Origin of the sequence: Pseudomonas sp. 39004, from assembly GCF_028682155.1 — a bacterium.
Taxonomy (GTDB): domain Bacteria; phylum Pseudomonadota; class Gammaproteobacteria; order Pseudomonadales; family Pseudomonadaceae; genus Aquipseudomonas; species Aquipseudomonas capeferrum.
Genome location: NZ_JANIAG010000017.1, coordinates 1 through 52,471, shown reverse-complemented (window position 1 = coordinate 52,471; position 52,471 = coordinate 1). Strand labels below are relative to the sequence as shown.

Annotated in this window: 40 protein-coding genes and 1 pseudogene; 15 read left to right on the top strand and 26 right to left on the bottom strand. The window is 61.3% G+C overall.

Features of this window, described 5'->3' with window-relative positions; all coding sequences use genetic code 11:
• Positions 1-436 precede the first annotated feature (436 nt).
• Positions 437-1,645 (top strand): FAD-dependent oxidoreductase, encoded by a 1,209-nt coding sequence (locus NP534_RS05185; RefSeq protein ID WP_033697683.1) that lies wholly within the window; start codon positions 437-439, stop codon positions 1,643-1,645.
• Between the two features lie 296 nt (positions 1,646-1,941).
• Here the strand turns inward: NP534_RS05185 and ptrR are convergent, their stop codons facing one another.
• A complete protein-coding gene (gene ptrR, locus NP534_RS05180) occupies positions 1,942-2,808 on the bottom strand; it encodes a putrescine utilization regulator PtrR (protein ID WP_033700022.1) in 867 nt (288 codons plus the stop codon).
• Positions 2,809-2,914: 106 nt separating this feature from the next.
• Between ptrR and NP534_RS05175 the strand changes: the two genes are divergently transcribed.
• Complete coding sequence (locus tag NP534_RS05175) at positions 2,915-4,300, top strand: aldehyde dehydrogenase family protein (protein WP_156310293.1); 1,386 nt, start codon at positions 2,915-2,917, stop codon at positions 4,298-4,300.
• 36 nt (positions 4,301-4,336) lie between these two features.
• Here NP534_RS05175 and NP534_RS05170 read toward each other — a convergent pair whose 3' ends face one another.
• Positions 4,337-6,250 carry a hypothetical protein gene (locus NP534_RS05170; RefSeq protein WP_274098010.1) on the bottom strand — a complete coding sequence of 638 codons (1,914 nt, stop codon included), beginning with the start codon at positions 6,248-6,250 and terminating at the stop codon, positions 4,337-4,339.
• A gap of 71 nt (positions 6,251-6,321) precedes the next feature.
• The gene (locus NP534_RS05165; protein ID WP_274098009.1) at positions 6,322-7,221 is read right to left on the bottom strand and encodes a helix-turn-helix domain-containing protein; all 900 of its coding nucleotides are present in this window, start codon (positions 7,219-7,221) and stop codon (positions 6,322-6,324) included.
• Positions 7,222-7,371: 150 nt separating this feature from the next.
• Here NP534_RS05165 and NP534_RS05160 point away from each other — a divergent pair, with 150 nt between their 5' ends.
• The 4 genes from NP534_RS05160 (at position 7,372) to NP534_RS05145 (ending at position 12,311) form a co-directional block, all read left to right on the top strand.
• Positions 7,372-8,730, top strand: a complete 1,359-nt coding sequence (locus NP534_RS05160; RefSeq protein ID WP_274098008.1) for a glutamine synthetase family protein — start codon at positions 7,372-7,374, stop codon at positions 8,728-8,730.
• A 65-nt stretch (positions 8,731-8,795) separates the two neighbouring features.
• Positions 8,796-9,884 (top strand): polyamine ABC transporter substrate-binding protein, encoded by a 1,089-nt coding sequence (locus NP534_RS05155; RefSeq protein WP_274098007.1) that lies wholly within the window; start codon positions 8,796-8,798, stop codon positions 9,882-9,884.
• A gap of 13 nt (positions 9,885-9,897) precedes the next feature.
• Positions 9,898-11,193 carry an NAD(P)/FAD-dependent oxidoreductase gene (locus NP534_RS05150; RefSeq protein ID WP_274098006.1) on the top strand — a complete coding sequence of 432 codons (1,296 nt, stop codon included), beginning with the start codon at positions 9,898-9,900 and terminating at the stop codon, positions 11,191-11,193.
• 440 nt (positions 11,194-11,633) lie between these two features.
• Entirely contained in the window at positions 11,634-12,311 is a 678-nt protein-coding gene (locus NP534_RS05145; RefSeq protein WP_274098005.1) for a DUF3313 domain-containing protein, read from the top strand.
• A gap of 39 nt (positions 12,312-12,350) precedes the next feature.
• Here NP534_RS05145 and NP534_RS05140 read toward each other — a convergent pair whose 3' ends face one another.
• Complete coding sequence (locus tag NP534_RS05140; RefSeq protein WP_274098004.1) at positions 12,351-13,727, bottom strand: L-serine ammonia-lyase; 1,377 nt, start codon at positions 13,725-13,727, stop codon at positions 12,351-12,353.
• Between the two features lie 146 nt (positions 13,728-13,873).
• Here NP534_RS05140 and NP534_RS05135 point away from each other — a divergent pair, with 146 nt between their 5' ends.
• Positions 13,874-14,809 carry a LysR substrate-binding domain-containing protein gene (locus NP534_RS05135; protein ID WP_274098003.1) on the top strand — a complete coding sequence of 312 codons (936 nt, stop codon included), beginning with the start codon at positions 13,874-13,876 and terminating at the stop codon, positions 14,807-14,809.
• An 18-nt stretch (positions 14,810-14,827) separates the two neighbouring features.
• On the opposite strand, the gene NP534_RS05130 is transcribed toward NP534_RS05135, so the two are convergent.
• From NP534_RS05130 to NP534_RS05080, 11 genes are all read right to left on the bottom strand, one after another.
• Complete coding sequence (locus tag NP534_RS05130) at positions 14,828-16,243, bottom strand: undecaprenyl-phosphate glucose phosphotransferase (RefSeq protein WP_033697665.1); 1,416 nt, start codon at positions 16,241-16,243, stop codon at positions 14,828-14,830.
• Positions 16,244-16,457: 214 nt separating this feature from the next.
• Positions 16,458-17,222 (bottom strand): WecB/TagA/CpsF family glycosyltransferase, encoded by a 765-nt coding sequence (locus NP534_RS05125; protein WP_274098002.1) that lies wholly within the window; start codon positions 17,220-17,222, stop codon positions 16,458-16,460.
• Positions 17,222-18,409: a glycosyltransferase family 2 protein gene (locus NP534_RS05120; protein ID WP_274098001.1), complete on the bottom strand. Its 1,188-nt coding sequence runs from the start codon at positions 18,407-18,409 to the stop codon at positions 17,222-17,224. The genes NP534_RS05125 and NP534_RS05120 overlap by 1 nt, the downstream gene beginning before the upstream one ends.
• Entirely contained in the window at positions 18,406-19,608 is a 1,203-nt protein-coding gene (locus tag NP534_RS05115) for a glycosyltransferase family 4 protein (RefSeq protein WP_274098000.1), read from the bottom strand. Before NP534_RS05115 ends, NP534_RS05120 begins: the two co-directional genes overlap by 4 nt.
• A gap of 49 nt (positions 19,609-19,657) precedes the next feature.
• Complete coding sequence (locus NP534_RS05110; RefSeq protein ID WP_274097999.1) at positions 19,658-20,659, bottom strand: VirK/YbjX family protein; 1,002 nt, start codon at positions 20,657-20,659, stop codon at positions 19,658-19,660.
• A 7-nt stretch (positions 20,660-20,666) separates the two neighbouring features.
• Complete coding sequence (locus NP534_RS05105) at positions 20,667-21,644, bottom strand: glycosyltransferase family 2 protein (protein ID WP_274097998.1); 978 nt, start codon at positions 21,642-21,644, stop codon at positions 20,667-20,669.
• A gap of 5 nt (positions 21,645-21,649) precedes the next feature.
• Entirely contained in the window at positions 21,650-22,180 is a 531-nt protein-coding gene (locus NP534_RS05100) for a serine O-acetyltransferase (protein WP_274097997.1), read from the bottom strand.
• Between the two features lie 8 nt (positions 22,181-22,188).
• The gene (locus tag NP534_RS05095; RefSeq protein WP_274097996.1) at positions 22,189-23,145 is read right to left on the bottom strand and encodes a glycosyltransferase family 2 protein; all 957 of its coding nucleotides are present in this window, start codon (positions 23,143-23,145) and stop codon (positions 22,189-22,191) included.
• Positions 23,138-23,755, bottom strand: coding sequence for an acyltransferase (locus tag NP534_RS05090; protein ID WP_033697657.1), 618 nt, complete (start codon positions 23,753-23,755; stop codon positions 23,138-23,140). Before NP534_RS05090 ends, NP534_RS05095 begins: the two co-directional genes overlap by 8 nt.
• Before the next feature lie 106 nt (positions 23,756-23,861).
• Positions 23,862-25,328: an FAD-dependent oxidoreductase gene (locus NP534_RS05085; protein WP_274097995.1), complete on the bottom strand. Its 1,467-nt coding sequence runs from the start codon at positions 25,326-25,328 to the stop codon at positions 23,862-23,864.
• Positions 25,329-25,602: 274 nt separating this feature from the next.
• The gene (locus NP534_RS05080) at positions 25,603-26,979 is read right to left on the bottom strand and encodes an oligosaccharide flippase family protein (protein ID WP_274097994.1); all 1,377 of its coding nucleotides are present in this window, start codon (positions 26,977-26,979) and stop codon (positions 25,603-25,605) included.
• Between the two features lie 94 nt (positions 26,980-27,073).
• Between NP534_RS05080 and NP534_RS05075 the strand changes: the two genes are divergently transcribed.
• From NP534_RS05075 to galE, 3 genes are all read left to right on the top strand, one after another.
• Positions 27,074-28,600 carry an O-antigen ligase family protein gene (locus NP534_RS05075; protein ID WP_274097993.1) on the top strand — a complete coding sequence of 509 codons (1,527 nt, stop codon included), beginning with the start codon at positions 27,074-27,076 and terminating at the stop codon, positions 28,598-28,600.
• Between the two features lie 5 nt (positions 28,601-28,605).
• Positions 28,606-31,206 (top strand): cellulase family glycosylhydrolase, encoded by a 2,601-nt coding sequence (locus tag NP534_RS05070; protein ID WP_274097992.1) that lies wholly within the window; start codon positions 28,606-28,608, stop codon positions 31,204-31,206.
• Between the two features lie 108 nt (positions 31,207-31,314).
• Positions 31,315-32,277 (top strand): UDP-glucose 4-epimerase GalE, encoded by a 963-nt coding sequence (gene galE / locus NP534_RS05065; protein WP_274097991.1) that lies wholly within the window; start codon positions 31,315-31,317, stop codon positions 32,275-32,277.
• 77 nt (positions 32,278-32,354) lie between these two features.
• Here galE and NP534_RS05060 read toward each other — a convergent pair whose 3' ends face one another.
• From NP534_RS05060 to NP534_RS05030, 7 genes are all read right to left on the bottom strand, one after another.
• Positions 32,355-33,161 (bottom strand): CpsD/CapB family tyrosine-protein kinase, encoded by an 807-nt coding sequence (locus tag NP534_RS05060; RefSeq protein WP_274097990.1) that lies wholly within the window; start codon positions 33,159-33,161, stop codon positions 32,355-32,357.
• Between the two features lie 11 nt (positions 33,162-33,172).
• Positions 33,173-34,738 carry a GumC family protein gene (locus NP534_RS05055; protein WP_274097989.1) on the bottom strand — a complete coding sequence of 522 codons (1,566 nt, stop codon included), beginning with the start codon at positions 34,736-34,738 and terminating at the stop codon, positions 33,173-33,175.
• Positions 34,739-34,758: 20 nt separating this feature from the next.
• The gene (locus NP534_RS05050; RefSeq protein WP_274097988.1) at positions 34,759-35,874 is read right to left on the bottom strand and encodes a hypothetical protein; all 1,116 of its coding nucleotides are present in this window, start codon (positions 35,872-35,874) and stop codon (positions 34,759-34,761) included.
• A 23-nt stretch (positions 35,875-35,897) separates the two neighbouring features.
• Positions 35,898-36,455, bottom strand: a complete 558-nt coding sequence (locus NP534_RS05045; RefSeq protein WP_033697637.1) for a polysaccharide biosynthesis/export family protein — start codon at positions 36,453-36,455, stop codon at positions 35,898-35,900.
• 347 nt (positions 36,456-36,802) lie between these two features.
• Positions 36,803-36,979, bottom strand: coding sequence for an EPS-associated small membrane protein EppA (gene eppA / locus NP534_RS05040; protein WP_077068395.1), 177 nt, complete (start codon positions 36,977-36,979; stop codon positions 36,803-36,805).
• Between the two features lie 399 nt (positions 36,980-37,378).
• On the bottom strand, positions 37,379-38,497 hold the full coding sequence (locus NP534_RS05035) for a glycosyltransferase 61 family protein (protein WP_274097987.1): 1,119 nt from the start codon (positions 38,495-38,497) through the stop codon (positions 37,379-37,381).
• Between the two features lie 41 nt (positions 38,498-38,538).
• A complete protein-coding gene (locus NP534_RS05030) occupies positions 38,539-39,693 on the bottom strand; it encodes a hypothetical protein (RefSeq protein ID WP_274097986.1) in 1,155 nt (384 codons plus the stop codon).
• 332 nt (positions 39,694-40,025) lie between these two features.
• Between NP534_RS05030 and NP534_RS05025 the strand changes: the two genes are divergently transcribed.
• The 4 genes from NP534_RS05025 (at position 40,026) to NP534_RS05010 (ending at position 47,561) form a co-directional block, all read left to right on the top strand.
• Complete coding sequence (locus NP534_RS05025) at positions 40,026-43,865, top strand: leucine-rich repeat domain-containing protein (RefSeq protein WP_274097985.1); 3,840 nt, start codon at positions 40,026-40,028, stop codon at positions 43,863-43,865.
• A gap of 216 nt (positions 43,866-44,081) precedes the next feature.
• Positions 44,082-45,701, top strand: coding sequence for an NADP-dependent glyceraldehyde-3-phosphate dehydrogenase (locus NP534_RS05020; protein ID WP_274097984.1), 1,620 nt, complete (start codon positions 44,082-44,084; stop codon positions 45,699-45,701).
• Between the two features lie 130 nt (positions 45,702-45,831).
• On the top strand, positions 45,832-46,299 hold the full coding sequence (locus NP534_RS05015; RefSeq protein WP_274097983.1) for a VOC family protein: 468 nt from the start codon (positions 45,832-45,834) through the stop codon (positions 46,297-46,299).
• Positions 46,300-46,379: 80 nt separating this feature from the next.
• Positions 46,380-47,561, top strand: coding sequence for a hypothetical protein (locus NP534_RS05010; protein ID WP_274097982.1), 1,182 nt, complete (start codon positions 46,380-46,382; stop codon positions 47,559-47,561).
• Positions 47,562-47,609: 48 nt separating this feature from the next.
• On the opposite strand, the gene ilvA is transcribed toward NP534_RS05010, so the two are convergent.
• Positions 47,610-49,172 carry a threonine ammonia-lyase, biosynthetic gene (gene ilvA, locus NP534_RS05005; protein ID WP_274097981.1) on the bottom strand — a complete coding sequence of 521 codons (1,563 nt, stop codon included), beginning with the start codon at positions 49,170-49,172 and terminating at the stop codon, positions 47,610-47,612.
• A 181-nt stretch (positions 49,173-49,353) separates the two neighbouring features.
• Complete coding sequence (locus NP534_RS05000) at positions 49,354-49,785, bottom strand: PACE efflux transporter (RefSeq protein WP_274097980.1); 432 nt, start codon at positions 49,783-49,785, stop codon at positions 49,354-49,356.
• 268 nt (positions 49,786-50,053) lie between these two features.
• On the opposite strand from NP534_RS05000, the pseudogene NP534_RS04995 reads away from it, so the two are divergent.
• Positions 50,054-50,449 (top strand): annotated as a pseudogene (locus NP534_RS04995) (GGDEF domain-containing protein); the annotation flags it as partial.
• On the opposite strand, the gene NP534_RS04990 reads toward NP534_RS04995, so the two are convergent.
• Together NP534_RS04990 and NP534_RS04985 are read right to left on the bottom strand one after the other, a co-directional pair.
• Positions 50,421-51,722 (bottom strand): ATP-binding protein, encoded by a 1,302-nt coding sequence (locus NP534_RS04990; RefSeq protein WP_274097979.1) that lies wholly within the window; start codon positions 51,720-51,722, stop codon positions 50,421-50,423. The pseudogene NP534_RS04995 and the gene NP534_RS04990 overlap by 29 nt on opposite strands.
• Positions 51,723-51,728: 6 nt before the next feature.
• Positions 51,729-52,430: a response regulator transcription factor gene (locus tag NP534_RS04985; protein WP_033697621.1), complete on the bottom strand. Its 702-nt coding sequence runs from the start codon at positions 52,428-52,430 to the stop codon at positions 51,729-51,731.
• Between the last annotated feature and the right edge of the window lie 41 nt (positions 52,431-52,471).

Genomic DNA, 52,471 nt, shown 5'->3' with positions numbered 1-52,471 from the left:
CGACATGACACCAACTATCGGTACATGGTTATTTACCCTGCTTGCACAAACCAATATACGTTCAGTTTACAGCTGAGTGAGACAGTAGGGAATTTCCTACAAACATCTGGCTCAGCATCGCACCACCCAGAGAAACTACTTAGCACGTTGACCTCTATAAACAATGAACGCACGAACGCCACGGTAGGCATTTGATTAATTTTTGGAGCGCGCAGCACGCAATGGACAGGCCCGATGAAGACATACGTCGAAAACAAGCCGATATCGCGCTAAGCAGCGCACACCCGTACGCCTACTTCCAGCTACTGGGACTGATGCACCCGTTGTACGAGGATGTCTCGAACAGCGCCCCCCTGTCCCCAGAGGCCCGGCGCCGATTAAGCAGGCGAGTAGTAGCAGTTAGAAGTTATTCAACACATTATGAAAGAGTTCCTTTATGAAACGACGTCAATTTTTTATGGGTAGCGCGCTTGCATTGGCTTCAACAGCATCTCCTCTGTTCTTAAGAAAACTGGCAGATGCCTCACCACAGCAGAAGGCAGCGAGGCTACCAATAATGCCCACTTGCCCAACGGACGGCGAAGCGATCAAGCTGATCAATGCACAGATGAGTCGTATCGCCGGTGTCCATGCGTGTACCCGTCCATTCCGCCACGCGGGGCCGCGCATAGAAGCAGAGCTGCTGGGAAGCAAGCTTGTGGTACACAATTATGGGCATGGTGGTTCTGGTTGGTCACTCTCCTGGGGTTCAAGTATGCAAGCATTACGCATGGCACAGGCAGCGACGCCTGGGCTGCGTACCCTTGGTGTTATCGGGTGCGGCCCGCTTGGCCTTACTTCTGCGTTATTGGCACAACACGCGGGTCTGTCTGTACGTATATACGCAAAGGCCCTACCACCGAACGTGTCATCCATGGGAGCCACCGGATTATGGTCCCCGGATTCGCGCTTCTGCGACCTGCAACATGAGGCTGACTGGGCGGCACGCTGGAATGAGATGGCTAGAACTTCATTCGATAAGTATCAGCAAACGGCGGGTTTGCCAGGCAGACTAGTCGAATGGTTCAATGGTTATAAACTCTCCGATACACCATTCCCGGTTAAAGACCTCTACGGCTCGCCTCCACAAACAAAAGATGAAGACGAGCCTGAGTATGCTAGGTTTGCAAACGACTTCCTGCCGCCGCAGATAGATCTGCTTCCTGGCGGTCACCCGTTCCCAACCCGATACGCGCGGTGCTGGACCAGCTTGATGTTCAACATCACGCCCTATGCGAGTAAGCTGGTGGCTGATTTCTTGGCCGCTGGTGGAAAGGTTGATATCAGGGCATTCAACCATCCAAACGAGCTGCTGACATTGCCAGAATGCACCTTTATCAACGCTACCGGTTACGGTGCCAAGGCGTTGTTCAATGACGAGACCGTTATTCCTGTGCGCGGGCAAACAGTGCGTTTGATGCCGCAGCCGGAGGTCATCCACGGATTAAGAGCTGAACAGTTTCTCGTCATGCCGCGTCGTGACGGATTGATCGTGCAGAATATGGACGAAACAGGGAACTTCAACAATAGCAACGATGCGCCAGACCTTGTTGAGGCCAAGGCCATTCTTGAGCAAGCTGCAACGTTTATCGCACGCATTGGATAGTTGCATCGCATTGGGTACTGGTCAACTTGCCGCACGCTGCGTCACGTTGAACCGTGGAAGCCGAACCCGCTCGCGTTCTGCATCCCCTGAGCCAGGAGATCTATCAACGTCATGGTGATCCAGCCTGATCGCCAGCGCTTCCCCGGCAGCGTCCATCGTTGAGTCGATCAAACCCAAGGAGAGCGCCTTCGGGTCGTGACAGGCTTCGTATTTCTCGAAGCCCCACCCCCGAGGCCTCCCAAGCTTCCTGAACCCGGCGTGTGCTATACCCCCCCTTCGTTATGGCACCCGAAACATCAACTCAGGCGCCGCTCTTCAAGCAACTTCACAAACATGCTCAAACTCCGCGAAACCGCGCCCCGCCGCCACACCAGCCACGTCTTCAAATATCGAAAATCTTCCGACATCGGCCAGGCGCTCACCGTGCTGCAGCCCGGCATGTTGTCGAGCATGCTGCGCGGCATCATGGCCAGCCCCGCCCCGGCGCTCACGCAGGCCAGCATCCCGTGATAAGACTCCATCTCATGGATCTTGCCCGGCACGGCCTGGTCCTGCACAAACCAGTTCTCGAAATGATGGCGGTACGAGCAGTTGGCGCGAAACGCGTAGATGCTCTCGCCGTTGACGTCCTGGGCACGGGTTACCGGTGCATGGTTGAGGGGCGCGATGACCATCATCTCTTCCTCGAACACCGGCATGCCCTCCAGGGTTGGATGCAGCAGCGGCCCGTCGACGAACGCCGCGACCAGGCGCCCGGACAACACCCCTTCGAGCATGGTGCCGGAAGGCCCGGTCGAGAGGTCGAGGTCGACCTTGGGGTAGCGCTGGTTGTACGCCGCCAGCAACGCAGGAATACGCACTGCCGCGGTGCTTTCCAGCGAGCCCAGGGCAAAGGTGCCCTGCGGGTCCTCGCCCGCCACGGTCAACCGCGCCTCGTGCACCAGGTCGAGAATGCGCCGGGTGTACTCGAGAAAGTTCCAACCCGCCGGCGACAGGCGCAGGCGGCTCTTCTCGCGGATGAACAGCTCTACGCCCAGGTCTTCTTCCAACTGCTTGATGCGCGTGGTCAGGTTCGAGGGCACCCGATGGATATGCTGCGCGGCAGCGCTGATGCTGCCCTGCTCGGCCACTGCCTTGAAGATTTCCAGTTGCACCAGGTCCACAGTCATTCTCCAAACGTGAATGTTTCGCTCATTATTATTCAGTTTTCATTAAAACCCTACACCACTAGTCTGGCGTCACTGATTAACAACAACGAGAGTGTCCGCCATGAGCGCGATCAGCAGCCTGACCCATGCCATCTCCCTCGACCCGCACAGCGGCGAGCAGATTGGCGCCTACCCCTTCGATACCGACGCCGCACTGGAAGCGGCGCTGCAACGTGCCAAGGTGGGCTATGGGCAATGGCGGCTGGTGTCGCTGGGTCAGCGCAGCGAGTACCTGCTTGCCCTGGCCAGCACCCTCGAAGCCAAGGCCGAAGCCTTTGCGCAGATGATCAGCCGTGAAATCGGCAAGCCGATCACGCAGGCCCGTGGCGAAGTGAGCAAGTGCGTGGGGCTGTGCCGCTGGTATGCCGAGCACGGCCCGGCCATGCTGGCAGCAGAGCCGACGCAGATCGAGAAAGCCCGCATCGAGTACCGCCCGCTGGGGCCGATCCTGGCCGTGATGCCGTGGAATTTCCCGGTCTGGCAGGTGCTGCGCGGCGCTGTGCCGGCGATCCTCGCCGGTAACACCTACGTGCTCAAGCATGCCCCGAACGTCATGGGCAGCGCTTACCTGTTGGGTGAACTGTTCAAGGATGCCGGCCTGCCGGAGGGCGTCTTCGAAGTGCTGAACGTGACGCCGGACGGTGTCACCCGCGCCATCAACGACCCACGCATTGCCGCCGTGACCCTGACCGGCAGTGTGCGCGCTGGCATGGCGATTGGTGCACAAGCCGGGGCCGCGCTGAAGAAGTGCGTGCTGGAGCTGGGCGGGTCCGACCCGTTCATCGTGCTGGCCGACGCCGACCTGGATGCCGCAGTCAAGGCGGCTGTCATCGGTCGCTACCAGAACACCGGCCAGGTCTGCGCCGCGGCCAAGCGCCTTATTGTCGAAGAGAGCATCGTTGAAGCCTTCACCCGCAAGTTCGTTGAAGCGACGCGCGCGCTGAAAGTCGGCAACCCGCTGGAAGACGACACTTACATCGGCCCGATGGCCCGCTATGACCTGCGCGACGAACTCGATGGCCAGGTCCAGGCGACCCTTGCCGAAGGCGCTACCCTGCTGCTGGGTGGCAACAAGGTCGAAGGCGTGGGCAACTTCTACGCACCGACCGTGTTTGCCAACGTCACCCCTGAGATGACCGCGTTCAAGCAGGAGCTGTTCGGGCCCGTGGCCGCGATCATCACGGCGCAGGATGCCGACCATGCGGTGGCATTGGCCAACGACAGCGAGTTCGGCCTGGCCGCGACTATCTACACGGCTGACTATGCTCTGGCTGAACGCATGACCGCGGCACTGGATACCGGTGGCGTGTTCATCAACGGCTACTGCGCATCCGACCCGCGCGTCGCCTTTGGTGGCGTGAAGAAGAGTGGTTTTGGCCGTGAGCTGTCGCACTTTGGTGTACGCGAGTTCACCAACGCACAGACGGTGTGGCTGGACCGTAACTGACCGGTGCATTGGGGCCGCCTTGCGGCCCCAATCACTTCAATCCCTGACCTGGTCTTTCACCCAGTCCAGCATCCCACCTGGCACGATCAGCTCATGCCGTGCCCGCGAACAGGCGGTATACAGGCCCGCCAGCATCCGTGCACGTTCGTTGCGATTGCCCGCCACCACCGGCGTGACCATCAGCTCCGGTGACACCATCACCCGGGCGAACTCCATGTTCTTCACGTCGCTCACCCGCCCCAGGAACAGCTTGGGCGCCTTGTCCCAGCGATAACGGCTCTTGGCCTTGGCAAAATGCTCTGGCGTATAGCCCTTGCGCAGCATGTTGGCCACCGCCACGAAGGCCTTGTCATCGCCCTTGTCCTGCTCCAGCGCCTGCCAGCTGGCGTAGCGGAACAACATGGGGTGGCGCGGCCGGGTGCCAAACCGGTACAGCTCGATGCAGTCCTCGACGAACAGCTCGAAATCCTTGCGTGCGCTCTTCAGCAGCACGAAGGGCACGCCTTGGTGAGTGAGGCGCTGGAACCAGCCAAACAGCCCCCATTCATCATCGACGATCAACGCCGTGGGCTGTTCCGGCACCGTGACGGTGTCGAAGAAGCTGACCCGGGTGTAGTGTTCGGCACTGCCACTGAACGCGGCCTGTATCTTGGCCGGGTGCGCCTGGATCAACGGGTTGAGCACGTTGTCCATCGCCGGCCCGGCGCGCAGCGAATGGTCGATGTAGCGCTGACGGATAAAGCCGCCATGGTGCGGGCTCAGGCCGTTGAGGTTCTGCAGCTCGTCGCCCAGGGTGATGACCGATTGCGGGCTGCGGTCCAGCACGGCGAGCATCGGCGCCGAAAGCTCGTGGGCCTCGTCGACGATGATGTGGGTGTAACGGCTGTCGATCACGTCCTGCGTCAACGACAGCAGTTTGACCCGGTGGTAATCACGCACTGGCAGCTGGATTTCCCGCGTTGATGGGCGGATCAGCTCCTGCCAGTACAAGCGCGCCTTCTCCAGCAGCACTTCCTGGTCCAGCGGCGAGGTGCCGGGCCCAGCCCAGGGCAAATGGTGCAACTGCAACTGGGCATCGCCGGTTCGGCAAAAACTGCGCACGGCCTTGATACACAAGGCCACGACATCGCGAGCGTCAAGCGGGCCGATATCGGGGATATTCAACCACTTCACCACCTGCGCTTCCTGCGGGCGCCAGGACAGCTTGGTGCGATACGGGTCGCGCAGGCGCCAACCATTACTGGTGAGGTCACGGTTGAGTAGTTCGTCTGCCAACTGCCCGAAGGTCAGCGCGGTGTAGGCCTGGGCATCCTTGACGCGTGCCTGCAATGCGCGCAGTTGGCCCTCGGTCAAGGCCAGCAGCAGCGTGCGCGGGGGGTCGAGCAAGCGGGCGAACTGATGGATCAGGAAGGTCTTGCCGGTGCCGGCGAAACCTTGCACCGCAACAGACTCGTCGACGCCGGAGAGAAACTCTCGCAGCAGGCGGTTTTGTTGATCACTCAACAAAAGGTCACTGGCCAATGAGGGCAGGTAGACCGGGTGCAGCGGCGTGACCTGCTGCCGGTAGCTGTCGGCAAAGCGGAAATTCCACTGGCCTTCGGCATCGAGCAACGTGTCGCTGTCGTACTCGACCTCGGTGGCCAGCAGGCCGATGCCATTCTCTCCCAGCATGCCCAACCCCATGGCGAACGCCTCGCGGTCGAAGTGCTGCGCCACCTGGCCCTGAAAGCGGCCCGGTGCGGCGGTTTCGACTTCGCTGGCGATGCGCACGATTTCGGCAAAGCGCCGTTCCTGTGCGTCTGCCGTCCCAATGGCCGGCTGGCGCGGCAGGTTCTGCACAAACAGCACTGCAGCCGCCTGCACAACACTGGCAGTTGAGAAAAAGTCGCTGGCAGCAGGCTCGCTGGCGAGACGGTCGGCTAGGTCACTGGGCAAAGGCAGGTAGAACATCGGGACCTCGGGTGGGAACAGCCCGGCACGATAACAACTTTCCGAGGGGTGTGCTGGGTTCAGTGTTGCCCTCAGCCCCTGCCCCGCTTCAGCGTTTCACTCGGCAACTCGCGGAACAACTGCCGGTAGCTTTCGGAAAACCGCCCCAGGTGCCAGAACGACCAGCGCATCGCCACCTCGGCCACCGTGACATCGGCCTGGCGCAGCAGGTCTCGGCGCGCGCCGTTGAGGCGGCGCAAGCGCAGCCAGTGCGCCGGCGGCATACCGGTGAACGCCTTGAACGCCTGTTGCAACTGGCGCAGGGAAACACCGGCCACGTCGGCCAGCGCAATCAAATTGAGCGTCTCTTCGGGGCAGTCCGCCGCCCACTCACTGACCCGGCGCATGATCTCGCGCGCTTCACTTCGCCTGCCCAGCGCACCACCGTCCAGGCGCTGGCAGGCACTGTCGAGAATGAACAGGCAGTCTTCCAGCAGTTGCTCGGCCAGCGCCTGCCCCTGCAACGGGCAATCGGCATGGCCCAGGCGGGTCAGGGTGGCGCTCAGCCAACTGCCGAACAACGCGTTCTGGCCACTGCCCAACGGCACCATGAACAGCCCGTCCAGGCGCTGGGTATCGAGACCATGACGGGCCAGGAACGCCTGGTCGAACACCACCGCCACCTCTTCGTAGTTTTCCGGGGTGATCCAGATATTACGGCTCTGCTCGTTGAGCAGGTAAAGGCTGTTCTCCGTGCGGTCGAAGCAGAACGCCAGCGAACCGCTCGGGGGGCGGAAGAATTGCTCGACACGGGTGTTGAGACGCTCTTCATACACCTCCACGCCGTCCAGCCCCAGGCAGCGCAGTTCGCCACTGAAGTGCCCCGGCGACATTTGCCGGTACTGCTGTTGCCAGCCTGGGGTGGCACGCACCTGCTCGGTGACATCGGTGGTGTGGAAAGCCTGGACCTGCAAGGCATTGGGCGTTGTCACGCATCGTCCTGTTGCACTCTTTTGGTGCATTGATTGCCGGAGAAAGTGGATAGATTGCCCTGGGGGCTGCGACCAAGATAGTCCCCAGCGCGTCACCTGGGAAGCCACCGGCTCCCGCCGCGCACACAAAAACCCAACCAAGAGGTCTGTATGAACGCCCCCTTCGATCAGCTGTCCACCTGGCTGAAAGAACACCGGATCACCGAAGTCGAATGCGTGATCAGCGACCTGACCGGCATCGCCCGCGGCAAGATCGCGCCCACCGCCAAGTTTCTGCATGAGCGCGGCATGCGCCTGCCCGAAAGCGTGCTGCTGCAGACGGTCACTGGCGACTACGTTGACGACGACATCTACTACAGCCTGCTCGATGCCGCCGACATCGACATGATCTGCCGCCCTGACCCGGCTGCGGTGTACCAGATCCCCTGGGCGATCGAGCCGACCGCGATCGTCATTCACGACACCTTCGACAAGCAAGGCAACCCCATCGAGCTGTCACCGCGCAACGTGTTGAAGAAGGTGCTCAAGCTTTACGCCGACCAAGGCTGGCAGCCGATCGTCGCGCCGGAGATGGAGTTCTACCTGACCAAGCGCTGCGAAGACCCGGACCTGCCACTGCAGGTACCGTTGGGCCGCTCCGGGCGCGCTGAAAGCGGTCGCCAGTCATTCTCGATCGACGCCGCCAACGAATTCGACCCGCTGTTCGAAGACGTCTACGACTGGTGCGAACTGCAGGGCCTGGACCTGGACACGCTGATCCACGAAGACGGCCCGGCGCAGATGGAGATCAACTTCCGCCACGGCGATGCCCTGGACCTGGCCGACCAGATCACCGTGTTCAAGCGCACCATGCGCGAGGCGGCGCTCAAGCACAACGTTGCGGCTACCTTCATGGCCAAGCCGATTACCGATGAACCTGGCAGCGCCATGCACCTGCACCAGAGCGTGGTGGACATCGCCACCGGCAAGCCGGTGTTCGCCAATCAAGACGGCAGCATGAGCGAGCTGTTCCTGCACCATATCGGCGGTTTGCAGAAGTACATCCCCAAGCTGCTGCCGATGTTCGCGCCGAACGTCAACTCGTTCCGCCGCTTCCTGCCGGACACCTCGGCACCGGTCAACGTCGAGTGGGGCGAAGAGAACCGCACCGCCGGGCTGCGCGTGCCAACCTCAAGCCCCGAGGCGATGCGCGTCGAGAACCGCCTGCCGGGCGCCGATGCCAACCCGTACCTGGCCATCGCCGCGAGCCTGCTGTGCGGCTACCTGGGCATGATCGAGAAGATCAACCCGAGCGCGCCGGTGCAGGGCCGGGCTTATGAGCGACGCAACCTGCGCCTGCCAATCACCATCGAAGATGCCCTGCAGCACATGGAAGACTGCGAGACCGTGCAGCAGTACCTGGGCAAGCAATTCGTCCAGGGCTATGTCGCGGTCAAGCGTGCCGAGCACGAGAACTACAAACGGGTGATCAGCTCCTGGGAGCGTGAATTCCTGATGCTCAGCGTTTGATTTGCCCGGGGCGCGCGGCGCCCCACCTCCATCGAAACCAAGAACAAGACCAACGAGGTGTCGACATGCGTCATCTGCAATCCCTGGTTCCTGCTGCATTCACTTTGCTGTTCGGCGCTGCCGCCCATGCCGCACCGACCGTCAGCGTGTACAACTGGACCGACTACATCGGTGACACGACACTGGCCGACTTCCAGGCCAGCAGTGGGGTCAAGGTGGTCTATGACGTGTTCGACTCCAATGAAACCCTGGAGGGCAAACTGTTGGCCGGTCGCACCGGCTACGACGTGGTCGTGCCTTCCAACCACTTCCTCGCTCGCCAGGCCCAGGCCGGGGCCTTTTTACCGCTGGACCGCAGCAAGCTGCCCAACTGGAAGCACCTTGACCCAAAGCTGCTCAAGCAGCTTGAGCAGAACGACCCCGGCAACCAGTACGCAGTGCCCTACCTGTGGGGCACCAACGGCATCGGCTACAACGTCGACAAGGTCAAGGCCGCACTGGGCATCGACCACATCGACTCCTGGGCGGTGCTGTTCGAGCCCGAGAACCTGAAAAAACTCAAGCAGTGCGGCGTAGCCTTCATGGACTCGCCCGACGAGTTGTTCCCGGCGATCCTCAACTACCTGGGCATGGACCCACGTAGCGAAAACCCGGCGGACTACGCCAAGGCAGAAGCCCGCCTGCTCGAATTGCGCCCTTACATCACCTACTTCCACTCCTCAAAATATGTCTCGGACCTGGCCAACGGCGATGTCTGCGTAGCCTTCGGTTACTCCGGCGACGTGTTCCAAGCCGCCAACCGCGCGGTGGAGGCGAACAACGGCGTCAAGGTTGCCTACAGCATTCCCAAGGAAGGCAGCAACCTGTGGTTCGACCTGCTGGCCATCCCCAAGGACGCCGCCAACCCGGACCAGGCCCTGGCGTTCATCAACTACCTGCTCGAGCCGCAGGTGATCGCCAAGGTCAGCACCACGGTCGGCTATGCCAATGCCAACCCCGACGCCCAGGCCTACATGGACAAAGCCCTGGTGCAAAACCCCGAGGTCTATCCACCCCAGCACGTGCTGGACAAGCTGTACATCTCCAGCACGCCCAGCCCCAAGATCATGCGCGTGATGACCCGCTCCTGGAGCAAGATCAAGTCCAACCGCTGAGCCGAGAACACCCATGCCTTTCGATACCCTGCACACCGCTTCGTATTATGCCGCCACGGCACGCCACACGGCGCCCTACCCCAGCCTGGACAGCGAACTGACGGCCGATGTCTGCGTGGTCGGCGGCGGCCTCACTGGGGTCAATACCGCGCTGGAACTTGCCGAACGGGGGCTGTCGGTGATCTTGCTCGAAGGCCGGCGCATCGGTTGGGGCGCCAGCGGACGCAACGGGGGCCAACTGATCCGCGGCATAGGCCATGACGTCAGTGGTTTTGCCCGTTATGTCGGCCAGGATGGCGTGCGTTACCTGCAACAGGCTGGCATCGATTCGGTGGCCTTGGTGGCCAGGCGCATCGAGCAATACGGTATTGCCTGTGACCTGCGCTGGGGCTTCTGCGAACTGGCCAACACCCCTGCGCAGTTTGCCGCCTTCAAGGCCGAACAGGACGACCTCGCCGCGCTGGGTTATCGGCACGAAACACGCCTGGTCAGCCCCGAGCACATGCACCAGGTCGTCGCCAGCGACCAGTACGCCGGTGGTCTGGTGGACATGGGCTCGGGCCATCTGCACCCACTGGACCTGGTGCAGGGCGAGGCCCGCGCGGCTGCGGGCCTTGGCGTGCGCATCTTCGAGCAGAGCCCGGTACTGCGCATCGAGCATGGGCCTACCGTGACCCTGCACACCGCCCACGGCAAGGTCAGGGCACACAGCCTGGTACTGGGCTGCAACGCCCACCTCGATGAACTGGAGCCGCGCCTGAGTGGCAAGGTGCTGCCAGCCGGCAGCTATGTGGTGGCCACCCAGCCGTTGCCAGAGGCGCTCGCCAGTAGCCTGATCCCGCAGAACATGGCGCTGTGCGACCAGAAGGTCGGCCTGGACTACTACCGCCTCACCGCTGACCGCCGTCTGTTGTTCGGGGGTGCCTGCCATTATTCCGGGCGCGACCCCAAGGACATTGCCGCCTACATGCGGCCGAAGGTACTCAAGGTGTTCCCGCAGCTGGCCGAGGTACGCATCGATTACCAATGGGGCGGCATGATCGGCATCACGGCCAACCGCTTCCCCCAGGTCGGGCGGCTAAGCCAGCACCCGAACGTCTACTACGCCCAGGGCTATTCGGGGCATGGGTTGAACGTGACCCACTGGACGGCCAAACTGCTCGCCGAAGGCATTGCCGTTGGCCAAAGCCAAGGGCTGGATGTGTTCAGTGCGGTACCGCACCTGACCTTCCCGGGCGGCAAGGCGCTGCGGTCACCGCTGCTGGCGTTGGGGATGTTGTGGTATCGGTTGCGCGAGGTGCTGGGTTAGGCGCTGCCTCTGCGCCCTCATCATGCAAGCCTGTGTGATGAGGGCGAACCAATGTAGAACCTGAAGAATATTCGCTAACTTGCTGATTTATAAGGCATGCAAGGTAAGAGCATTTAGTACAAAGCACTTAAAGAATCGCTTGTAAGCCTTTGCATTGTATAATGTTTATCAATTTAAGCGCCGGCCCTGCAGGGCGCGGGGCAGATCGCGTCGAAATCTCGTAGGGTCACCTTGCCGATAGCACCCGCCTCATGCAGTACGGCAAGGTCATCACGCAACGACTCAATCAGTTTGCTGCTCACAACAGACCTCCACTAAAACACCCGACTGCAACGCCCGGCATACCGCCACCGCCTTTCGAGATTGCCCTTGACCACTGGCCAACTCCCCCGCACCTGCTAGCGTTGTTCTGGCCGACCCCTCATGGATGCATCACGATCATGAAATCACTGCCTCGCATCACCCTGTTATGCGCAGCTTTGCTTGCCGTCGCGGCCTGCTCCAGCAACCGCGTGGACCCCAGCGACTACTCAGGCTTCCTGAAGGACTACAGCCGCCTGCAACCCGCTGAAAGCCCTTCTGGCGCACCGGTGATGCGCTGGATGGACCCCAAGGTCAACGTCAATCAGTACAGCCAGGTGTTCATCGAGCCCAGTCAGTTCTACCCCAAACCGCAACCGACAGCGGTCATCTCGGCGCAGACGCTGCAGGAGATCACCCGTTACTTCAACGAAGCGATGCGCCGTGAACTGGGCAGTGTACTGACCCTGGCCAAGGCCCCCGGCCCGGGCACCATCGTCGTACGCCCGGCGATTACTGCGGTCTCCACCAGCAACGAGGGCTTAAAGGCCTACGAAGTGATCCCGATTGCGCTGATCTCGGCAGGCGTGAATACCGCCATGGGCGGCCGTGACCAGGACGTAGATGTCGGTGTCGAGGCAGCCTTCCTCGACGGCGCCAGCCAGAAGGTGCTCGCTCAGGTGGTGCGCAAGGGCGCAGGCAAGGAGCTAGAGAACGACACCCAGAAGCTGACCCTGGATGACGTCAAGCCCGTGCTGGATGGCTGGGCCAAGGACATGCGCGCAAGCTTTGTAGCGCTGAAACAGAAAAACCGCTAACCAGCCCCGGGGCCGCAAGGCGGCCCCGGGCAGGGTGAATCAGCACTCGACATAGGCGACAGCAAGGCCGCCGCGCGAGGTTTCCTTGTAGTTGGCATGCATGTCCGCACCGGTGTCGCGCAAGGTGCGGATAACCTGATCGAGCGAGATGAAGTGCTCGCCATCGCCGCGCAGGGCCATCTGCACCGCGTTGATTGCCTTGACCGCAGCAATCGCGTTGCGCTCGATGCACGGCACCTGCACCAGCCCGCCGACCGGGTCGCAGGTCAGGCCCAAGTTGTGCTCCAGGGCAATCTCGGCGGCATTTTCCAGTTGCGGTGGCGTGGCACCGAGCACTTCGGCAAGGCCGGCCGCCGCCATCGAGCACGCCGACCCCACTTCGCCCTGGCAACCGACTTCGGCACCGGAAATCGAAGCGTTGGTCTTGCACAGGATGCCGACCGCGGCCGCTGCAAGCAGGAACCTCACCACATCGTCATCGCAGGCATCCGGGTTGAACTTCATGTAGTAGTGCAGCACGGCCGGGATGATGCCTGCCGCACCGTTGGTGGGCGCCGTCACCATGCGCCCGCCGGCGGCGTTTTCTTCGTTTACCGCCAGGGCAAACAGGTTGACCCACTCCATGGCGCTAAGGGTCGAACCGATTACGTTCGGTTTGCCCAACTCCTGCAGGCTGCGGTGCAGTCGTGCGGCGCGGCGCTTGACCTTCAGGCCACCCGGCAGGATGCCCTCATTGCGCAGGCCATTTTCGACGCACTCACCCATTGCCGCCCAAATGCGCAGCAGCCCTTCGCGCACCTCGGCTTCCGTGCGCCAGGCACATTCGTTGGCCATCATCAGTTGCGCGACACTCAACCGGTGCGCCTTGCACAGCGCCAGTAGCTCAGCCGCGCTGGCAAACGGATACGGCTGGTCGACCGAACTCGTTTCACTCTGCGGGGCATCGACCTCAGCCTGCTCGACGATGAAACCGCCGCCCACCGAATAGTACGTCTGGCTGAACAGGCTGCTCTGCCCGCCCAGCGCTTCCAGGGTCATGGCGTTCGGGTGATACGGCAGGCTTTCGTCCAGCAGCCGCATGTCGCGGGTGTAGTTGAACGCAAGCGGGTGGCTACCATCGAGCATCAGGCAGTGCTCCTGCATCAGCTGGTCGATCCGCGGCTCGATGGTGGCGGGGTCGATCCGGTCCGGCCACTGGCCCATCAGCCCGAGCAGGCACGCACGGTCGGTGGCGTGGCCAACCCCGGTGGCCGACAGCGAGCCATACAGCCGCACCTCGACGCGCGTCACCTGGGCCAGCAAACCGCGCTCGCGCAGGGCTTGGGCAAAGGTCGCCGCTGCCCGCATCGGGCCCACGGTATGGGAGCTCGAAGGGCCGATGCCGATTTTGAAGAGGTCGAAAACACTGATAGCCATACTAATGCCTGACCGGACTGGACAGAAACGCCCATGCACGGTTCTCTGGGAAAATTGAACGCTACTGCGAAGTTGAGCGATACTGACCTGCTGCGGCAAGGATGACCAACGAAACCTCCTAAGCAAGGCTTTAGTGGTACTAAACGATGAGACGACAACTCAATGGCCAGATGTTCGTCTGGCTGCATGTGTTCTCCTGTGCGGCTCGGCATTTGTCATTTACCCGCTGCGCCGAAGAACTGCATATCACCCCGGGCGCCGTCAGCCAGCAGATGCGCCAGCTGGAGGAACGGTTGGGCTATCGCCTGTTCCTGCGGCGCGCGCGCGGCGTCGAGCTGAGCGCCGAAGGGCAACGCCTGGCCCAGACGGTGGCCGAGGCCTATGGCAGCATCGAGGCCGAGCTGCTGCGCCTGGACGCCGGTGAGATCCGCGGCACCTTGCGCCTGCGTTCTATTCCGTCATTTCTGGCCAAATGGCTGACGCCGCGTTTGCCGCGCTTTCAGCAGCGCTACCCGGACATCGAGTTGCGGCTGGTGGCCGAAGACAGCGCACAGGCACTGCACCCGGGGGACTTCGACCTGGCCATCGACCTGAACGATGGCAGTTACCCGGGCATGCTGTCGACGCCGCTGCTGGACGAGCAGATCTTCCCGGTCTGCTCGCCCACGCTGCTGCGTGGCCGACCACCGCTGCACGGGCCGGCTGACCTTGCGCATTACCCCCTGCTGCATGACATCACCGCCTGGCGAGGGGCCTCGGAGTACGCTGAATGGGAGTTCTACCTGGAAGGTATCGGCGCGGGCGGCCTCGATGTACGGCGGGGGCATACCTTCAACCGCAACCACCTGACCATCGAGGCGGCGATTGCCGGGGTTGGCGTGGCAATCGCCCGGCGAACCCTGCTCAACGATGAACTGGAACGGGGGGCGCTGATCGTGCCGTTCGGGGTAGCGATCGCCAACCACAAACGCTATGTGGTGCATTACCCGCCCGGCGGGCTGACCCAGCCCGGCGCCCGCGCGGTGCATGATTGGCTGGTGGAAGAAGCTCGCGGGTTCAGGGAACTGCACCCGCTGGGGTGAGGGCCGATCAGCGTCGGGCTAGTAGGCCTGCTTGCCGGTAAAGGCATTGAGCGTGCGGACCAAAATGACAAAGTCGAGCCACAACGACCAATTGTTGATGTACTCGATGTCCGAGTCGACCCGCTGGATCATCTGCTCGATGTCTTTGGTTTCACCCCGGAAGCCCCTGACCTGCGCCAGGCCGGTCATGCCGGGTTTGATATTGTGCCGCGCAAAGTAGTCGACAATGTCTTGCGAATACAGCGTATCGTGCTGAAGTGCATGGGGGCGCGGCCCCACCAACGACATTTCGCCGGTCAATACATTGAACAACTGCGGCAACTCGTCCAGGCTGGTCTTGCGAATAAAAGCGCCCACCCGGGTGAGCCTTGGGTCATTCTTCTGAGCCTGTTTGACAACGCCATTTTCCGGTTGATGAACATGCATGCTACGGAACTTCCAGATGCGGAAGGATTCACCCGTCCAGCCCATCCGCTCTTGCCTGAAGAAGACCGGGCCGCGACTGTCGATCTTGATCGCGATGGCCACCGCCAGCAGCACCGGTGAGGCACACAGTAAAATCAATGCGGCCAGTACCCGGTCTTCGAGGTTCTTCAGAAACAGACTCATGCCGGTCAAGGGTGTTTCCGACAAAGTCAATACCGGAATACCGGCAATTTCCCGCACACTGTGGTTAATCAAGCGCAACGAGAAGATGTCCGGCACCCAGTTGACCGCAATGCACTTGTCGAGCAACTTCAAATACACGTCGTTAATCACTTCGGAGCCACCCAGCGGGGTGACCAGGTACACCGTGCGAATGGCGTGCTTGGCGACAATCTCGTCAAGGTCGGTGACATGCCCGAGCACCGGCAGGCGCTGCTTTGCGTCGGCACTGCCCTGCTCAGCCGAATCATTGATCAGCACGCAACCCAGCACCCGCTCACCGAACCAGGGGTTGTTGCTGATCTTCTGGTGCAGGAAGTTGGCAAGGTCACCCGCCCCGATAATAAGCGCGTTGTCCAGGCGGGCGTGGGCGGTAAAGCGTTTTTGCAATTCACGCACCACCACATGTAAAAACAGCTGGGCAAAATAACCAAAAACAAACAACTGCACCACCAACAGCCGCGAGTACGTCTCGCTTTGTTTGGTAAGAAATGCCATGACCACCAGAAAACAAAAGGTTGCCGACCACGCCTTGAACAACCTGAACGCCTTGATCGACAAACCGACGTTGGTTCGATAAATTGCATAATGGTCGTAAATAACCGCCAGCGCACCAATTAACAACAGCAGCATGATCACATAATCAGAGGTAATGTGACCGAATTGATCATAGATCAAGTACCAGGCAACACCGGTTACTGCAATTCCATCTAGACCCGCTTGAATGGCGTTACTTACGCTGCTTCTTCGCTGAAGTAAGGAACGACTGCTTCTGGGTTCGAGAACCATTTCAGACCTCATTAATTTGAGCGTAGCAAGTGCCTTGCAGCTTACTCAATCAATCAATAACAGCCTTTAAAGTAGAATCCTGTATTCTGAATAATCTTTGCCGCCCCCCCCAAGGCCGCTTGCTATCACTGTAGCAGTCGCTCGCCCACCCGGCGGGCGGAATCCGCCCTGCGATGGATTTTGGCCATTTCAGACGGTTCGCCTGGCCGAATCGTCAGATACGCCTGGGCGTGTTACCGGCATCGAGCGTCTTTGCCTTGGTGCAGAACAGGGTTCGTAGAAGGAACGCCGGGTTACCCACCACGTAACGCATGAACAGGCGTTTAGGCTCCTTGACCAAACGGAAGATCCACTCCCCGCCCAACCGGCGAAGCCAGGCCGGGGCCCGGCTGACCTTGCCGCCAAGAAAGTCCAGAATTGCCCCACCGCAGACGATCAGGCACGGCCCGCCACTGGCAACCAGCCTTTGGGCAAGCGCTTCCTGCTTGGGCATCCCCATGCCCAGCACGATCAGCTCCGGCTGCGTTGCCCGGGCAAGTTCAAGGTAAGTGGCTACATCGGCAAAACCATCGTGGACCGACACCGGCACCAGGCCGAAGCGGGCCTCGCTGCACTGCACCGCCTGGCCCAGAAACGGCTCTCGGGTACCCCAGAATGCAACTCGCCGCCCCTTGAACGCCGCCATCAGCTTGGGGATGAGGTCTGTGCCATTCATGTTCAGCCCAGGGTCCAGCCCCAGGCGGCGATACAGAATCGCCATGCCGGCCCCATCACGCAGCAGCACATCGGCCGAACACAGCGCCTTGCAGTAATCCGCATTACCCGCCACCAGGTTCATGCCATGGGCATTGACGAAACCCAGTACCGTCGGCGCCTCGGGCCGGCACAGTGCCTCAAGCAGAAGTTGCGCTTGCGCAGGGTCTCTGACTACCCGCAGTTTGCCGATAATCGTTTTCCAGCGGCTTTGCCATTCGCTCATCAGCTGTCATCCCGTTTCGAGCGCACCCATTCAACCTGGCGTTTGATCAAGAAACCCAGATACAAAGGGATCTTTCTCGCGGCGTAGAAAGGGGCGTAAAGCAACACCGAAAACGGGATCAGTTCCCGAGAGAAACGCCACCACGCCAGCAGCACCGCCACACCCAGCATTGCCAAGGCCGCCGTGGCGATCCACGCCGGTGCCGTGATACCGAACAGCAGCGCGGCCAGCCAGCACACGCCTACCACCACTATCAAGGCCAGTACCAGCAACGCCAACGGCGGGACCATCAGGTCCAGGGCCATGGCCAGCAGCGGCCAATTGCGCCGCGCGAGCGCGCCCACCAGCAAGCTGGGCACTTCGGCCACGATCACCCCCAGGTGGCCATGCTCCCAGCGAGTACGCTGGCTGCTCAAGCCTTCCTGGCTAAGCGGGAACTCGCTAGTAACCTGCGCGGCAGGGCAAAACAGCGGTGGTTTGCCGGCCTGGCACAAATCCAGGCCCAGCTTCAAGTCTTCGACGAGGTGCCCATTGGCCAAATCGACCGCTGCCAGGTCCCGCCAGGAAAATGCCATGCCCGCACCCATCAGCTGACAAGGCCAGCCCAGGCGTGCCCACCCTCGCGGGCGCACCAGGTTCTTCACCCGCCAGGCAAATTCGGCGATCTGCACTTTCAGGCCCGCGCCGGCGGGCGCGTGCATCAGGTAGAGCGCCTGCACAGGCCGCGCAGCTTCAAGGCAGCGGCGTGCCAGCAGGTCGATGGCGCCCTCACCCACCAGGCAGTCGGCGTCGACGATGATCACCACCTCTGGCGGGTCCTGCGCCAGATGCCGCACACCAAAGTCCAACGCATAGCCCTTGCCACGCAGTTGATCGTTGTGCCGCTCCACCACTTCAGCGCCCGCCCTGCGCGCCAACTGCGCGGTGTCGTCGCTGCAATTGTCCGCTACCACCAGCAAACGGTCATGCGCCAGCATTTGCGGGCCGACGCTCGCCAGCGTCGAAGCAATGATCGACGCCTCGTTGTGCGCAGGCACCAGCACCGCCACGCGCGGGCGCCTGGCACTGGCCGCAGGCTGTGGCCGTGCAGGCAGGCAAGCCAGCAGCACCTGCGCGAACAACACCAACGATGGCAGCAGGATGGCAACCGCCACCAGGCCTACTAGCCACGCCAATAGGCTGATCATGCGCAGGCCTTGAAGTAGCTGGCCAACTTGGCGGCCTCGGTATCGATATCGTGGCGTTGCAGCACCCGCTCATACGCCGCCTCGCCCATGCGCTGCAACACGTCGGCGGGTTGCGCCAGGCAATCGGCCATTGCCGCAGCCAGCTCCTCCACCGTGCCCGCCGGGAACAACCAGCCATTCTCGCCCTGGCGAACCAGCTCGGGGATGCCCGCTACATAAGTCGTCAGCACCGGCCGGCGCAACGCCATGGCCTCCATGATGACCACCGGCAAGCCCTCGGCGAAGCTGGGCAACACCAAGGCACGGGCCGCCAGAATTTCGTCCCGCACCTGGGCGCCGCTGATCCAGCCGGTTATCCGCACCTGTGCCTGCAAGCCATGGCGGGCGACCAGGGCCTCGATCTGCCCGCGCATCTCGCCATCCCCTGCCAATACCAGCTCGAATGCAACGCCTTGGGCGGCCAACAGGCGGGCCGCCTCGATCAGCAACAGCTGGCCCTTCTGTTCGCACAGGCGCCCTACGCACACCAGGCGTGGCGCTGCAGGTGCGGCCACAGCGGCGACGGCATGAAACTCGCGTTCCAGGCCACAATGCACCACCTTCACTTTCCCCCAGTGCTCATGGGCCACCCAGCGGAACAACTGGCTGCGCCCGTAAGAACTGACCGCCGCGACAAACGCTGCGCGGCGCACCTTTTCGCCCACGTGCAGAAATTGCGGTTTATCGAATTCTTCCGGGCCGTGCACGGTAAAGCTGTAGCCAGGCCCGCCGAGTGCATGGGCCAGCATCACCACCTCGGTGGAGTTGGTGCCAAAGTGCGCGTGCACGTGCTTGGCGCCAAAGGCCTGCAACCAGAGCAAGACCTTGCACGCCTCTGCCAGGTACACCAGGTGATAAGGCCAGGCCCGGTCTGCGCGCTGGCCCATGCGCAAGGCCAGCCACAGGGTGGCGAAGAAGCGCCTCGGCTCGGCGCGCATTACCTGCAGCGTCGGTGCCAACAACCCCTTGACGCCGTCCTGCAGCACGTAGCGGGTCTTGTCCCGCTCGGCAATGTCCTCGGCGTCCTGCAATTCGGCGTCCCAGCCCCGCAGGGCAATGCGCTGGATCTCCATGCCCTGGCGCTCCAGCGCCAGCATTTCGCGTCGAATGAAGCTATGGCTGACCTTCGGGTACTGGTTGATGAAGTAAGCAATGCGCATAGGAATCCAATTCAATGCCTGCGTAATGAACCCTGCCAGCGGCAACCCGTTACTTCAGGCTGTCGATCGCCGGCGGCGGCCCCCCTGCCGATGCACGTTCAAGCACATCCCCCTTCATCCCTTGTAGCCCATGGTTGTGCTCGCTGCCTGACAATGCAGCTTCAAGGCGGGCGAAAACGTCATCCAACAAGGCATGACGCCGGCGGTACATCGCCCGCTTCTTGGGCGCGATGTCGTCTGCCGCACGCTTGGCCGCGGCCAAAGGCAGACTGAAAAAGTCCTCGCGTTCTGAAGCTGTAGCGCCGTTTTCCTGCCAGATGACGTCGTAATGGGCGGCCAGGTCTTGCGCCTTGTCGGCGCCAAAATAGGGATGACGATGGTGGCGGTGCGCATCGCCGACGGCGTAGATGCGCACTACCCCCAGTGCTCTGGCCATGCACTTGAAGGCTTCCAGCAGAAAACTTCTGGGGCGCAGGCCTTCGAAGTCCTTGGTCAGGTCCCTGTAGATGTTCAACGACGTTTCGCTGTCGATGCCCTTGTGAATGCCCTGGACGGCGCCAATGAACAGGCACAACTCACCGTGCTGGCGGCACAGGGTGAACGCCAGTGACGCTACGCGCAGATCGCCCTGGAACAGGTTGAGCACCAGCTCACCTTCACGCTTGAACCAGATGGGCCGGTCCAGCATCAGGGCGCACCCTGTCGAATAGGCCGACAGGTCACACAGGGTCAGGCTGTCGTCCCGGCCCAGCAGCAACAGTTTCGGAAACTGCCTGGCCACCTCTTCGAAGTGCGACGCCACCACCCCCAGGCGCTCCTGCGCCTGCCAATTCTTGCTGATGTAGGGCCACTGCACGACGCCGATGCAATCCACCCCAAGCCTTGCAAAGCGGTCATCACCCAGCGCAGACGACATGCGCTGCATGAACGCCTTCAGGGCGGGCCACTGCCTGGCGATCTCTACCGTCAGCTTGGCTTTGTTGTTCAAGGCCCGCAGCGAGTAGCCGGGTTGCAGGGTGAGCACACTTTTCACTATCGATCTGGCAATCATAGGGCTCTCATTTGTACTCGATCAACGCGGCCTTGCCGGCAGCGAACCGGTTCAACAGGAACTTTACCTGCCCAAGCATTTCAGGGAATTTGCCAAGCACCAGGAACACCGCCTGCAACCAGTTCTCGCGCCTCGACTTGCCACCGCGACGCGCCAGGCGCGCGGCCTGCAGCGGGTAGATCAGCAACAGCAGCAGCGCCCAGCCACCCAGCAGGCCACCGGCAAGCACTGTCGCCAGCGGGATACCCAAGCCCCACAGCCAGGCGCGGCGAGACTCGCGCAACCAGTGGTGCTCTGGCGCACGCCCATGCAAAAAAGCACCTTCGGCATAGGCATGGCCGGCCCGCAAACTGCGTCGCCACCACTGGCTGAAATGGGTCATGGCCGCATCGTGCAAGGTCATTTCAGCGGCCAGCCGCCAGATCTTCCAACCCTTGGCGCGCAAGCGCACGCACAACTCTGGCTCTTCGCCGGCAATCAGGTCCGGGCGGAACCCGCCCACTTGGGTGAACGCGTCGACACGCATCAATGCATCGCCACCACAGGCCTTGGCTTCACCGATGGGCGTGTCCCATTCCAGGTCGCACAGCCAGTTGTAAATCGAGCGCTGGGGGAACCGTTCGCGGCGACGCCCGCACACCACCGCCAGCTCAGGGTGCGCCTGCAGAAATGCCTGGGCGCTGGCCAACCAGCCTGGGTCCACCTCGCAATCACCGTCGACAAACTGCACGTAGCGCATCGATGGCAACAGCCGTTGCAGGCAAGCGAAGCCCTCGTTACGCGCCCGGGCTGCGGTGAACGGGCGGGCCATGTCGAGCGCCAGCACGTGCACGCCCAAGGCCTGCGCCATGGCCACAGAGCCGTCGCTGGAGCCTGAGTCGACGTACACCACCTGCTCCGCGCCGTGCGCCAATGAGCGCAGGCAGCGCTCCAGGCGCAGCCCCTCATTGCGGCCGATCACCACCACGCCGATACCTGTCTCCATGGGCCTCACTCGACCGGGCACGCCGCAGCTTCAGTTGGTTTTCGACGCTTGACGGTCGCGGGTACACCGACTGCCAGTGAGTCGTCGGGCACATCGATCAGCACCACAGCGTTGGAGCCAATGGTCACGTTGTTGCCGATGCGGATATTGCCCAGCACCTTGGCCCCTGCGCCGATATCGACGTTGTTGCCAAACACCGGCGCAATCGGCTCGTTGACGTTCTTCAGGCCCACCACCACACCGTTGCGAATACGGCAGTCATCGCCGAACCGGGCGTAGCCACTGATGACGATGCCGCCAAAATGGTCGATGACGAAGTTGCGGCCGATCACCACCTCGCAGGGCAATTCCACCCCGGTGATGATCTGCACGAACTTGAACAGGATCTTGTAGAGGATGGAGAACAGTTTGCGCAGCAGGGCCGGGCGCACACCATAGCGCCAGCGCCCAAAGCGATACACCAGCAGCACCCAGAACCCCTGGGCGCCCCAATCACCACCGTGTGCACGCAAGTCCGCGCGGATATTCTCGAACATGGCTTCACCTACCGTGTGGGTTGGGTTGCGAACCGGGTCTTGAACAACAGCGACCAAGTGGTCTGGCAATGCCGCCAGCAGGCCCGTATCGCAGCGCGGCCCCTTCCCTTCAACAGCGCCTTGAGTGCCAGTACGAGGTCCCCTATGCACACCAGCAGCATGTGCAGTGCCAGCCCGGTAACACCGTGGTGTTTGCGAAAGTACAGCAGCTCGCTTTCGATCTGGTAACTGGAGATCTGCCGGCTGGCCGCCTCCAGTTCGCTGACTGACTTGGAGCTTTCGCCGCCGATGTGCACCACCGTGGTATGGGGATAGAACACCACCTTCCAGCCCGCCTCCTTGACCCGCTTGCAGTGGTCAACTTCCTCGTAGTACAGAAAGTAGCGCGGGTCGAACAGGCCGACCTGGTCCAGCACTTCTCGACGGACCAGGTAGAAGCAACCGGGCAGCCAGTCGCACTCCCGTACCGAGCCATGGTCCCAGCTCATCTCGTCGACCATTTTCAAGCCGGGGAAAAAGCGCCCCAGCCCGGTACGGCCGACAAACACGTTCAGGGGCGTCGGGAAGTAGCGGCAACTGGGTTGCAGGTCACCCTCGCGGCCTTCCAGGCGCACGCCTAGCACACCGCACTCAGGGTGGTTGTCCATGTACTCGATGGTTTTGGCCAGGGAGTCGGCCGCCACGAAGGCATCGGTGTTGAGCAGCAGCGCGTACTTGCCCTGCAGGTGCGCAAGCAACTGGTTATTGGCACGGCCAAAACCGACGTTCTTCTTGTTGCTCAGCAACAGCGCCTCGGGGCACACCTTGGCCATGCGCTCTACAGAGTCATCGACCGAGGCATTGTCGACAACCAGGTAACTGGCGAGCTTTTCGCTATCGGCCTGGCGCAGCGCATCGAACATGGGCTGCAGCAAGGACGCGGTATTGAAATTGACCACCATGACATCGACGGGTTTTCTATCCATTGCTACCGTCCCCGAAGAAGTACTGCCGCCGTTGCGCAGCAAGGGCCGGCTCGACCGCCGGGTCGAAGGCACCTTTGCGCTGTTTGACCATTTCGATCCAGGGGTAGCTTTCGCAGCGATCCTCGACCCTTTTGATCAGGGCCTCGGTGGTGCAGATGAACTTGGCCGGGTTGCCGCCCACCACGGTGCCGGGCAGCACGTCTTTGGTGACCACCGCACCGGCAGCCACGATCGAGTCGGGCCCGATGGTCACGCGGGGCATGACGATTGCGCCATGGCCGATGAAGCAGTTGTCCTTGATGTCGATGTAGCCGACAGAATCGAGGTGTTTGCCGTAGCAGAGCTCGATCAGCGCGACCACGCCATCGTGCCCGATCAGGGTGCAATCCGAGAGCCCGACGTTATTGCCAATGCGCACCAGCGCAGGGTCGGTGACGTTGCACCCAGGGTTGATGTGAAAGTTGTTGCCTACCGAATGAAACTTGCCCCAGCGGGCCAGGTAGTTGCCCCACTCCCGTCCTGTAGGGTTACAGAACTTTTTGTATGTCGAGCCTCCACGCCCTGTGGAATTGACATAATACGTCAGTGCACTCCGTAGCCATCCATTCATTCTGCAAGCCTCGCAATCAAAGCGAATCTGGACTGTCCCTGAGGCGAATTCGGTCTCGTTCTTCTTGGTGCTGACCGCATCGCACTCAACCCATTTACAACGTGCGTTACACCGTGGCACCCGTAGCCGATTTCAATTTTTCATTGAGGTGGTCCGCCAGCCGCACGGCAAATTGCAACAACGGCATGGTCGGGTTGGAAGCGCCGCCCTTGGCGAAGATACTGCTTCCCGCAATGTAGAGGTTCTGGGTGCCGAAGACTTTGCAGTCGGCATCGACCACACCGAACTCGGGTGAAGCGGCCATGCGCGTGGTGCCCATATGGTGGGCATGCGGCGCCATCTTCAGCGGCACCGACGTGTCATACACGAAGTCATTGAGCTTGACGTAGCCAAGGTCCATGTCGGCGAACTGCTTGGCCAGTTCAGTACCAATGCACTTGATGGTGTGCCGGTCGGTGTCGCTCAACGCCCAATTGACGTTGACCTTGGCCACCCCCAGTTGATCCTTTTCATCCAGCAGCGATATACGGCTTTGCCGGTTGGGGAACTGCTCGATCATCGTGCCGATCACGCCGTCGCCGGGGCAGCTGAACTTGGCGAAGAATTCGATTTTGCTGGCAACGCCCATGTCGCAGGCGAGGTTCTCCAGAAAGTGTTTGACCTCGGCCGTGCGGCCATAGGTCTGAACATCCGAGAGCAGTGCGGCGGTCACATTGCCTTTACCTGCCTGGTACTCCGCGACAAAGGCATCGGTGGTGTAGTACTGGCGCATCTCCTTGTCCTGGTCCGACTTCAGGATGAAGGTCCCCATGTCGATATTCAGGTGTTCCATGAAGCAACACCCGGTCAGCCCTTGCTTGTCGACGATACCGGCGGCCAGCAGGGTTTCACTGTTGAGCAATTGCCGCGCATTCTCGATGGCGCCGGTCGCCAGGATGAAGTGCCTGGCCTGCACGCGCTGACGATGGCGGTCGTAGTCAGACACCACCGCCGCCACCACCTGGCCCGAGGCTTTGTCGAATTCAAGATCGACGCAGTTGCAATTGATGAATACATCCAGCCCCGCAGTCTCATTCAGCGCTGTTGCGTACTTCTGTGCAAAGCGCGTCGGCGGGCTGAGCAGGAAGCGGTCAGGCTCGAAGTCGCCGCCACTGAGCCCGGTGTTCATCGCATGAAACGCCGAGCCTGACGGCAGGTCGACGATCGCCATGGCCGCCGCCAGATAACCCTCGATTTCCGAATACGGGATGGGCCAGCCGGGCAAGTCACCAGGCGGTGCAATGGCGAAATCCGAAGGGGTAAAAGGCCGGCAGCGCCCCGCCCAGTGATTGGACGTGCCGCCCAGATAACGCAGGCGTGTTTCCTCGGCGTACAACTCAAGGCCAGTCGACGTGCACTGGTACAGCCCTTGCGAATGCGGCGAATACTCGTGCCCGCCCCCTTCGGCCAGCATCACGTTCCAGCCGGCAGCCGCCAACCGCAGCGCCAGGGTAATGCCTGCGGGGCCAGCCCCGATGATGCAAAAATCGTAGCCGTCACGCAGCGTTTTCTGCTGCTGATAGTCCTTGATCATGCTTGCTCGTTCCGGAAGTACTGCGACGGCAACACCCAGCCATTGATCACCACGAAGCCGGTATTTTCGACGGGTTTGCGTGCAACGTCTGCGCCCACGCCAAACACGGCGCCGCCAACGCCCAGCAAGACACAGCTCTGAAGAAAGCCCCTACGACCCAAAAGCGCAGTACACAACGTAAGCTTCCCCATGATCCCGACCTATCTCGATGAAGTGTTCAAAATCAGTCACTCGACCGCCCCGACGTTGAAACATCGCTCGCCAGACGGCGGCGTTACAGCCAGTTGAACAAGCGGGTCGCCAGCAGACCGCAGAGCGCGCCCACCGCCAGCATCGGCAAGACCACCAGCTCGCGCTTGATGCTGAAGATATCGAGCTTGCAGTTGACGTAGACAATCAGCAGCAGCGTCGGGAAGGTATGCAGGGCAACCCCCCAGATTGCATAGTCCACCCCGCCAATGGCCAGCAGCAGTGGCAACAACCCCCATAACGAGACTAGCCGGATGATGTTGTCCATGGCCTGGTACTTGGTCAGGCCCAGGGCAATCCATATCTGGTGTGCCAAGGTATAGCGCAATGTGAAGAAGGACAGCGACAGAATGGCAAGGATCGTGCCTGCCTCGGTGTAACGCGCGTCGTACATCCAGCCGATCAGCAACGGGCTGGCGGTCAGGAACACCCCGCAGGCAAACAGCATGGCCAGGTCGACCAGCAACCTGAAACGGTAGTACAGGGCCTTCAGGCGCTCTTTGTCACCTTCCCGGGCGGCTTCGCTGAAGGCCGGCAGCGCCACCGAACCCACCAGTTTCAGCAACCCGGTCTGCACAGACCCGAGGATCAGCACGGCAATGGAATACACACCCAGTTGCCCCGCCGTCATGCTGGCGCCAAACCAGATGCGGTCGCCGTACATGGCCAACACCCCCACCATCGACGACAGCAGGATCCAGCGGCCAAACACGATCAGCTCGGTCAGTGCGCTACGGTCCCAGCGCAAGTGGTTGTTCGGCCCTTGCAGGGCCGTGTGGCCCAGTACAGTACCCGCCAGGGCACTGACCAGGCCCGCGACCACCAGTGACCAGATCGACCGCGTGAAGTAGCCGATCACCAGCATGGCGATCAAACCGACCACTTGCGAGGCAAGGTCTACCAGCACCACGCGCTTTTGTTGGAAAGTTCGTACAGCGACATCTATCTTGGTGGATTGGAAGCCCCAGATGATTGCCGAAAGGCCAGTCACCGCCAACACCATCGGCAGCTCCGGCGCCGCATAAGTGGAGTCCGCCGGCCACAGGTTGGCAAGCTGCGCGAACCAGGACGCGGCGGCCAGCAGCAAGGTCAGGGCAAACAGCACGAAACCGCGGATGATCTGTACGGTCCAGGCGGTATTGAGAAATTCTGGGTCGTCACCCCGGTGGCTCTGGATGATGTTCTGGCGCAAGCCGACATCGGAGAGCAAGTGCAAAAGCACCGAAACCGTGGTGGCAATGACCATCACACCGAACATTTCCGGCAATAGCAAACGGGCCATGATCAGGTTGCCGCCCAGGCGCATGACCTGTGACGCCACCAGCGATACCAGGTTCCATGACCCGGCCTTCAGTGCGCGGTTGCGCAGGCTCGCTGAGGCTGACACATCAATCGACGGCATGACTTCAATCTCTGACTGATTCGCTAAAAGTCACTATAGTTTCAATTAGCCATGATGCTAGCCGTTGCTTACCGAGGGATAGGTGCCTTAGCCAATGCCTGAACATTTTCGTGCACTTGTCGTCATTCTGTTTCTGGCAGGCGTCGTTTTCGTCATGGCGCGCCGCCCGGCGACAGATCTCATCCCCTACAGCGACTTCAAGCGCCGACGCAACCTATGGTTCGTCCTGACGCTGGTGGCCTTCGCCTCCCACAGTTTCTGGGTGTACGTGGCTGCGGCCGCGATAATCCTGTATATCGCCGGGCGGCGCGAACGCAATGCCATGGCGCTGTTTTTCATGTTGCTGTTCCTGATTCCGCCTGCGTCGGTGCAGATACCCGGGTTTGGCGTGGTCAACTACCTGGTCGACCTCAACCACGTTCGGCTGCTGACGCTGTGCGTGTTGCTGCCCGCCGCGCTGGCCTTGAGCAGGCAAAGCGACACCCTGCGCTTCGGCCGCACCTGGCCGGACAAGCTGCTGGCGGCAAGCCTGGTGTTGATGAGTGTGCTGTACCTGCGTGAAACCACCCTCACCGACACCTTGCGCCAGGCACTGTACCTGTACATCGATGTGTTCCTGCCGTACTACGTCGCCAGCCGTGGGCTCAAGGAAATCAGTGACTTCAAGGACGCCATGCTGGCGTTCGTGCTGGCCTCCTTCGTCCTGGCACTGATCGGCGTCACCGAGTTCGTCCGCCACTGGCTGCTGTACAACGCCCTGATCGATGCCATGGGCGTGCAGTGGAGCATGTCCGGCTACCTGAGCCGCGGTGGCTCGCTGCGCGCCAGCGCCACCACCGGCCAGGCGATTGCGCTGGGTTACGTGATGAGCGTGGCCATCGGCCTGTACCTGTTCGTGCAGGGTTACGTACGCAGCCAGCTGCAGCGGGTACTCGGCGCGCTGCTGCTGGCCGCCGGGCTCTTCGCACCCCTGTCCCGCGGCCCCTGGATCGGCGCCGTGGTCATCGTCGTGGTGTTCATTGCCCTGGGCAAAGGCGCGGTCAAGCGCCTGACCGTGCTCGCCCTCGCCGGCGTACTGGCGCTGCCGCTGCTGACGGTGCTGCCCGGGGGCGACAAGGTGCTGGACCTGTTGCCCTTCATCGGCAATATCGAGAAAGAGAACATTACCTACCGGGAACGGTTGATCGACAACTCCTGGATCGTCATCCAGCGCAACCCGCTGTTCGGCTCGTTCGACTTCCGTAACACCCCGGAAATGCAATCGATGATTCAGGGTGAAGGTATCATCGACATCGTCAACACCTACGTCAGCCTGGCGCTGCGGGTCGGGCTGGTCGGGCTCGCGCTGTTCGTGGCGTTCTTCGTCACCGTGCTGCTGGGCATCCGCAAGGCCATGCGCACATTCCCCGACAAGGATGACGAGCAACGGCAACTGGGCCGGGCTTTGCTGGCGACCCTGGTGGGCATTCTGGTGATCATTTTCACTGTCAGCAGCATCACCATCATCCCCACGGTGTACTGGTCGATCGCCGGGCTTGGGGTGGCCTACATACAAAGGGTGCGCAGGCTCCGTGCCAGCCAGGCCAGCGACCTTGCCGATGCACGACTTCAACCCAGGTGATGCCAATGACCGCTTTTCCCATGCACCGCTTCGTGCGGGCTTCGCTGTTCGCTGGCCTGGCCATGGTGTCCCAGGCTGGCTGGGCATCAGGCTGGCTCGTCAGCGTCGAAGAACAGAACGGCCTGCCCACCGTGACCCGGGGTGGCGGCCCCGTGATGAAAGCAAAGTTCGATTTCTGGGCGGCTGACTGGAGCTGGACCGGCTTTTACACCGCCCTGAAGGTCAATGCGCCCTTCAGCTACACCCTGCAAGGCAAGAACAAGGAGCTGGACTTCGACCTGGCAGCGGATATCCGCAAGGAGCAGGCGCAAACCCTGACCTGGGCGTTCGACCTGACCGCACACAGCAGGCAGAGCGACGTGATGGGCGGCGGCATCGTGTTCCAGTTCGACCCTGCCGTGGTCGCTGGGGAAATGGGCGAGCCGGTGCTGCTACCCGGCAACCGCGGCTGGTCATGGGGCAAGGATGCGCAAGGCAGGCGCATCGAGATGCGCTTCGAGCCGGCGTTGGCTAAGGTGTACTTCGAACAGGGCAACACCTCCGAAATTCGCGCGTTTTTCTACAAAGACCCCATCAGCGCCGGCCAGCAGCAGATCAAGGCCACGCTGAACGTGACCGGCGATATCGAGCTCGGCCCCACCCCAACCGAACGCTTTGGCCTGGCCGACCCCACACAATGGCCGGACGACCAGCTCGACTGGCAAACCTCGCCGGTCGACCTGTCCTTTCTCAATGCGCCAGAGAAACCGGCAGGCAAGCGCGGTTTTGTGAAAGCCTCTGGCGAGCAACTGGTGTTCGAGGACAACACGCCCGTACGCTTCTGGGGCACCAACCTGTCCGCGTACTCGCTGTTCAAGACGCCGGACGAGGAAATCACCAAACAGGCCAAGCGCCTGTCGGCACTGGGCTTCAACCTCGTGCGGCTGCACCACCATGACTCGCCGTGGGTCAGCCCGAACGTGTTTGGCGACGGCACCCTGATTCGCGATACCCAGCAGCTCAATGCCGAATCACTGCGCAAGATCGACCTGTGGGTCAAAAGCCTCAAGGACGAAGGCATCTACGTATGGCTCGACATGCACGTACAGCGCGCCCTCACCGCCAATGACAACATCTATGCCTTCGACGAACTGGCCAAGGGCGAGAGCCGGGTCGACCTCAAGGGCTATGCCTATGTGAACCTGAGCATTCAACAGGCGATGAAGCGCTTTACCGAGCAGTACATGACCCATGTGAACCCTTACACCGGGCTTGCCTACAAGGACGACCCGGCAATTGCTGCGGTATTGATCACCAACGAAAACGACATCACCCAGCACTACGGCAACGCCCTGATGCCGGACAAGCGCGTGCCCAAGCACAGCCAGCTTTACATGGACGAAGCCAAAGCCTTCGCCAAGCGCCATGACCTGTCTACAGACCGTACCTGGCGTGCCTGGGAGCATGGCCCGTCGAAACTGTTCCTGAACGACCTGGAACGGCGCTTCGATGTCGACATGATCGCGCACCTGCACAGCCTGGGGGTCAAGGTACCCATTGCCACCACCAGCACCTGGGGTGGCAACGGCCTGAGCGCGCTGCCCGCGCTCACTGCTGGCGATGTAATCGACGCACACAGCTACGGTGCCATCGGCCAACTCGAAAAGAACCCGCTGACCAGCGACGGGATGATCAACTGGATAGCCGCAGCCCAGGTGGTCGGTATGCCCCTGACGGTCACCGAGTGGAATGCCGAACCCTTCCCGCTGCCCGACCGCCATTCACTGCCCCTGTATGTGGCAGGCACCGCCAGCCACCAGGGCTGGGACGCCATGATGCAATACGCCTACAGCCAGCAGGCCTTCAACAGCGGCTGGCGCACGGCAGATAATTGGCACGCCTACAACGACCCGGCGATGCTGGCCACCCTGCCCGCCGCCGCCCTGCTCTATCGCCGCGCCGATGTACGGCAAGCCACCACCCGCTACGTTTTCGCGCCAACACCGGCCACCTTGTTCGACCAGGACATCACCCCACGCAACGCGCTGGCCCTGCGTACCGCCATGGAAAAAGGCAGGCTGCAGATTGCCATGCCCCAGACGCCGGAGTTGCCGTGGCTGAAACCCAGCGTCATCCCAGCCGACGCACAGGTGCTGCGCGAGCCTGGGCAGTCACTGCTGGACGCCGATGCCAGTGAGGCGGTGACCGATACCGGGGAGCTCAAACGCAACTGGCAACAAGGCCTCTACACCATCGACACGCCCCTCACCCAGGCCGCGACGGGCTGGCTTGGCGGGCGAACGGTCAACCTTGGGCAAATCGCGGTACAGGCAAAAACACCGTATGCCAGCGTCGTCGTGCAAAGCCTGGATGCGAAACCGCTCGGTCAGTCGCGCAGCCTGCTGATCTCGCTGGGCACCCGGGCCGTGCCCAAGGCCGATGACAAGACGCCGTTCAATGTCGAGCCCTTCGAAGGCACGTTGTCGATCAAGGCTGCAGCTGGCTTGAAACTGTTCGCGCGCGACGCCCAGGCACAGCTGAAGGAACTGCCAGCGGCCTACCAGGACGGGCGATACAGCATCACCTTCGATGGCCAGTACATGTCCAACTGGCTGTTCTTGAAATAGGGCATTTGGCCATCTACAGTCTCTGAAGACCTGTAGCTGATACTCCCGCCGGTTCGATTCAGGGACGACTCACTGCGTCGGTACAACAGCAGCGTCCAGGAGGCACGGATGAAGTTACTGGTTGTCGGTGGCGCAGGGTATATCGGCTCGCACATGGTCAAGCACTTGCTGGCCGCAGGCCACGAAGTGGTGGTGGCGGACCTGGCCTCGCCTGGCCCTGGGGTGCAATGGGCCGAACTGGACATTGCCAATGAGCGCGCGCTGGATGCGCTGTTCGCCGAGTGCCAGTTCGATGCGGTGTTCCACTTCGCCTCGTTCATTCAGGTGGGTGAGTCTGTCAGCGCCCCTGGCAAGTACTATCAGAACAACGTAGCGGCGACCCTGACATTGCTGCAGGCCATGGTGAATGCGGGTATCAAGCGCTTGGTGTTCTCCTCCAGTGCCGCCGTGTACGGCAACCCCCACTACGTGCCCATCGACGAAGCGCATGGCAAGGCGCCGATCAACCCTTACGGCCTCAGCAAATGGATGGTCGAGCAGATCCTTGAGGATTTCGACCGCGCCTACGGGCTGAAGTCGGTTTGCCTGCGTTACTTCAACGCTGCGGGGGCTGACCCTGACGGCCAGTTGGGCGAACGCCATGAGCCGGAAACCCACTTGATACCGCTGATTCTCCAGGCGGCCTCCGGCCGACGTGATGCGGTGACGGTGTTTGGTCGTGACTACGACACTGCAGATGGCACCTGCATTCGTGACTATGTCCATGTCGCCGACTTGGCATCGGCCCACGCGCTGGCGGTGGACTACCTGGTGGCAGGCGGCGCCAGCACGGCATTCAACCTGGGTAATGGGTTGGGCTTTTCAGTGCAGCAGGTGATTGATACCGCCCGTGCAGTCACAGGCCGGCAGATCCATACACTCGATGCGCCACGCCGCGCTGGCGACCCGCCCAGGTTGGTGGCGGATGCCAGCAAGGCAATGCAGGTGCTGGGGTGGCAGCCTGCGTATGCGTCGCTTGAACAGATTGTGGCGCATGCCTGGCGGTGGGAGCTGCAGTACCCCTGGCATTGAGAGCTGCTTGCTCAATTCCCTGGGGCCGCTTCGCGGCCCGTTCGCGACGCAAGGCCGCTCCTACAGACCGCAGGGTCTCAGTAGTACGTGCGGGGTTTTTCATCCGCCTTGTTCAACACGGTGCCAATCAGGTTGACCGCCGCCAGATGGTGCAGACACTCCTCGATCTCCTGCTTGCTGTTCATACCGTTGGCCACCACCAGCAGCACGCAGTCGAACTTGGACATCACCGTGATCGCATCGTCCGAGCTCAACAGCGGCGGCAGGTCGAAGATGCAGATCCGCGACTCATAGCGGTTGCGCAAGTCACCGATCAGGTTGCTCACCCGGGGCGAGGACAGCACTTCGGTAGACAGCGGAATAGGCACCCGTGTCGGCAACACCACAAAGCGGGGCAACGTCGGGTTGACCAACACTTCTTCCAGCCCGGCTTCGTCAGCCAACAATTCGTTGAGCGCCTTGTCCATCGGCAAACCCAGGCTGCTGCCGACCTTGGGCCGACGCAAATCGAAGTCCACCAGCAGCGCCGTCTTGGTCGTGTGGTGGGCGATGCTCATGGCCAGGTTGATGGCCAGGACTGTCTTGCCTGCTTCGGGCGTTGGCGAGGTGATGGCCAAGGTACGCCAGCCGTTTTCCTCCATGGCCTTCAGCACCTGCGTGCGCAACAGGTCAATGGGCCCATTCATGTTCGAGTTCTTGTTGTAAGCGACAATCCGATTACGCTCAAGGTGCTCCGCACGCAACGGCACCACCTTGGTCTGCACATAATCGAACTGCCCAGGCACCTCGGGTTGTTCCGCCCCGTGGGCGGTTTGCGGTGCCTGGGTGGCACCTGGAGAAACTTGATGAATATTATTGCCAACTACCGGCTTGATCCTGTCCATCACTGCTTTCCCTATTCAAACCGCGCCATAGCCTTGAACAGCAACACATCCAACGGCATGTAGAACATGTGCACCAGCACTACCAGCATAGCAATCAGCACAAGCCCCGCGATGATCAGCAGGTTGCGCCAGCGCCGGCGCTTGGCCAGTTCCGCCTGGGTGGTGATGAACGGCACCGTGACCAGCACGCGCTTGCCCAGCACGCTCTCCAGCGCACCGACGCCACGCACCCGCTGATTGAGGATTTCCAGCAACATCACCAACGCGCCGCCACCTGCCGGTGCCAACACCAGGCCCAAGGCAGCGATTTTCTTGCGGTTGGGCTTGATTGGCTTCTCGGGCAGCAGTGGTGGTTCGAGCAGCACGAAGCGCTCTGCCTTGTTTTCCTGCTCCAAGCTTTCGGTAATTTTCGCGCCCATCTCCTTGGCGCGGATTTCCTCGTACTTCTTGCGGGCGTTGTCGTGGTCACGCATCAAGGTCACCAGGCCACGCTCGACTTGCGGGGCTTCGAGAATCTCTGCCTCGTAGCCTTCCATCTTCTTCACCAGCTCACGCTTTTGCTCGGCCAACGAACTGATGCGCTCCTGGGCGGCGCCGATCCTTGCACGGACGCGGGCCACGTCAAGGCTCACCGAAGACGCAGCCTTGCTGTTACCGCCACTGGCTTCGAGCGCCTGGATCTTGCGTTTTACCGCCACCACATCCGGGTGCGCTTCTTTGTACCGGCTCAGCAGCCGGGTGTACTCGGCCTTGAGGCTGGGCAGGTCCTGCGGCAGGTCGGCACTGGCCGGCCGCGTACCGTCGGCCTTGGTGGTCAGCCCGGCATTGGCTGCGGACAATTCAAGTTCAAGGTAACGCAGCTCTTCCTGCGCCGTCTTGTAGTCGCGGTCGACCTCCCTGAACTCAAGCTCGGAGCGCGACAACATGCTCATGCGCAGCGATTGGTGCTCGGGCAAGGCATTGGCATGGGCTTGCTTGAAGTCTGCCAACTGGTTCTCCAGGCTGGCGAGCTCGGCGCCAAGCTTGTTCGCTTCCTGGGTCAGGAACTCAGTGGTTTCGTTCGCCCGCTCGGTGCGCTGCTTGAGGTTTTCATTGAGAAACAGCGTGACCAGTTCGCTGGCCACTTCCTTGGCGACTTCCGGTTTCTTGTGTTCGAACGACACGGTGAAGGCGACCGTGGCCTCACCGCGCCCTCTGACGAAGGTACTGAGCGAGGCGACCACGATGGCATTGCGCATCTGGTCGATCTTGTCGCTCTCGCTGAGCTGCTTGCCCTTGTCGGCGAACAGGCTGTACTTGTCGATGATCCGCAGCAGGTTCTCGCGGGTCATGACCCGCTGGCGGATGACCTCGATGCGCTCATCGGCAAAGCTGTTGTTGTTCGCCGAGACCAGCTCCGGCGAAATCTGCTGCGACTCCACCAGAATGGTACCGGTGGACTGATAGATAGGCGGCACACTCACCGCCACCACCACGGTGGCGGCAAGAATGACTACGACACTGATCCCCAATAACAGGGCCCGATCCTTGATTATGGCGATGTAATCTTTGAGGGAGAGCTCGTAGTCAGACTTCATAAAGGCCACCAGGCTGAAGTTCAGAGGTCGGGGTACCTATACGTCAACGTCAAACCAACAATCGTAGCGGTCGCATCGGGTGCATCATCCTGGCGCCGTTCCTTGTACATCAACGATAGGCGCAGATCCCAAAAAGGCGAAAATTCCCGGCTGGCCCAAACGCTGTAGGTTTGCAGGGTGTTGGGCGTTTGCCCCTTGCTGTCTTGCCATGACGCATCGGCCCCGACACGGGTCAGTTCGTTGACTGCATAACTGTAGATACCGCGCACCATGTCGAGCTGGGCAAAGCCACCCTCGGCACTGGCGACCGTGCTGCGTTCGGCGCTGAAACTGGCATCGGAGCGCACCCCGGTATACAGCAGCGAAGCACCGCCCTCACCCCGCCGACCGCCCTCGGACCCGGACACCTTGTTGACCCCCAGGTGCGCATCCGCACTCAGGCGTTCGGAAAACTGATACTTGACCCCGACCGCAGGCGTGTAGCTGTTGGAGGCCGTGGCAGTAAGGTCTTCCTCGGGCTCATAACGCCTTGCGCCAAAGCGCGTATACAGGTCGGCCCGCTCACTCCAGGCGTAGGTCCAGGTGAATACGTTGCCCAGTTCGTTGTAGCCGGTCAGGGTGTCGATGTCATAACGGGCACGGGTGTACTTGGTTTCGTTGGACAACGTGCTGCGCTCGGTGATGGCGCTGCTCCAGTTGCCTGCCAGCGAATACAGCTTTTGCGTGCCATCGGTCGTCACCACACCGGTGTCCTGCACGGTGCCAGACAACGTGGAGCTTTCGTTGTACAGGGCCACCAGGCCAAAACGCCCTTTCTCGGTGTCTCGCTGCCAGCCCAGGCTCACGTTGGGGTCTTCGCGGTCGTCGACGATATCGGTGTCGGACGAGCGCAACACCTGCATGCCAAGACCCAAGCGCAACTCGTCGCGGTCGAAGGTACCGACCAGGGTGTAGTCGGGCGCGATGATCGTGCGCGTCACCCCCTTTTCTTCAGACGACAGCAACAAGGGGTTGCTGTCGTATTCGACCGAAGTCGGCACCACCACCGAGGACTGCCAATTTGCTGCCTGGACCGCGTCCGTAAACGGCAAGACCAAGATTGCCGTTGCAATGCTAGTTGTTCTTAGAAGAGGCATTAAGTGTTCTTATTAAGGCAAGATCAAGGAACGACCAGCGTATCGCCAGCCTGAAGTTGGATGTTGGTGGACATGTCGCGCCCGGAAACCAGATCCTTATATCGCACGGGCAGAATCTGTTGTCTGCCCTTGTCGACACGGACCACCTTGATGGCGCTTTCGTCAGCGAATTTGTCCAAACCGCCCGACATGCTCAAGGCCTGCAGTACAGCCGTTGGGCCCGCCATTTGCACGGGCCCTGGCTTGATCACCTTGCCCTGCACATAGACCAGGTTGCCGGCGATGCTCTTGACGACAACGCTGACGTTCGGGTCGGGGAGGAATTTTTCGAGTTTGGCAGCGACCTGTTTTTCGACCGCCGTGACATCGAGGCCGGCGACATCGATTCGCCCGGCCAAGGGGAAGGTGATACTACCATCGGGAAGCACGGTGGCCTCCTGGCGCAGGCTCTCCTCTTGCCAGACTGACACCATCACCACGTCGCCAGGGCTGAGCAGGTAACTTGCGTTATTTTCGAGGGCGTTGCCGGTACCGGACCACAGCATCAGCACGCAAAAAGCGGAACACAATGAACGTACCATGAGGGTCCCTCCGGCCTAATGGCCCGACAAAGAGCACTGAATGAGAACGGCACACAAACTCTCGCTCCACTTCGCAACCGTACCACCTGCTGCGACGGCCTCAACCATCCTGGAGGCCCTGTAACTGACGCTGCGAAGCCCTGACCCACCAGCACGCTGCGCTACCCTACGGCTATTGGCAATTACTGGCTACTGGAATATAGCAACAGTTGGAAAATTGACAAGCCGCCCGCGGCAGCGAAAAGTCGTGCATCAAAGCACAGTCGTCAAATTACCGACGGCACTGAATGAGTGTGCTATTGAACAACCGTTAAAGACGTACTTCACCCTGCCGACGCGTTGAGTGTTTAAATCTTTCTTCTATTGGCAACTGCCACAAAACCAATCACCGCGAAGGCGAAGAACCAACCTGCCGTTGCGACAGGAATGACACTGTTTTGATTGACATAAGAATCAGCAGCGCGTGCTGCGCCACTTAAAAGCACCAACAAGAATATTGATTTTATGAACAGTGTCGAGCGCATAACCCCCTCCTATATAGAGGATAATAAAAGTCGTTATATTTGGGTTTAGCGGGAGACTTCCTCGCTGTTGATTTGAGCTTATGGGCACAATGACACTACGTCAATGATCCGACACCATAATAAATCTCAATGAACGAGGGGTGACTTCGTCAAAATGCCGTCACGCAAAAAATGCAAGCGCCCAAGGCAGTACCCTAACACTTGCCGCTTCGCTGTAAGAGACTGAAATGCCTAACTTTTCTATAACTCCAGCCGCTCGGAAGACCCAGCCGTGTGCGATACCGGCAAGGAAAGGCGTTAAGCGTGGAAGCGAGTGCGTTTCATCGGTGAGAAAGCAAATGCCAATCGTTGAGCTTGCGAACCGAAATCTGGCGCTTTTGAACCAGGCACTGACACGGACTATAAGGGCATCAGATCAAGGGTGCGTTCCACTTCCTCGATATCAATCCTGAAACCATCGCCCTCTGGCATGCCCACCACAAAGCCGAAGTGCTGCTGGTCGCGATCCGTCAGGTACTTGTAATAGCTGACAAAACGGTTGGGAGGCTGCAACGTCAACACGCAGCCGCCGGTTTGCAGCACGTTGACGCCGTGAACCAACTGGCTGCCTTCAACCCCGACCACCACCCTGGCGCCGGCACAGGCTGCAATAATACTTGGCACGTCGGTCTTCAGCGGGTCGACAACGCGAAAGCCCCGGGTCTGGCGCAAGTGCTCTGCAATTGCCATTTCATTACGCAGGAAACGCAAGTCGCCGTCGCCCCCACGCAAAATGAACACGCCGGGGTGCGGCTCATGGTTGACGTGCGAAAGCAGTTTTTCACCCATGGCCCGGTAGCGTAAATGCCGGCTGCGGTTATTGCTCTGATCGTCAAACAGCACCAGTTCACGGAAAAACGCACTGCGCAGACGTAGGGGCTTCATGTCTAACCAGTCTTCATAGGCAGGCGCCTGGGAAAACAACGGGTAGCGGGCTGATGGCGCCGTGGTCACCGGTACGCCCTCGTTACGGGCCAGTGCGTAAGTGACACAGTCTTCCATCAACCAGGTGCCAAACCATGAATTGCCATTTTGCGTGCAATAGATGGCCGCTCGTTCTATTTCGTTCTCGACGACAACCCGCGGAAAGGTACTGGGTTTCAACGATAACCAATGGCTGGCCTTGCCCTTGTAGAGCGCCCCGTCTATGAGCCAGACGTCCTTGATCAAGTAGCCGCGTGTAGGGCCCTGCACAACGCTGAGGCCGCCTTCCATGGTGCGCGCTGGATGCACATAGGGGTAAAAGCGCTTGGCCTCCCACCCCGTTACCCGCTCGAGCTGATTGGGTAAATAGAAGGCTGCCGGGGAGAGGGTTGTCTCACCCGGCGCAATGTCCCAGCTTTTTGACGCGATGCTTTTCAGGTCGACCGCCGAATTGCGGGCAAGTCGCTTGCGTGCCATGTACTTATACGCAGCGAGGGTCCACTTATGCCGTTTGCCGGCGGACGGTGCGCTGAATTTCGACATATCGCTTCCCATGAAGCTGCTCCCCCGGGTGGCGTGGCCACTGGCCCTTTGAATCAGTTGGATGTGACCCTTTCCATCGTCGGCGGCGACTGTAAGTTGGCGTACCGCGTGCGCAAGGTTTCAATAAAGGACTCCCCCGAACCGGTGGTGCCATAGAGGTAGATCTTGTGCAGCCCGCCAAACACCATTTCGTGATATCGGCTGGCGACCTCCTCCTCGCTTGGCCCGTCTGGCAAGCCCAGGTGCAGGGTCAATTTGTCGCCTTCGACAGCGAACATCGGGGTTTCCCAAAGAAACTTCGCCGTGCCGGTCTTGGGTAGCCTGACGAACAGGTAGGCATGGTTGCCCAACGAATCGATATCGCCGCCGCGCCTTCTCTTCCATTTCAGCAAGCCGTCATCCGGCCGCGCCAGGCACAGGCCGATATCGTAATAATCAAAGCCCTGTTGCAGTGCCCACTCCAACGCCATGAACGTGGTGATGGAGTTCACTTCCCGCAGTTTTTTCGCATCTGAAAACACCGCCTCGCTATAACCAAAACGCAGCGTGCTCCAATAACGTTTGCCCCCGCGCGTCACTTCACACCCCAAGTGACAGCCAATGACTTCGTCGCCCAAGGTGATCAGGTCCAGACGCCCTACATGCTTGGCGATGCGAAACACATCGTCCGTGGGGAACTGCGCGGCATGAATACCTTGCCTTGCGGTGGCATAGGGGCGCAGTAGCTGGCTGTCGGCCATTGCGATTTCTTCATCCGACAGTGTCTGCCTCATCTGGTAGAGCGGTCGGTTCTTGCGAATGCTGCGGCGCAATTCGCTGTCATAGCGTGCGGTAATGTCCTCCAGCGGGCGCCCCAGCGGTACCACGGCGCTCAGGTAGTGCGGCACCGACAAGGCCCCAGTGGTGGGCAATTCACTCACCAGCACCACATGGTTGGACGCTTCAGGCTCTGCACTGCCGGCGGCCACCGGGGCGTTGCCCGCTACCTTGCCACCAATCAGCAGCTTGGCCATCTCGCGCTGGTGCTTGCGGCCGATGTAGAGGATTTCGTAGGGGCTTTCCTGCTGCAGCCGGAACCTCGCGACCTCCCACCGCCAAAAACAGGCTCGCCCAAGCACTTCTCGTATCTTGCTGGAGAGCAACCTGATCTCGTAGCGCGTGGAGGGAGAGATGAGTTTTCGTGCAACAGCCGCCAAGTTCTCTTTCATGCTGGTTCGACATCCTTTGATGTTGTCCAAGGGCAGATCAGCAAAAGATCACAGTTGACTGTAATAAACACACCCAACGCGCTGATATATAAAAGATTGCTTACGAAACATCACTCTCACATTCAGTAACAATTTAAGATGCAAGGCCATGCTTTGGCAAGCGGCACTTTGACAGCATGAACACCTATTTTATGACGTCAAATTTCTTGTTTGCATTTGATGACTTTATGACGCTAACCCATGACGTATGTTCAGTTAAGCGCACTACTCGGCTACCACCTGGTTATTAGCAATTGCCGTTTGATACTGGCTCCTCATAAAGGAGCATCCACATGCCCGCCCTCTCTACGCTCGCCCCCCATCAAGACCTGCTCAAGCAACAGCTTCCTGCCTGGACCCATCGAATAGCGGCCTCTCAATGGCAGCGTTTGAAACAAAGCCATGTACCGGCCTATTTCACCCAGGACTGGTTCGCCAATGCCGCCCCCGATCTTCGCGAGGCTGTACAGCGTAGCCAATCGCGCCTGTTACGCTCGCAAGCCACGCTCGCTCGCTCGCTGCGGGGGCTTGAACAAGTTGCCGAATTCGCTGAATCGCGACTCAAAGCCTGCCTCGCCGAGCAGGACTGCACGGCACCCTTGCGTGGCACTGAGCTGCTTCGGGTAGAAAGCACGTGGCATTGGATAGGCCTGCGCACGCTTTACAGTCATCGACGCGACAATCTGCTGCAAGCCGCACTGCAGAACTTCGCCGACGACGAGTCCTTCACGCCCCAGAGTGCCATCGCCCTGAGCGCCAATATTCATGTAACAGCCGCCGAGGTGCAGGGCATCGCGTTCACCGGTGCGCAAACGCCCGCATCGCACTTTGCGATGCACACGGAGCACTACCAGGTGGAGCCATTACCACTGGCACCCGCTTCGTTCGCCGCGCTGTGTCGCACACTGGACTTAGGGGCGCAATACCAGACCCATCTGGATCAGCATTTCGCCAAGCCCCAGGTTCGCGAGCAGGCAATGGCCGTGTACAAGGACCGGCTGCGCCTGGCTGCCGACCTGGCCTACCTGCGCCATGAACTGAGCGGTGCCACGCGTGACCACGTCGACCTTTTGTTGCAGGGCGAAAATCTGCCGTGCTGGCAACTGGCGTTATTCGGTATCACGCTGCACGAGGTCATGCTGATTGACGCCGGGCACGCCGGGCTGCTGCTCTACCTACCCGGCCACGAGGCGCTGCGGCTATTTACCGATCTTGATGCAGTTCACGACGCATTGGCGGCCCTGTTGCTGGAGCCCGCCACCCGGCAGATGTTCATGGCTTACATTGAGCAGAGCCAGCATCAACACTTTCTCGACTTGCTGCACCAAAACCTTGATGCCTCGGGCACGTCTGCCGACGACCAGGCATGGTCGCGGGCCAGTCATGCAGACCTGCGCCCCACGCGGCTAGCCATCACCGAGGAGCCGTTCGGTTTCCATCAGGCGCTGCACGTAGACCGCCTCAAGCGCGAAGCACGCCAACTGGCGGTGCCGACGGCTGAAGCCGATGCCAAGGCGCGGGCGAGGCGTCTGCAAGCGTGGGAAGACCTTGGCCTGGATGCGCTCAACCTGGCAGGTTTCTTCATCCCTGCCGTGGGCACGCTGATGGTGGCTGTGACAGCGTGCCAACTGCTTGGCGAAGTGTACGAGGGTTATGAAGCCTGGCATCAGGGCGATCGCAATCTGGCACTGCGTCATCTGGAGGCGGCCGGGCTGAATCTGGCACTTGCCGCTGGCTTGGTGACTGCAGGCCACGTGGTGCCGAAGCTGTTCAAAAGCCCGCTGTTGGAGCAGCTGCACGAGGTGCGCAGCAGCGATGGCTGCTACAAGCTCTGGCAACCTGATCTCACACCTTACCGCAGCGCCCAGCCGTTACCGGAGCAAGTACAAGCCAACGCACAGGGCCAGTACCTGCTCGACGGCCGGTATTTCATTCGCATGGATGGCCATCTCTACGAGCAACGCCTGGACAATGAGTTACAGCAATGGCGTATCGTCCACCCCCACGTGCAAGACGCTTGGCAACCGCCGCTGGATCACAACGAACAGGGCGCTTGGCGCGGCTGTCATGAACAGCCATCGCAGTGGTCGTTCGCGGTACTGATACGTCGTCTGGGGCAAGACTACCCTGCGCTGACGGCAGACCAACTTACCCTGGCAGGCCGCATCAGTGGTACCGATGCAGCCAGCTTGCGCCGCGTGCACCTCGAGGGGCAGCCAGCACCTGCGTTGCTGCTCGACACCTTGCAGCGCATGGCCGCGCAAGCCAAGGCGCAAGCACTGAGTGGCGACGCGCCAGAGGCCTTGTTCGCGCGCCTGTATAACGGCGAGGGGCCCATCGAGCCCGCGACAGATCGGTTATTGCAGGCCTACCCCCGCCTGTCGGCCGCACTGGCCAGGCGCTTGCTGGCGCCACTGGACGCTGTAGAAGCACTGGCCTGGGAACACGACGCAACGTTACCTGCCTGGCTGCGCCAACAGATTGAACATACACACAGCGAACTGCCTCTTGTACGTGCCTTGGAAGGCGTGCTGGTGCCGGCTCGGGCCAGTGCCGAAAGCGAACGTCTGCTGTTCAGCGCCCTCGCTGACTGGCCTGACTGGCCGCGCGATGTACGCCTGGAGCTGCGTGCCGGTAGCCCCGAAGGCCCGCTGCTCGACAGTGTTGGCAGTGACCAGGCCAGGCGCATCTGCCGAGTCATCAGGTCTACAGAAGGCTATGAAGCTGATCTGGGGCAGCGCCCTGCCCCCGCCACGCGGGACCAGGACCTGTGCCGCGCAATCGAACAGGCGCTGCCGCAGGCCGATCGTGGCGCACTGGCGATCACCGAGGCAGATGGGAGTTCGATACGCGAGCGCATCCAGAGCTGGGCCAACGAAAACAGGGACGCCCTTGCACAAAGACTGTGGGGGCATCGCGCCATGCGACGCGCGCTCCCCGGCCAGCTACGTGGCGGGCGCCCGCTTGACCCCGAACCACCCCACCCGCGTCAAACGGGCTCACTGGCCGGCGCCTACCGCCGCCTATACCCCAATGCCACCGATTCAGAGATCGAGGATGCGCTTGAAAGCGGGCAAGAAGATGATGAGACTGAGGACAATGACCTTCGCTCCCCTACACAAAGACTGCGCGACCTGCAGCAACGCCTGGATACCTTGCGCCGCGACCTGCACGAGTGGGCCCGCCCCGACCCGCAACGCCCACACCAGCGGCAGCGAGCGATTCGCCCTATCGTCAATGCCTGGCGGCGCCTCTCGACGGTTTCGCTCGGGGGCGCGGGGCGCATCTACAGCCTCGACCTCTCCGGCCTGGATCTCGAAGACCAGGATTTGGCCAGCCTGGCCTTGCCGGACGACTTCACCCATGTGGAGCACTTGTCGCTGAGCAATAACCCCTCGCTCAGACAGTTACCCGCAGAGGTGCATGAGCGCTTTCCTGGGTTGAAGCGTTTGTTGCTGTCCAATTGCCGCTTCAATGCCCTACCCCGTTTGGCCAACCCTGGTCGATTGACATGGCTCGACCTGGACAACAACCGCATCACTTGGGACTACCGCGCACAAGCATCCTTGAATCAGTGCTCCAGGCTTGTCGTCCTGGATCTGTCGGGCAACCCACTGCTGGAGGCCCCTGACCTGAATGGGCTTGATCACCTTAAAACCCTGTTCCTGAATGATTGCGGGCTGACCGAGTTACCCGCAGGCCTGGAGCGGGTCGCCGAACCTATCGTCCTGGACATGTCGGGCAACCAGTTCGTGCAATTGCCTGCCGGCTTCAACCTACCGGAACCGTCCGCCCATGCCCTATGCCTGGAAAGTGACTGGCTCGGCGAAGGCGTGCTTGCACAAATTGATGCTTACAACACGGCCCATCAGGTCGATCTGCTGGTTAGTGAGGGTGACTATGACGAATTCTTCGAGCAAACCGGGCCTGTGCAAGTCGCACTTTGGCAGCGTTTTCCGCTGCAGTATCGTCGCGACCTGAGACCGCTGCTCGGCGACAATTTTTTTCGAAGCCAGCCCCAGCAAGCACGAGCGGAATTCTGGCGCCGCCTGGCCGCCATCGATGCTGACCAGGTACTGCGCGAAGAATGGCTGACGCACCCGCCAGCCACTCTGTTCAACCTGCCACTGTGAATTGATCGGCAAACGCGTCTGTCACCCAGGTGACAGGCGCGCAAAACGGGGGCTGGATGGGATCATAAGCCTGCGCACACACTCGGTTAGTGTTCTATCGGCGCAGCGCAGGCAATGTTGAGCCAGACTGGTGTTTTTCCTGCGGCCGGTGCATGCTCGAAGCTGAAGCGTTTCACCTGGCACGCAATCCGCTCAGATATGTGAGGTGCAGTACCCATGGACCGTCTGCTCGATTCACTCTTCCCCACCGCCGACAACATCCCCGACACCTGGCGCCTGGAAGCCCCCCTGGAACAACGCGACTACTTGGTGAACGGCCAGCTCAAGCGCTGGGACGGCCCGCTGGCCACGGTGCGCAGCCCGGTCTGGCTGAAGCAGGCCGACGGCGAGCAGCAGGTCGTGCTCGGCAGCGCCCCGCTGCTCGACGCCGACACCGCCCTTATCGCGCTGTATGCCGCCGTACAGGCCTACGACAAGGGCCGCGGCGTCTGGCCGACGATGCGCGTGGCCGAGCGCATACAGCACGTCGAAACCTTCCTTGCACGCATGCGCGAACAGCGCCAAGCCGTGGTCAAACTGCTGATGTGGGAAATCGGCAAGAACCTCAAGGACTCGGAAAAAGAGTTCGACCGCACCTGCGACTACATCGTCGACACCATCAACGCACTCAAGGACCTCGACCGCCGCTCAAGCCGTTTCGAGCTCGAACAAGGCACCCTTGGCCAGATCCGTCGGGCGCCACTGGGCGTGGCACTGTGCATGGGGCCATACAACTATCCCCTCAATGAAACCTTCACCACGTTGATCCCCGCACTGATCATGGGCAATACCGTGGTGTTCAAGCCGGCCAAGTTTGGCGTGCTGCTGATTCGTCCGTTGCTCGAAGCCTTCCGCGACAGCTTCCCGCCTGGGGTGATCAACGTCATCTATGGCCGCGGCCGCGAGACCGTCAGCGCGCTCATGGCCAGCGGCCTGGTCGACGTGTTCGCCTTCATCGGCACCCACAAGGCCGCCAGCGACCTGAAAAAACTGCACCCACGCCCGCACCGCCTGCGCGCGGCGCTCGGCCTGGATGCCAAGAACCCCGGCATCGTGCTGCCCCAGGTCGACCTGGACAACGCCGTCGAAGAGGCCGTCACCGGCGCCTTGTCATTCAACGGCCAACGCTGCACTGCGCTGAAAATACTGTTCGTCCACGAGGATGTGGTCGAGGCCTTCCTGGATAAATTCCAGCGCAAGCTGGCCGCGCTCAAGCCGGGCATGCCGTGGGAGCCTGGCGTGGCGCTGACGCCTTTGCCGGAACCGGGCAAGGTCGACTACCTCGACGGCCTGGTGGCCGATGCCAAGGCCAAGGGTGCGCAAGTCATCAACGAAGGCGGCGGGCAGAGCCGCGGCTCGTTCTTCTACCCCGCCCTGCTTTACCCGGTGAACCATGACATGCGCGTGTACCACGAAGAGCAGTTCGGGCCGCTGGTGCCGGTGGTGCACTACCGCGATCTGCAGACGGTCATCGACTACGTGCTCGACTCCGATTACGGCCAGCAACTGAGCTTGTTCGGCAACGACCCGGCGACCATCGGCAGCCTGGTCGATACGTTTGCCAACCAGGTCGGCCGCATCAACATCAACGCCCAGTGCCAGCGCGGGCCAGACACCTACCCGTTCAACGGCCGCAAGAACAGCGCCGAAGGTACGCTATCGGTGCATGACGCTTTGCGCGTGTTCTCGATCCGCACGCTGGTGGCGACCAAGTTCCAGGAAGCCAACAAAGCGCTGATCAGTGAGATCATCCGCAATCGCCAATCGAGCTTCCTGACCACCGACTATATCTTCTAACCCGCCAGCGCTTAATGGAGAAATGGCATTTGCATTGATCGCCAGGCTGTATAAACATACAGCTTCGCGATCAGTGTCGGCCTTGCCCTCGCAAGCGGCCAGCACTGCCAATGCAAAAGGAGGCCATACCATGTCAGCCAAACCCATCCCCGAAGGCCAGCACAGCATCACCCCTTACCTGGGCATCAAGGACGCCGCAAAGGCCATCGACTTCTACAAGCAGGCCTTCGGCGCCATCGAAATGTTCCGCCTCGACGGCCCTGACGGCCGCGTCGGTCACGCCGAGCTGAAGATTGGCGACTCGTCACTGATGCTCGCCGACCCGTGCGACATGGAGGGCGGGCTTACCGCCAGCCAGCATGTCGATGGCGCGGCAATTGGGCTGCACCTGTACGTCGAAGACTGCGACCAGGTCTACGCCCAGGCCATTGCAGCGGGTGCCACTGCGCTGCGGCCGCTGCAGGACCAGTTCTACGGTGACCGCAGCGGCACCCTGAAAGACCCGTTCGGCAACCTGTGGTTCGTCTCCACGCACAAAGAGGATCTCACCCCGGAAGAAATCCGCGCCCGCGCGGCCACACTGTTCAGTGGCAACTGAGCCGCCCGCTGCGCGCCTCAAGTTGAAAGTGAAAGCGCTTTGCTTGAAGCTTGGGGCTCGTAGCTTGGAGCTGCCCGTCAATGCGTATCATCGATAAAACCGCCGCGCAGGTGCGCAGCCTCACACCCGCCGAAGAAGAACTGCTGGTCGGCTTCAGCACAGGGACGCTCGTCGGCCCACAACTGCTGCAGGCCAACCAGTTGCTGATGAAGGTGCGTAACGCCAACCAGTGGCTGGCCTGCGACTGCCGCAAGGACGCCCTGCCGGTGCTCAACGTGACCCTCAATGGCAGCACCGGCACACTGTTTTTGAAAAACAACCCCGGTACTGCCGAGCATGCACCGGGCTGCCCGTTCACCAAGGACGAGCGTGAAGCCGCAGAGCGCGAAGACGACCCTGCCCCACCCGCTGCGTGGTTGCCACCCGATACACCGTTGCGCCTGATCGGTGACTTTCGCCCGGCCCAAGACAACGGCGGCGGTGATGGCAATGACCGGCGCGAACAGCAACGGCTGCTGTCGCTGTTGCTGACCTGGGTCGAGATCAGCGGCCTGAACCTCTACGCCACTCACCTGAAAAAAGACCTCACCGGGCAGTTTGCCGAATTGCGCAGCGTTGCCAGCCGCTACCCGCTGCTGGAGCGGGTGCCGGCCAGCAACTACCTGGAAACCCGCCTGGACATGAAGCACATGATGATGCTCAAGGCCCGGCTGCGCGAGGCCACGGTGTTCGGCAACCACCGCCGCCATGGCCTGATGCTCGACTGTGTCGACCAGATCAAAGGGCGCAAGCTGTTCAACAACCGCAGTGACGAGGGGTTCGATTTCCAGGGCCACCACCTGTATTGGGGTGGCAACCGCACGGCTGGCCCGCTGTTGGCATTGGCGCTGTATTCGCCCACCAGCGCCGGTAGCCATTTCTATGAACTGATCCATGTGGCCAGCGTACCGGTGCTGTCGCGTTCCCACCTGTTCCCGGTGTACCGCGATGAAGAGCGCGAGCCGCTCAAGGCGCTGGTGTCGCTGATCGACTGGATGGCCAGCAAGGGCGTGAAAGTGCAGATGCGCCGGCCGGTGATCGGCGGCCAGGTGATGGATGAACTGGTACTGACATCGGACCAGGACCGGGTGCTGTCCGTGTCACTGCTGGAGCAACCGATCGGCCCCGAGCCGGATGCCGAGAACTTCAAGCGCTACGCCGACTTCAAAAGCCTGGAGACCTTCCGCAAGTTTGTGGCTGGTTTCTTCATGCGGGAGCGCTGAAGCCCTCAGGTGTTGGATGTGCGTCCAACACCTGAGGTTGTGCTCAGATCAACCAAGAAACAGCTGGTAAGCCGGGTTCTCGGTCTCGTCCCAATAGCGATAACCCATCTCGTCCAGTGCCTGCGGCAACCTCGCCTGCTCATCGGCCGGCACTTCAAGTGCAGCAAATACCCGCGCTTCTGCGGCGCCATGGTTGCGGTAATGGAACAGGCTGATGTTCCAACGTTTGCCCAACCGCTCCAGGAAGCCCAGCAGCGCACCTGGCCGCTCCGGGAACTCGAAACGCAGCACACGCTCATCCGCCCCTGGCGCGGCATGCCCGCCCACGGTGTGGCGCACATGCAGCTTGGCCAGTTCGTTGTCGGTCAGGTCGAGTACGCTGTAACCCTGCTCGGCGAGGCTGGCCAGCAGCTTTTCACGTGGGTCGTGCAGCGGGTGGGTCTGCACCCCGACAAACAGACGCGCTTCCTTGCCCGGGTAGTAGCGGTAGTTGAACTCGGTGATCTGGCGTTTGCCCAGTGCCTGGCAGAAGGCGCGGAAGCTGCCCGGTTGCTCGGGGATGGTCACGGCGATGATCGCCTCGCGCTGCTCGCCCAGTTCTGCCCGCTCGGCCACGTGCCGCAGGCGGTCGAAATTGACGTTGGCGCCGGAGTCGATGGCGACCAGGGTCCGCCCCTGCACACCCTCGCGGGCCACATACTTCTTGATACCGGCCACGGCCAGGGCACCGGAAGGCTCGGTGATCGAGCGGGTGTCGTCGTAGATGTCCTTGATCGCCGCGCACAGCTCATCGCTGTTGACGGTCACCACCTCATCGACGAAGTGCCGACACAGCTCGAAGCAATGGGCACCGACCTGCGCCACCGCCACACCATCGGCAAACGTGCCGACCTGGGGCAGGATCACCCGTTCGCCTGCGGCCAGCGCAGCCTGCAGGCAGTTGGAATCTTCCGGCTCGACGCCGATCACCTTGACCTCGGGCCGCAGGTATTTCACGTAGGCGGCAATGCCCGCCACCAACCCGCCACCGCCCACCGGGACGAAGATCGCATGCAGGTCACCCGGGTGCTGGCGCAGGATCTCCATGGCCACCGTACCTTGCCCGGCGATCACGTCCGGGTCATCGAAGGGTGGCACGAAAGTGGCGCCGTCACGCTCGGCCAGCTGCAGGGCATGGGCCAGTGCGTGGGGGAAACTCTCACCGTACTGCACCACGTGGCCACCCCGCGAACGCACACCCTCGACCTTCAGCGACGGCGTGGTGGTTGGCATGACGATGGTTGCTTTCAGGCCCAGGTGCGAAGCTGCCAAGGCGACGCCTTGGGCGTGGTTGCCCGCCGACGCGGTGATCACCCCGCGTTCACGCTGGGCCGCCGTCAGACGCGACAGCCGCGTGTAGGCACCGCGGATCTTGAACGAGAACGTGGGTTGCAGGTCTTCACGCTTGAGCAACACCTGGTTGCCCAGGCTGGCAGACAGCGCTGGCGCTGGCTGCAGCGGTGTTTCGATGGCCAGGTCGTAGACGGGCGCAGAGAGAATGCGCCGCACCTGCTCCGACAGTAGCTGCTGGGGCGTGAGCGAGGTACGCAGGTTGGCGCTGAAGCTGGTCATCGATGACTCCTTGGCTGTTTTCACGTTGCCCAGGAGTCAGAGAGTAAAAACCCGCCTCCAGGGCGGGTTAGGTGCACGTACGCGCTAGCCCGCCAAACTGATAATGGCGGTAATAATAATGGCGTTCACGTGCGGGAATGTGTTCATGGGGTAGGAACTTATCCCGCCGCATGGCAGCAAGTCAACACTTTGCCTGCTGCGCCGAAAGCGGCACATCAAAGACCTTGTCGAAGCCCCACTGGAACACGAAGGCATAGACGAAGAAGAACACGAACAGCGCCAGGTTGGTCAGAAACGCCGCCCACAGGCTCACATCCAGCCACCACGCCACCAGCGGCAGCAGAATCACCACCAGCCCGCCTTCAAAACCCAAGGCATGCAAGACCCGGCGCATGAAGGTGCGCTTACGCTGCTGCTGGCGCGCCTCCCAGCGCTCGAACGCCCAGTTGAAGGCCATGTTCCAGCTCATGGCAATGCCCGACATTAGCACCGACAGCACGGCCGATTGGGCCATACCGGCAGCAAACGCCAGTTCCAGCGCTGGCGCCACGCAGGCCACGGCGATGGCTTCGTAGAGGATGGCCTGGACGATCTTGCGTGCCTTGCCTTGCATATTCAGCTCCCTGAAAAAACGACCTACCAAGCTACAAGATGTGGCCCACAAGAAAAAGGCTGAAATTCATATCTGACCAACCCGTCAATAAACGCGCGACCGCACTGTGCGCCGCCGTGGCCTGCCCAGCACGTATTGGACAACCCTGTATTGGACTGCTTGTATAAATGCCGTGCACGCGGCGACACGTCATGCACCTTCGTCCAGGGAGCCGTACGAGGACCACGCATGAGCCTGCATGCCTCAAAGGAGCTCACCGATGCTCAACTGCGCCATGGCCATCACCTGGACCCTCCTCAGCCCAGTCTACGGCACCAACATCGACCTGCAAGACCTGGAAGCCGCCATGCTGATCAGCTACGCGCTGTACATCAGCGGCCTGGTCATCTACAGCTACCTGCGTATCCGCCAGGCCAAGCTGCACAACTTTTATATGTCCAAGGTGCTGCTCGACCAGGCTTATGGAATCTTCTTCCATGGGCTGGATCAGCCGGCTGCCGAGCGACAGGTTGCGGCGTTGTGCAGGCGTTTACGAGAAGACCGGGGGGCGCATCCGGTGACGGATCAGGCGTTAGATGAGGCCAAGCACAACGGTAAAGATCGCTTCGTGCTGTGGACTGCCGAGCAGAGCAAACCTACCCACCCGCAGGCAGACAAATCCTGAACTGCGCCCCACCCAACGCCGACTGCGCCACGGTGAGGGTTCCGCCCTGCCCTTCGATGGCCCGCCGACTGATCGCCAGCCCCAGGCCGAAACCGCCGGTATTGCGGTCACGGCTACGGTCCAGACGATAGAACGGCTGGAAGATCCGCTCACGTTCTTCAACCGGAATGCCGATCCCGTCGTCCTCGACCGTCAGCAGACAAGCGCCATCCTCTTCGAGCCGCAACCTCAACAGCAGGCTTTCGTCGCAATAACGCATCGCATTGCGCACCAGGTTCTGCACCGCCCGGGCTGTCAGCCGTGGGTCGAGCACGAACCGGGGCAGCTCACGCTCGGCACGCACTTCCCACTGGATGCCGCGGCTGTCGAGCTCTTCGGCAAAGCCGCCAAGCACACTGTCGACCAGCTCCAGCAACGACACCTCGACCCGCTCACGGGCCTGGTCGGCGTTGTACAGGCGGCTGTAGGACAGTAGCTCCAGCACCAATTCGTCCAGCTCACGCACGTGCCCGACCAGCTCCAGCAGGCGCTTGCGGCTGGTGGGCGGCACCTCGTCGAACAGCAGCACAAGGCCGAAGTCCAGGCGAGTCAGCGGTGTGCGCAGCTCATGGGATACCGCGTTGAGCAGCTCGCGCTGCTGGTTGACGTGGCGCTCCAGGTCGCTGGCCATGGTGTCGAACACCCCGGCCAGTTCGCCGATGTTCGAGTGCGGCGAGATGTGCGTGCGTTCCGCCATCTGCCCCTGGCCCAGGCGCCGGGCGGTCTCCTTGAGCCGCTCCAGGTCGCGCCAGTGCGGCCATACCCACAGCAGCAGGCAACCGAGCATCGCCGCGCCGATCAACACCGTGACGCCCCACGACAGCACGTTGATGTCCAGTGGGTCTGGGGGCGCATGCAGGCGCACCAGCCAGTCCTTGTCGAGCGGTGCCAGCACCGTTTCGTAATAGCCCCAGTCAGCGATGCGCACGGCGTACGACCCGTGCTCCAGGCGCGCCTGTTCATCCTCGCTCAGCTCGGTCTGGTCCCTGCGCAGCAGCTTGATTTCGAGCGGTGCAAAGGCGTCTGCCAGGTCTTGCTCCACCGCAGGCCAGCGCTCGCGTGGTGCTTGCTGGAACTGGCGCACGATCAGCGACTGCACGCCTTTGGCCTGGTCCAGGTTGTAGGCCATGAAGCGATCATGGAACAGCCCGACGATGGTGTCGGGGATGAACAGCAGCGCACCGGCGTAGGCGACGATGATCACCAGGTAGAGGCGCACCAGGATCTTCAGCATGCTCGGTCAGCACTCCCACTCGACGCGGCTGAACAGGTAACCTTTGCCCCACACGGTCTTGATCTTGCGGGCCTCGCCAGCGCTGTCGTCGAACTTGCGGCGCAGCTTGGAAATGGCGACATCCACCGAGCGGTCGGTGCCGTTGAACTCGATGCCGCGCAATTGCTGGAGGATGCGGTCGCGGCTGAGCACTTCACCGGCATTGCGCGCCAGCACCACCAACAGGTTGTATTCGCCGCTGGACAGCTCCACTTCTTCACCGCGCCAGCTGACCAGGCGCTCGGCCAGGTCGATGCGCAAGCAGCCAACCAGGATCTGCTCGCTGTCCAGGCGCGGCTCGTGCACGCCGCTGCGGCGCAGCAAGGTCCGTACACGCGCCAGCAGCACGCGGGGCTCGCACGGTTTGGTCACATAGTCGTCGGCGCCCATCTCCAGGCCCAGTACCTGGTCGTGGCTGTCGTCGCGGGCCGTCAGCATCAGGATCGGCAGGCTCTGCGACTCCTGGCGCAGCAGGCGGCACACCTGCAGGCCATCGATACCTGGCAGCATCAGGTCGAGGATGACCAGGTCGGGTTTGTCCTGGCGCAAGGCCTCCAGCACATGATCGCCGCGGGCGATCACCCGGACATGAAAGTCGTTGCGTTGCAGGTAGCTGGCGATCAGTTCGGACAGGGCGCTGTCGTCCTCGACCAGGAGAATATTCGGCATAGGCGTTTGGGCAGAATTCAGTGAAGACGTCGCCGGCCTCT

What these genes read in the sequence shown, in the direction of transcription:
- NP534_RS05185 (WP_033697683.1), top strand. Translation starts at nt 437, where the DNA reads ATGAAACGACGTCAATTTTTTATGGGTAGCGCGCTTGCATTGGCTTCA.
- NP534_RS05175 (WP_156310293.1), top strand. Translation starts at nt 2,915, where the DNA reads ATGAGCGCGATCAGCAGCCTGACCCATGCCATCTCCCTCGACCCGCAC.
- NP534_RS05170 (WP_274098010.1), bottom strand. Translation starts at nt 6,250, where the DNA reads ATGTTCTACCTGCCTTTGCCCAGTGACCTAGCCGACCGTCTCGCCAGC.
- NP534_RS05160 (WP_274098008.1), top strand. Translation starts at nt 7,372, where the DNA reads ATGAACGCCCCCTTCGATCAGCTGTCCACCTGGCTGAAAGAACACCGG.
- NP534_RS05155 (WP_274098007.1), top strand. Translation starts at nt 8,796, where the DNA reads ATGCGTCATCTGCAATCCCTGGTTCCTGCTGCATTCACTTTGCTGTTC.
- NP534_RS05150 (WP_274098006.1), top strand. Translation starts at nt 9,898, where the DNA reads ATGCCTTTCGATACCCTGCACACCGCTTCGTATTATGCCGCCACGGCA.
- NP534_RS05145 (WP_274098005.1), top strand. Translation starts at nt 11,634, where the DNA reads ATGAAATCACTGCCTCGCATCACCCTGTTATGCGCAGCTTTGCTTGCC.
- NP534_RS05140 (WP_274098004.1), bottom strand. Translation starts at nt 13,727, where the DNA reads ATGGCTATCAGTGTTTTCGACCTCTTCAAAATCGGCATCGGCCCTTCG.
- NP534_RS05135 (WP_274098003.1), top strand. Translation starts at nt 13,874, where the DNA reads ATGAGACGACAACTCAATGGCCAGATGTTCGTCTGGCTGCATGTGTTC.
- NP534_RS05130 (WP_033697665.1), bottom strand. Translation starts at nt 16,243, where the DNA reads ATGGTTCTCGAACCCAGAAGCAGTCGTTCCTTACTTCAGCGAAGAAGC.
- NP534_RS05125 (WP_274098002.1), bottom strand. Translation starts at nt 17,222, where the DNA reads ATGAGCGAATGGCAAAGCCGCTGGAAAACGATTATCGGCAAACTGCGG.
- NP534_RS05120 (WP_274098001.1), bottom strand. Translation starts at nt 18,409, where the DNA reads ATGATCAGCCTATTGGCGTGGCTAGTAGGCCTGGTGGCGGTTGCCATC.
- NP534_RS05115 (WP_274098000.1), bottom strand. Translation starts at nt 19,608, where the DNA reads ATGCGCATTGCTTACTTCATCAACCAGTACCCGAAGGTCAGCCATAGC.
- NP534_RS05110 (WP_274097999.1), bottom strand. Translation starts at nt 20,659, where the DNA reads ATGATTGCCAGATCGATAGTGAAAAGTGTGCTCACCCTGCAACCCGGC.
- NP534_RS05105 (WP_274097998.1), bottom strand. Translation starts at nt 21,644, where the DNA reads ATGGAGACAGGTATCGGCGTGGTGGTGATCGGCCGCAATGAGGGGCTG.
- NP534_RS05100 (WP_274097997.1), bottom strand. Translation starts at nt 22,180, where the DNA reads ATGTTCGAGAATATCCGCGCGGACTTGCGTGCACACGGTGGTGATTGG.
- NP534_RS05095 (WP_274097996.1), bottom strand. Translation starts at nt 23,145, where the DNA reads ATGGATAGAAAACCCGTCGATGTCATGGTGGTCAATTTCAATACCGCG.
- NP534_RS05090 (WP_033697657.1), bottom strand. Translation starts at nt 23,755, where the DNA reads ATGAATGGATGGCTACGGAGTGCACTGACGTATTATGTCAATTCCACA.
- NP534_RS05085 (WP_274097995.1), bottom strand. Translation starts at nt 25,328, where the DNA reads ATGATCAAGGACTATCAGCAGCAGAAAACGCTGCGTGACGGCTACGAT.
- NP534_RS05080 (WP_274097994.1), bottom strand. Translation starts at nt 26,979, where the DNA reads ATGCCGTCGATTGATGTGTCAGCCTCAGCGAGCCTGCGCAACCGCGCA.
- NP534_RS05075 (WP_274097993.1), top strand. Translation starts at nt 27,074, where the DNA reads ATGCCTGAACATTTTCGTGCACTTGTCGTCATTCTGTTTCTGGCAGGC.
- NP534_RS05070 (WP_274097992.1), top strand. Translation starts at nt 28,606, where the DNA reads ATGACCGCTTTTCCCATGCACCGCTTCGTGCGGGCTTCGCTGTTCGCT.
- galE (WP_274097991.1), top strand. Translation starts at nt 31,315, where the DNA reads ATGAAGTTACTGGTTGTCGGTGGCGCAGGGTATATCGGCTCGCACATG.
- NP534_RS05060 (WP_274097990.1), bottom strand. Translation starts at nt 33,161, where the DNA reads ATGGACAGGATCAAGCCGGTAGTTGGCAATAATATTCATCAAGTTTCT.
- NP534_RS05055 (WP_274097989.1), bottom strand. Translation starts at nt 34,738, where the DNA reads ATGAAGTCTGACTACGAGCTCTCCCTCAAAGATTACATCGCCATAATC.
- NP534_RS05050 (WP_274097988.1), bottom strand. Translation starts at nt 35,874, where the DNA reads ATGCCTCTTCTAAGAACAACTAGCATTGCAACGGCAATCTTGGTCTTG.
- NP534_RS05045 (WP_033697637.1), bottom strand. Translation starts at nt 36,455, where the DNA reads ATGGTACGTTCATTGTGTTCCGCTTTTTGCGTGCTGATGCTGTGGTCC.
- eppA (WP_077068395.1), bottom strand. Translation starts at nt 36,979, where the DNA reads ATGCGCTCGACACTGTTCATAAAATCAATATTCTTGTTGGTGCTTTTA.
- NP534_RS05035 (WP_274097987.1), bottom strand. Translation starts at nt 38,497, where the DNA reads ATGGGAAGCGATATGTCGAAATTCAGCGCACCGTCCGCCGGCAAACGG.
- NP534_RS05030 (WP_274097986.1), bottom strand. Translation starts at nt 39,693, where the DNA reads ATGAAAGAGAACTTGGCGGCTGTTGCACGAAAACTCATCTCTCCCTCC.
- NP534_RS05025 (WP_274097985.1), top strand. Translation starts at nt 40,026, where the DNA reads ATGCCCGCCCTCTCTACGCTCGCCCCCCATCAAGACCTGCTCAAGCAA.
- NP534_RS05020 (WP_274097984.1), top strand. Translation starts at nt 44,082, where the DNA reads ATGGACCGTCTGCTCGATTCACTCTTCCCCACCGCCGACAACATCCCC.
- NP534_RS05015 (WP_274097983.1), top strand. Translation starts at nt 45,832, where the DNA reads ATGTCAGCCAAACCCATCCCCGAAGGCCAGCACAGCATCACCCCTTAC.
- NP534_RS05010 (WP_274097982.1), top strand. Translation starts at nt 46,380, where the DNA reads ATGCGTATCATCGATAAAACCGCCGCGCAGGTGCGCAGCCTCACACCC.
- ilvA (WP_274097981.1), bottom strand. Translation starts at nt 49,172, where the DNA reads ATGACCAGCTTCAGCGCCAACCTGCGTACCTCGCTCACGCCCCAGCAG.
- NP534_RS05000 (WP_274097980.1), bottom strand. Translation starts at nt 49,785, where the DNA reads ATGCAAGGCAAGGCACGCAAGATCGTCCAGGCCATCCTCTACGAAGCC.
- NP534_RS04990 (WP_274097979.1), bottom strand. Translation starts at nt 51,722, where the DNA reads ATGCTGAAGATCCTGGTGCGCCTCTACCTGGTGATCATCGTCGCCTAC.
- NP534_RS04985 (WP_033697621.1), bottom strand. Translation starts at nt 52,430, where the DNA reads ATGCCGAATATTCTCCTGGTCGAGGACGACAGCGCCCTGTCCGAACTG.